Source organism: Georgenia satyanarayanai, from assembly GCF_009193135.1.
Classification (GTDB): Bacteria; Actinomycetota; Actinomycetes; order Actinomycetales; family Actinomycetaceae; genus Oceanitalea; species Oceanitalea satyanarayanai.
In genome coordinates this window covers 1-56,609 of sequence record NZ_VUKC01000016.1, presented here as the reverse complement: position 1 = coordinate 56,609, position 56,609 = coordinate 1, and the positions used below count along the sequence as shown (strand labels likewise).

The 56,609-nt window shown below is 73.2% G+C and carries 50 protein-coding genes (1 of these 50 running past the window's edge); 23 read left to right on the top strand and 27 right to left on the bottom strand.

Annotated features, from left to right (window positions below; all coding sequences use genetic code 11):
- On the top strand, window positions 1-2,294 hold the 3' portion of the coding sequence (locus GD632_RS13930; protein ID WP_152192818.1) for a DEAD/DEAH box helicase. 940 nt of this gene lie to the left of the window's left edge; 2,294 of the gene's 3,234 nt are visible here — the last part of the coding sequence; the start codon falls outside the window, past its left edge; its stop codon occupies window positions 2,292-2,294.
- A 10-nt stretch (window positions 2,295-2,304) separates the two neighbouring features.
- On the opposite strand, the gene GD632_RS13925 is transcribed toward GD632_RS13930, so the two are convergent.
- Entirely contained in the window at window positions 2,305-2,751 is a 447-nt protein-coding gene (locus GD632_RS13925) for an HIT family protein (RefSeq protein WP_152192817.1), read from the bottom strand.
- Between the two features lie 47 nt (window positions 2,752-2,798).
- Between GD632_RS13925 and GD632_RS13920 the strand changes: the two genes are divergently transcribed.
- Entirely contained in the window at window positions 2,799-3,263 is a 465-nt protein-coding gene (locus GD632_RS13920) for a MarR family winged helix-turn-helix transcriptional regulator (RefSeq protein WP_226924882.1), read from the top strand.
- A 4-nt stretch (window positions 3,264-3,267) separates the two neighbouring features.
- Here GD632_RS13920 and GD632_RS13915 read toward each other — a convergent pair whose 3' ends face one another.
- Genes GD632_RS13915 through GD632_RS16060 form a run of 3 tightly spaced genes read right to left on the bottom strand, consistent with a single transcriptional unit; the run spans window position 3,268 to window position 6,541 of the window.
- A complete protein-coding gene (locus GD632_RS13915; RefSeq protein WP_226924881.1) occupies window positions 3,268-3,951 on the bottom strand; it encodes a metal-dependent transcriptional regulator in 684 nt (227 codons plus the stop codon).
- Entirely contained in the window at window positions 3,948-4,655 is a 708-nt protein-coding gene (locus GD632_RS13910; RefSeq protein ID WP_152192815.1) for a vitamin K epoxide reductase family protein, read from the bottom strand. The genes GD632_RS13915 and GD632_RS13910 overlap by 4 nt, the downstream gene beginning before the upstream one ends.
- The gene (locus GD632_RS16060; protein ID WP_193311490.1) at window positions 4,652-6,541 is read right to left on the bottom strand and encodes a metallophosphoesterase family protein; all 1,890 of its coding nucleotides are present in this window, start codon (window positions 6,539-6,541) and stop codon (window positions 4,652-4,654) included. The genes GD632_RS13910 and GD632_RS16060 overlap by 4 nt, the downstream gene beginning before the upstream one ends.
- A gap of 88 nt (window positions 6,542-6,629) precedes the next feature.
- Between GD632_RS16060 and GD632_RS13900 the strand changes: the two genes are divergently transcribed.
- The gene (locus GD632_RS13900) at window positions 6,630-8,105 is read left to right on the top strand and encodes a glutamate--cysteine ligase family protein (protein ID WP_152192814.1); all 1,476 of its coding nucleotides are present in this window, start codon (window positions 6,630-6,632) and stop codon (window positions 8,103-8,105) included.
- Between the two features lie 115 nt (window positions 8,106-8,220).
- Here GD632_RS13900 and GD632_RS13895 read toward each other — a convergent pair whose 3' ends face one another.
- The 3 genes from GD632_RS13895 to uxaC are packed head-to-tail and all read right to left on the bottom strand — an operon-like array spanning window position 8,221 to window position 12,553.
- The gene (locus tag GD632_RS13895) at window positions 8,221-9,741 is read right to left on the bottom strand and encodes a gluconokinase (RefSeq protein WP_226924880.1); all 1,521 of its coding nucleotides are present in this window, start codon (window positions 9,739-9,741) and stop codon (window positions 8,221-8,223) included.
- 2 nt (window positions 9,742-9,743) lie between these two features.
- Window positions 9,744-11,123 carry a mannitol dehydrogenase family protein gene (locus GD632_RS13890; RefSeq protein WP_152192813.1) on the bottom strand — a complete coding sequence of 460 codons (1,380 nt, stop codon included), beginning with the start codon at window positions 11,121-11,123 and terminating at the stop codon, window positions 9,744-9,746.
- Window positions 11,120-12,553, bottom strand: a complete 1,434-nt coding sequence (uxaC, locus tag GD632_RS13885; protein ID WP_152192812.1) for a glucuronate isomerase — start codon at window positions 12,551-12,553, stop codon at window positions 11,120-11,122. Before uxaC ends, GD632_RS13890 begins: the two co-directional genes overlap by 4 nt.
- 140 nt (window positions 12,554-12,693) lie before the next feature.
- Here uxaC and GD632_RS13880 point away from each other — a divergent pair, with 140 nt between their 5' ends.
- The 4 genes from GD632_RS13880 to GD632_RS13865 all read left to right on the top strand — a co-directional run bounded on the left by GD632_RS13880 (window position 12,694) and on the right by GD632_RS13865 (window position 15,570).
- Window positions 12,694-14,010, top strand: a complete 1,317-nt coding sequence (locus tag GD632_RS13880; RefSeq protein WP_152192811.1) for a lactate racemase domain-containing protein — start codon at window positions 12,694-12,696, stop codon at window positions 14,008-14,010.
- A gap of 179 nt (window positions 14,011-14,189) precedes the next feature.
- Window positions 14,190-14,429 carry a twin-arginine translocase TatA/TatE family subunit gene (gene tatA / locus GD632_RS13875; RefSeq protein WP_152192810.1) on the top strand — a complete coding sequence of 80 codons (240 nt, stop codon included), beginning with the start codon at window positions 14,190-14,192 and terminating at the stop codon, window positions 14,427-14,429.
- Window positions 14,430-14,508: 79 nt separating this feature from the next.
- Entirely contained in the window at window positions 14,509-15,237 is a 729-nt protein-coding gene (gene tatC, locus GD632_RS13870; protein ID WP_152192809.1) for a twin-arginine translocase subunit TatC, read from the top strand.
- 6 nt (window positions 15,238-15,243) lie between these two features.
- Window positions 15,244-15,570, top strand: a complete 327-nt coding sequence (locus GD632_RS13865; RefSeq protein ID WP_152192808.1) for a Sec-independent protein translocase family protein — start codon at window positions 15,244-15,246, stop codon at window positions 15,568-15,570.
- Window positions 15,571-15,627: 57 nt separating this feature from the next.
- Here the strand turns inward: GD632_RS13865 and GD632_RS13860 are convergent, their stop codons facing one another.
- From GD632_RS13860 to GD632_RS13850, 3 genes are all read right to left on the bottom strand, one after another.
- Entirely contained in the window at window positions 15,628-18,255 is a 2,628-nt protein-coding gene (locus GD632_RS13860) for a glycoside hydrolase family 3 protein (protein ID WP_152192807.1), read from the bottom strand.
- Between the two features lie 247 nt (window positions 18,256-18,502).
- On the bottom strand, window positions 18,503-19,954 hold the full coding sequence (gene gndA, locus GD632_RS13855; protein ID WP_226924879.1) for an NADP-dependent phosphogluconate dehydrogenase: 1,452 nt from the start codon (window positions 19,952-19,954) through the stop codon (window positions 18,503-18,505).
- 98 nt (window positions 19,955-20,052) lie between these two features.
- Complete coding sequence (locus GD632_RS13850; protein WP_152192806.1) at window positions 20,053-21,081, bottom strand: LacI family DNA-binding transcriptional regulator; 1,029 nt, start codon at window positions 21,079-21,081, stop codon at window positions 20,053-20,055.
- A gap of 103 nt (window positions 21,082-21,184) precedes the next feature.
- Between GD632_RS13850 and larE the strand changes: the two genes are divergently transcribed.
- The 6 genes from larE (at window position 21,185) to GD632_RS13820 (ending at window position 27,021) form a co-directional block, all read left to right on the top strand.
- Window positions 21,185-22,036 (top strand): ATP-dependent sacrificial sulfur transferase LarE, encoded by an 852-nt coding sequence (gene larE / locus GD632_RS13845; RefSeq protein ID WP_152192805.1) that lies wholly within the window; start codon window positions 21,185-21,187, stop codon window positions 22,034-22,036.
- Window positions 22,029-22,706: a nickel pincer cofactor biosynthesis protein LarB gene (gene larB, locus GD632_RS13840; protein ID WP_152192804.1), complete on the top strand. Its 678-nt coding sequence runs from the start codon at window positions 22,029-22,031 to the stop codon at window positions 22,704-22,706. Before larE ends, larB begins: the two co-directional genes overlap by 8 nt.
- A gap of 70 nt (window positions 22,707-22,776) precedes the next feature.
- Window positions 22,777-23,796, top strand: a complete 1,020-nt coding sequence (locus GD632_RS13835) for a TRAP transporter substrate-binding protein (protein WP_152192803.1) — start codon at window positions 22,777-22,779, stop codon at window positions 23,794-23,796.
- A gap of 241 nt (window positions 23,797-24,037) precedes the next feature.
- The gene (locus tag GD632_RS13830) at window positions 24,038-25,057 is read left to right on the top strand and encodes a TRAP transporter substrate-binding protein (RefSeq protein ID WP_152192802.1); all 1,020 of its coding nucleotides are present in this window, start codon (window positions 24,038-24,040) and stop codon (window positions 25,055-25,057) included.
- A 36-nt stretch (window positions 25,058-25,093) separates the two neighbouring features.
- Window positions 25,094-25,714: a TRAP transporter small permease gene (locus tag GD632_RS13825; protein ID WP_152192801.1), complete on the top strand. Its 621-nt coding sequence runs from the start codon at window positions 25,094-25,096 to the stop codon at window positions 25,712-25,714.
- Complete coding sequence (locus tag GD632_RS13820) at window positions 25,711-27,021, top strand: TRAP transporter large permease (RefSeq protein ID WP_152192800.1); 1,311 nt, start codon at window positions 25,711-25,713, stop codon at window positions 27,019-27,021. The genes GD632_RS13825 and GD632_RS13820 overlap by 4 nt, the downstream gene beginning before the upstream one ends.
- A gap of 197 nt (window positions 27,022-27,218) precedes the next feature.
- Here the strand turns inward: GD632_RS13820 and GD632_RS13815 are convergent, their stop codons facing one another.
- The 7 genes from GD632_RS13815 to GD632_RS13785 all read right to left on the bottom strand — a co-directional run bounded on the left by GD632_RS13815 (window position 27,219) and on the right by GD632_RS13785 (window position 33,334).
- Entirely contained in the window at window positions 27,219-27,590 is a 372-nt protein-coding gene (locus tag GD632_RS13815; RefSeq protein ID WP_152192799.1) for a cation:proton antiporter, read from the bottom strand.
- Complete coding sequence (locus GD632_RS13810) at window positions 27,587-27,841, bottom strand: monovalent cation/H+ antiporter complex subunit F (protein WP_152192798.1); 255 nt, start codon at window positions 27,839-27,841, stop codon at window positions 27,587-27,589. Before GD632_RS13810 ends, GD632_RS13815 begins: the two co-directional genes overlap by 4 nt.
- A complete protein-coding gene (locus tag GD632_RS13805) occupies window positions 27,838-28,230 on the bottom strand; it encodes a Na+/H+ antiporter subunit E (RefSeq protein ID WP_152192797.1) in 393 nt (130 codons plus the stop codon). Before GD632_RS13805 ends, GD632_RS13810 begins: the two co-directional genes overlap by 4 nt.
- Complete coding sequence (locus tag GD632_RS13800; protein WP_152192796.1) at window positions 28,230-29,723, bottom strand: monovalent cation/H+ antiporter subunit D family protein; 1,494 nt, start codon at window positions 29,721-29,723, stop codon at window positions 28,230-28,232. The genes GD632_RS13805 and GD632_RS13800 overlap by 1 nt, the downstream gene beginning before the upstream one ends.
- Window positions 29,720-30,043 carry a sodium:proton antiporter gene (locus GD632_RS13795; protein ID WP_152192795.1) on the bottom strand — a complete coding sequence of 108 codons (324 nt, stop codon included), beginning with the start codon at window positions 30,041-30,043 and terminating at the stop codon, window positions 29,720-29,722. Before GD632_RS13795 ends, GD632_RS13800 begins: the two co-directional genes overlap by 4 nt.
- Window positions 30,040-32,907 carry a DUF4040 family protein gene (locus GD632_RS13790; protein ID WP_152192794.1) on the bottom strand — a complete coding sequence of 956 codons (2,868 nt, stop codon included), beginning with the start codon at window positions 32,905-32,907 and terminating at the stop codon, window positions 30,040-30,042. Before GD632_RS13790 ends, GD632_RS13795 begins: the two co-directional genes overlap by 4 nt.
- 73 nt (window positions 32,908-32,980) lie before the next feature.
- Window positions 32,981-33,334: a hypothetical protein gene (locus GD632_RS13785; RefSeq protein WP_152192793.1), complete on the bottom strand. Its 354-nt coding sequence runs from the start codon at window positions 33,332-33,334 to the stop codon at window positions 32,981-32,983.
- A gap of 65 nt (window positions 33,335-33,399) precedes the next feature.
- Here GD632_RS13785 and GD632_RS13780 point away from each other — a divergent pair, with 65 nt between their 5' ends.
- From GD632_RS13780 to GD632_RS13765, 4 genes are all read left to right on the top strand, one after another.
- The gene (locus GD632_RS13780) at window positions 33,400-34,629 is read left to right on the top strand and encodes an amidohydrolase (protein ID WP_152192792.1); all 1,230 of its coding nucleotides are present in this window, start codon (window positions 33,400-33,402) and stop codon (window positions 34,627-34,629) included.
- A 118-nt stretch (window positions 34,630-34,747) separates the two neighbouring features.
- Window positions 34,748-35,779 (top strand): glutathione S-transferase family protein, encoded by a 1,032-nt coding sequence (locus GD632_RS13775; protein WP_152192791.1) that lies wholly within the window; start codon window positions 34,748-34,750, stop codon window positions 35,777-35,779.
- Between the two features lie 111 nt (window positions 35,780-35,890).
- On the top strand, window positions 35,891-36,238 hold the full coding sequence (locus GD632_RS13770) for a PadR family transcriptional regulator (protein WP_152192790.1): 348 nt from the start codon (window positions 35,891-35,893) through the stop codon (window positions 36,236-36,238).
- 17 nt (window positions 36,239-36,255) lie between these two features.
- Complete coding sequence (locus GD632_RS13765) at window positions 36,256-37,008, top strand: hypothetical protein (protein ID WP_152192789.1); 753 nt, start codon at window positions 36,256-36,258, stop codon at window positions 37,006-37,008.
- Window positions 37,009-37,024: 16 nt separating this feature from the next.
- Here the strand turns inward: GD632_RS13765 and GD632_RS13760 are convergent, their stop codons facing one another.
- A complete protein-coding gene (locus GD632_RS13760; protein WP_152192788.1) occupies window positions 37,025-38,716 on the bottom strand; it encodes a serine/threonine-protein kinase in 1,692 nt (563 codons plus the stop codon).
- A 90-nt stretch (window positions 38,717-38,806) separates the two neighbouring features.
- Between GD632_RS13760 and GD632_RS13755 the strand changes: the two genes are divergently transcribed.
- Window positions 38,807-39,142, top strand: a complete 336-nt coding sequence (locus tag GD632_RS13755) for a TlpA family protein disulfide reductase (protein ID WP_152192787.1) — start codon at window positions 38,807-38,809, stop codon at window positions 39,140-39,142.
- Here GD632_RS13755 and GD632_RS13750 read toward each other — a convergent pair.
- Window positions 39,135-40,235: a DNA glycosylase AlkZ-like family protein gene (locus GD632_RS13750; RefSeq protein ID WP_152192786.1), complete on the bottom strand. Its 1,101-nt coding sequence runs from the start codon at window positions 40,233-40,235 to the stop codon at window positions 39,135-39,137. The genes GD632_RS13755 and GD632_RS13750 overlap by 8 nt on opposite strands.
- Before the next feature lie 135 nt (window positions 40,236-40,370).
- On the opposite strand from GD632_RS13750, the gene GD632_RS13745 reads away from it, so the two are divergent.
- Complete coding sequence (locus GD632_RS13745) at window positions 40,371-40,742, top strand: GntR family transcriptional regulator (protein ID WP_152192785.1); 372 nt, start codon at window positions 40,371-40,373, stop codon at window positions 40,740-40,742.
- Here the strand turns inward: GD632_RS13745 and GD632_RS13740 are convergent.
- The gene (locus tag GD632_RS13740; protein WP_152192784.1) at window positions 40,739-41,140 is read right to left on the bottom strand and encodes a MarR family winged helix-turn-helix transcriptional regulator; all 402 of its coding nucleotides are present in this window, start codon (window positions 41,138-41,140) and stop codon (window positions 40,739-40,741) included. The two genes, GD632_RS13745 and GD632_RS13740, sit on opposite strands and share 4 nt — an antisense overlap.
- 163 nt (window positions 41,141-41,303) lie before the next feature.
- Between GD632_RS13740 and GD632_RS13735 the strand changes: the two genes are divergently transcribed.
- Window positions 41,304-43,127: an ABC transporter ATP-binding protein gene (locus GD632_RS13735; protein WP_152192783.1), complete on the top strand. Its 1,824-nt coding sequence runs from the start codon at window positions 41,304-41,306 to the stop codon at window positions 43,125-43,127.
- Between the two features lie 91 nt (window positions 43,128-43,218).
- Here GD632_RS13735 and GD632_RS13730 read toward each other — a convergent pair whose 3' ends face one another.
- Complete coding sequence (locus GD632_RS13730) at window positions 43,219-43,989, bottom strand: HAD-IIB family hydrolase (RefSeq protein ID WP_152192782.1); 771 nt, start codon at window positions 43,987-43,989, stop codon at window positions 43,219-43,221.
- Window positions 43,990-44,018: 29 nt separating this feature from the next.
- Window positions 44,019-44,849: an aldo/keto reductase gene (locus GD632_RS13725; protein ID WP_452176658.1), complete on the bottom strand. Its 831-nt coding sequence runs from the start codon at window positions 44,847-44,849 to the stop codon at window positions 44,019-44,021.
- Between the two features lie 783 nt (window positions 44,850-45,632).
- Between GD632_RS13725 and GD632_RS16055 the strand changes: the two genes are divergently transcribed.
- Window positions 45,633-46,133: a hypothetical protein gene (locus GD632_RS16055; protein ID WP_193311489.1), complete on the top strand. Its 501-nt coding sequence runs from the start codon at window positions 45,633-45,635 to the stop codon at window positions 46,131-46,133.
- An 84-nt stretch (window positions 46,134-46,217) separates the two neighbouring features.
- Here the strand turns inward: GD632_RS16055 and GD632_RS13715 are convergent, their stop codons facing one another.
- The 4 genes from GD632_RS13715 to GD632_RS13700 all read right to left on the bottom strand — a co-directional run bounded on the left by GD632_RS13715 (window position 46,218) and on the right by GD632_RS13700 (window position 51,561).
- Complete coding sequence (locus tag GD632_RS13715) at window positions 46,218-47,186, bottom strand: NAD-dependent epimerase/dehydratase family protein (RefSeq protein ID WP_152192833.1); 969 nt, start codon at window positions 47,184-47,186, stop codon at window positions 46,218-46,220.
- A 41-nt stretch (window positions 47,187-47,227) separates the two neighbouring features.
- Complete coding sequence (locus GD632_RS13710) at window positions 47,228-49,942, bottom strand: alpha/beta fold hydrolase (RefSeq protein ID WP_193311488.1); 2,715 nt, start codon at window positions 49,940-49,942, stop codon at window positions 47,228-47,230.
- Window positions 49,939-50,973 carry a 3-oxoacyl-ACP synthase III gene (locus tag GD632_RS13705; protein ID WP_152192778.1) on the bottom strand — a complete coding sequence of 345 codons (1,035 nt, stop codon included), beginning with the start codon at window positions 50,971-50,973 and terminating at the stop codon, window positions 49,939-49,941. The genes GD632_RS13710 and GD632_RS13705 overlap by 4 nt, the downstream gene beginning before the upstream one ends.
- 75 nt (window positions 50,974-51,048) lie before the next feature.
- Window positions 51,049-51,561, bottom strand: coding sequence for a DUF4282 domain-containing protein (locus GD632_RS13700; protein WP_152192777.1), 513 nt, complete (start codon window positions 51,559-51,561; stop codon window positions 51,049-51,051).
- A gap of 113 nt (window positions 51,562-51,674) precedes the next feature.
- Between GD632_RS13700 and deoD the strand changes: the two genes are divergently transcribed.
- Both deoD and GD632_RS13690 read left to right on the top strand, forming a co-directional pair.
- The gene (deoD, locus tag GD632_RS13695) at window positions 51,675-52,391 is read left to right on the top strand and encodes a purine-nucleoside phosphorylase (protein ID WP_152192776.1); all 717 of its coding nucleotides are present in this window, start codon (window positions 51,675-51,677) and stop codon (window positions 52,389-52,391) included.
- A 190-nt stretch (window positions 52,392-52,581) separates the two neighbouring features.
- Window positions 52,582-55,737: a BTAD domain-containing putative transcriptional regulator gene (locus GD632_RS13690; RefSeq protein WP_152192775.1), complete on the top strand. Its 3,156-nt coding sequence runs from the start codon at window positions 52,582-52,584 to the stop codon at window positions 55,735-55,737.
- On the opposite strand, the gene GD632_RS13685 is transcribed toward GD632_RS13690, so the two are convergent.
- A partial coding sequence (locus tag GD632_RS13685) for an NADase-type glycan-binding domain-containing protein (protein ID WP_405002544.1) occupies window positions 55,658-56,609 on the bottom strand: 952 nt, incomplete at its 5' end. The two genes, GD632_RS13690 and GD632_RS13685, sit on opposite strands and share 80 nt — an antisense overlap.

Below are 56,609 nucleotides of genomic sequence, written 5' to 3'. Positions count from 1 at the left end.
AGCTCGTCACCGGCGAGCCGCTCCACATCCCGCCCGACGGCGTCGACCGGTTCCGCCGCGACTTCTACCCGCGGCTGCGCCGGCTGCTGCCCGTGCGCTCCCCCGACGACGCCGTCGCCCTGCCCGAGGTCCTCGCCCCCGTCCTCGTCCTCGCCGTCGAGCACCTGCCCGGGTTCGTCGTCCGCCTCGCCTGGTCCTTCCGGTACCAGGCCGGGGACACGGTCGTCGACCTGCCCGTCGGTACCGACGACGACGCCGCTCCCTCGCCCGAGTGGGTGCGCGACCACGCGAGCGAGCGTCGCCTGCTCGCCGGTCTCGAGCTGCCCGCCGACCTCCCCCAGCTCGCGGCGCCGCCGCCCTCGCCGGGCCCCGCGCCGGTCGCCGAGCTGAGCCGGCTCGACGCCGCCCGGTTCACCGAGGAGGGCCTGGACCGGTTGCGCCACGCGAACCCCGCCGTCGTCGTCGAGGTGAGCGGTGAGGTGCCCGACTACCGGCACGTCGACGCCGCACCGACCATCTCGCTCACCGCCACCGACTCCCCCCAGGGTGACTGGTTCGACCTCGAGGTGGCCGTCGAGCTCGAGGGCGAGCCGGTGCCCTTCGGCCACCTCTTCCGCGCCCTGGCCACGGGCGAGCGTCACCTCTTCCTCCCGTCCGGGAGCTACGTCAGCCTCGACCGGCCCGAGCTCGACCAGCTGCGCGAGCTCATCACCGAGGCGGGCGGGCTCCACGACGAGGAGTCCGGCACGCTGCGGGTCACCGCCTACCAGGCCGACCTGTGGCAGGAGCTCGTCACGCTCGGTGTCGTCGCCGAGCAGAGCGAGCGGTGGCGGCGCACGGTCGAGGCGCTCGTCTCCGGCCCCCCGCCCGGGGAGGTCGCCCTCCCCACCGGGCTGCGCGCCGAGCTGCGCTCCTACCAGCGCGAGGGCTACGAGTGGATCTCAACCCTCTGGGACGCCGGGCTGGGCGGGATCCTCGCCGACGACATGGGCCTGGGCAAGACCCTGCAGACCCTCGCCGCCGTCCAGCGCGCCAAGGAGACCGGCCGGCTCGACGCGCCCGTGCTCGTCGTCGCCCCCACCTCGGTGGTGGGCGGCTGGGCGAGCGAGGCGGCCCGCTTCACCCCCGAGCTCAGCGTGCAGACGGTCGAGCAGACCGCCGCCAAGGCCAGGGTCCCGCTCGCCGAGCACGTGGCGGGGGCCGACGTCGTCGTCACCTCATACGCGCTGCTGCGGCTGGACTTCCCCTCCTACGACGCGCTGGACTGGTCGGTGCTCGTCCTCGACGAGGCGCAGATGGTGAAGAACCACCAGGCCAAGACCCACGTGTGCGCGCGCAGGATCGCCGCGCCGGTCAAGCTCGCGATCTCCGGCACCCCGCTGGAGAACAGCCTCATGGACCTGTGGGCGCTGCTGTCCATCACCGCGCCGGGCCTCTTCCCCGACCCGCGCGACTTCACCGTCGCCTACCGCACGCCCATCGAGCGGGAGCGCGACTCCGCCGCCCTGGACCGGCTGCGCCGCCGCACCCGGCCCTTCATCCGCCGTCGCACCAAGGAGGAGGTGGCCCAGGAGCTGCCCCCCAAGCAGGAGCAGGTCCTCACCGTCCCGCTGACCGCGCGACACCGGAAGATCTACGACACCCACCTGGCCCGGGAGCGCCGCAAGATCCTCGGCCTCGTCGACGACATGGACAAGAACCGCTTCACGATCTTCCGGTCCCTCACGCTGCTGCGGCAGCTCGCCCTGGCGCCCGGGCTCGTCGACCCGGACTACGAGGGCGTGGGCTCGAGCAAGGCCGAGGCGTTCCTCGAGCAGCTCGCCGAGCTCGTCTCCGAGGGCCACCGGGCGCTCGTCTTCAGCCAGTTCACCGGGTACCTCGGGCTCGTGCGGGAGCGGCTCGAGCAGCAGGGCATCGACTACTGCTACCTCGACGGCAGCACCCGGGGCCGCGCCGCGCGCATCCGGGAGTTCAAGGAGGGGCAGGCGCCGGTCTTCCTCATCTCGCTCAAGGCCGGCGGGGTGGGGCTCAACCTCACCGAGGCGGACTACTGCTTCATGCTCGACCCGTGGTGGAACCCCGCGGTGGAGGAGCAGGCGATCGACCGCACGCACCGCATCGGGCAGGACCGCACCGTCATGGTCTACCGGATGGTCGCCGAGGGGACGATCGAGGAGAAGGTCATGGCCCTGGCCGAGCGCAAGCGGGAGCTCGCCGGGCGGGTCCTCGCCGGGGGGACCACCGCCGCCTCGGCCCCGTTGTCCGCGGCCGACGTCCGCGAGCTGCTGGCCTGAGGCGCGCCGCTCAGAGCTCGGAGGAGGTGAGCGAGCGGGGCACGCGCGCGCCGTGCCCGGCCTCGCGCAGCGCCTCGCGCAGCCGCTCCGCGGCGGCGTCGAGCTCCTCCGGTGCCACGTCCTGGCGGGCGCGGTCCAGGCGCAGCGCAGTCTCGTCCCACGCCGGCAGCACATGCACGTGCAGGTGCGGCACCTCGAAACCGGCCACCATGACGGCGGCGCGTGGCGCGTCCCACGCCGCCCGCTGCGCGCGCCCGATCGTGGCCGCGACGACCGCGAGGTGGGCGACGAGCCCGTCCGGTGCGTCGGTCAGCTGATCCACCTCCTGACGTGGGACGACGAGCACGTGGCCGTCCGTGACGGGGGCGATGGTGGTGAAGGCGACGCACTCGTCGTCGGCCCAGACGAAACGTCCGGGGATCTCCCCGGCGATGATCCTGCTGAAGACGGTGCTCATGGCGCCAGCGTATCGACCACTACGATCGGTGGGACGAAAGGGAGCAGGTGCCAGCACAGGACGAGCGCGGAACCTCCACGCGGACGGCCGCCGAGGCGTGGGAGGAGCTCTTCCGGGCCCAGGTGACCCTCATGCGGCGCTTCGAGGCCGGCGACGACTTCGCCCCGCTCACCTCGCGGGAGTACGACGTCCTCTTCCAGCTCAGCCTCGGTGAGAACCGGGCGATGCGGATGCGCGACCTGGCCGCGCTCATCCTCCTGTCCCAGCCCAGCCTCAGCCGCATGGTCGACCGCCTCAGTGCCCGGGGGCTCCTCGAGCGGCGGGCGGTGCCGGGTGACGCCCGCGGCGTCGTCGTCGCGCTCACCGAGGAGGGGCTGCGGCTGCAGCGGGAGATCGGTCGCCACCACGTGCGCTCGATCCGCCGCTACGTCGGTGGGGCGCTCGACGAGGACGAGCTGCGCACCCTGCAGCACCTGGCGCACAAGCTGCGCACCGCCCAGCGCCACCTCTGACGGCTCAGGCGGTGACCCACACGGCGGCGACGGCGGGGTCGCCGAGCTCGACCGCGTCCCCCTCGGACTCCCCGGGCGGGGTGACGGTGAAGAGCGTCGTCCCGACGTAGGGCCGGGCCTCGACGACGGCGACGTGCGCGTCCAGGCTCACCCCGACCTCGGCGAGGTGGCGCAGCACCTGTGGCTCGGCGTCGGAGATCCGCACGACCCGGCCGCCCTCCCCCGCCGGGGTCTGCGCGAGCGGACGGGTGGGCGGCAGGGTGACCTCCCCACCCACCGTGGGGATGGGGTCGCCGTGCGGGTCGCGGACGGGGTGTCCGAGGAGCCGGTCGATCCGCTCGACGAGGAGGTCGGAGACAGCGTGCTCGAGGACCTCCGCCTCGTCGTGGACCTCGTCCCAGCCGTAACCGAGGTGCTCGACGAGGAGCGTCTCGATGAGGCGGTGACGGCGCACCATCGCCAGCGCCGCCTGCCGGCCGCGGCCGGTGAGGGAGATGCCGCCGTACCGCTCGTGGTGGACCAGGCCCTCGTCCGCGAGGCGCCGGACGGTCTCCGAGGCGGTGGACGCCGAGACCCCCATCCGGGCTGCCAGCGCGCTGACGCTCGTGGCGGGCCCGCCCCACTCCACCGCGGCGTAGATCGCCTTGAGGTAGTCCTGGGTGACGTTCGAGGTGGGCAGCTGACTCACAGGATCAGCATCCACTGGTCCCAGAAGACGACGCCGATGAGGAGGAGGACGACGGCGTACCACACCGTGATGACCAGGGCGCGGTCCTGGACGAGGAAGCGTCGCAGGCCCTCGGGGGCAGGCAGGTGGCGGCCCTGGAGGCCGCGGGCCCAGACGTTGACGACGATCGGGATCGTCACCGCCCACACGACGAGGCAGTAGGGGCACAGGCCGCGCAGGTTGGTGAAGGCCTGGTACTGGAACCACGTGATCCACACGGCGGCGAGGACGGAGCCGGCCATGAGGAGCACCCAGTAGACGCGCGGGAGCCGGCCACCGCCGAGGAGCGCGACGCCGGTGGCGGTGACGACCGCGAAACCGATCGTCCCGAGGACGGCGTTGGGCGGGCCGAGCACCGACGCCTGCCACGACAGGACGAACTTCCCGCAGCCGATGAGGGGGTTGATGTCACAGCCGAGCGCGGCGTCCGGGTCACGCAGGAGCTTCTGCGTGGACAGGATGAGCATGACCGAGGCCCACGTGCCGAGCGCACCACCGATGGTGAGGAGCCAGGCCAGGCCGCGGTTGCCACCGCCGGCGAGCTGGTGCTCGGTGGGACGGGCGGGGTCGAGGGCAGCGAGGGCCTCCTCCTCGGCGAGGAGCTCGTCGTCGGTGAGGGCGTCGTCGTCCGCGGTGACGTCCCCTGCCCGCTGCTGCTGGCTCATCTGCGCTCCGTTCCCGCGGTCTGCCCCGCGTCGGTCGGGTCCTCGCTGGGCCCGGTCGTCCCAGTATCGCCGCTCACGGTCACCGAGTCAGCAGGGTCGGGGAAGCGGTACCAGCGCCCCAGCGCGACGGTGGTGTCGGTGCCGACCGTGACCACCCGGTAGTCGAGGGGGCGGCCACTGGCCGCGTCGACCCGTAGCACGGTCATCTCCGCGGGGCCGTTGAGCGGCCCGACGGTCGCGCCGCCGGACGCGCCGGCGGTGCTCGCGCTGACGTACCGCGTGCCGGCGCCGTGGACCTCGGGCCCCACGCGCCGGTGCCAGTGTCCCGACAGTGCGAGCGGCACGCAGCCCTGCTCGAGTGCGGGCAGTGCGGCGCGGGGGTCGTGGACGAGGAGGAGGTCGGCCCGGTCGGCGGAGCAGGCCTCCTCGGCGAGCCGCTCCCCCATCTCCGGCACCGACTCGTCACGCTCGGGCCGGGTGCCCTCACCCACGGCGGTGAGCGTGGGGTCGGTGTCACCGAGGATGCGCACGCCCTCGATCTCGACGACGTCCCCACCAAGGACGACGTACCCGGCGTCGCGCATCTGCTCCGCGGTGATGACGGAGTCGTGGTTCCCGGTGGACACGACCATGGGGACGTCGTCGGGAATCTCGCCGGCGAAGGCGTTGACGCAGTAGGACTCAACCGCCGTGCCGCTCATCACGGTGTCGCCCGCGTCGAGGAGCGCGCTCGCCCCGCTCAGCCGGGCGGCGGTCGCGATGACCGAGGCCATCCCGACGTTGCAGTGGAGGTCGCTGACGAGCAGGAAGGTCACCGGCTCCACCCGCGCGGGCGGTGCGGTGGCCGTGTCCGCGGCGGGGGCGGCGGTGGCGTCGTCGGTGGGGGCGTCGGCGCCGGTGGGGGCGTCGGTGGGGACGTCGTCGCCGGTCACGGCGTCGTCGCCAGCGGGGGCGTCCGTGCCGGTCGCGGCGTCGTCGCCAGCGGGGGCGTCCGTGCCGGTGGAGGCGTCGGCGGGGGCAGCGTCGTCCGTGGCGGTGTCGGTCGGTGCAGGGCTCACGATCGGGATGCCGGGCGGACGGGTGGGCGCACGGTCCTGGGCGTAGGCGGCCTCGAGGTTCTCGGTGACCGAGGCGTAGAAGGCCTCGTTCTCCTCGTAGGCCTCCACGAGGTAGCCCCCGTAGGTGTCGATGATCTGGGCCATCCGGCCGGTCATCCGCAGGTTCTCCATCGGCGTGCCGGCGAGCGCACCGATGGTCGTCCCCGGCGCGGGACGGTCGCGCACGGTCATGGCCGTGGGCACCGCGACGAGCGCGACGACGACGACGGCGGCGAGCGGCGCCACTCCCGGACGGCGCAGCGCGTGGGCGACCTCGCGGCGCAGCAGGCCGCGGGAGGCGAGCCGCGCTCCGGCGACGACGAGGAGGACGGACCCTGCGACGATCGCCGCGCGGCCCAGGGCGTCTCGGACCAGGGCGGCGACGGCGTCGGCGATGACGGCGTCGGGGTGGGACACGACCTGCGCGTAGGCGGCGAGGTCACCGGCCAGGCCGGTGGCGGGGCTGGCCGGCACGGCCGCCAGCTCGGCCGGGATCTCCTGGACCACGACCTCGACGCCGAGGGGCCACGGCATCGGGGAGTCGACGAGGACCGCGCCGAGCGGTCCGAGGTCGACGACGATCTCGTGCTGGGCGGTGATCTCGTAGTGGGCGACGTGCGGGCCGAGGGAGGAGTCGGTCGAGGCGGTGAGCACGCCGACGACACCGGAGACGAGCGCCGTGGCGAGGAGAAGGAGGCTGGTGCGGATGACGCGTCGCGTCGTCGTCGTCTGCCGGTGCCACCACGGCCACCGCTGCCGGGGCGTCCCGCCCTGCTCGTCGTCGTCCATCCCCACCATTGTCGCTCAGCGGCGAGCACGTGCCGAGCGGCGCGTCTTGTGGTTCGCTCACCAGCGACGTCGAGAGAAGGGTGCAGGCGTGGGCGAGGACATCTCCGGGACGACCTTCACGCGCGCGGACCACGCGAAGTACCGCGCCAAGGTCCGCCGGTGCCTGGACACGCTCGAGGCGATGCTCGACGCGGGCGTCTTCGTCGAGGACGAGTGGCGCACCGGGCTGGAGATCGAGCTCGGCCTCGCCGGCCCGGACATGCGGCCCTTCCACCGCAACGCCGAGGTGCTCGAGCGCATCGCCGACCCGCTCTACCAGACCGAGCTGGGCAAGTTCACCATCGAGCTCAACGTCGAGCCGCGGCGCATCGACGGCCAGTCCCTCGAGCAGCTCGAGGCGGCGCTGCGGCGCAACCTCAACCGCGCACGGGACCGCGCCGGGGACGCCGGCGCCGAGCTCGTCATGGTGGGGATCCTGCCGACCCTGCCGGCGCCGCCCGCCGGGCGCGGCTGGTTCACCGACAGCGACCGCTACGTCGCGCTGGACGAGGCGATCATGAACTCGCGGCGCGAGGACATCACGCTACGCATCGGCGGCCCGGAGCCGCTGTCACTGACGATGGACTCGATCATCGCCGAGGCCGCGTGCACCTCCACCCAGCTCCACCTCCAGGTGACCCCCCGGCGCTACGCCGACTACTGGAACGCCTCGCAGCTGCTCGCCGGCCCCCAGCTCGTCATGGGCGCCAACTCGCCCTTCCTCTTCGGCCACCACCTCCAGGCCGAGACGCGTGTGGAGACGTTCCTCCAGGCGACCGACACCCGCTCGGTCGAGCTGCGCAACCAGGGGGTGCGGCCGCGGGTGTTCTTCGGGGACCGGTGGATCACGTCGATCTTCGACCTCTTCGAGGAGAACGTCCGCTACTTCCCCGCGCTGCTGCCCGTGAGCAGCGACGAGGACCCGGCCGCCGTCCTCGCGGCCGGGGGCACGCCGTCGCTGGCCGAGCTACGGCTGCACAACGGGACGGTCTACCGGTGGAACCGGCCCATCTACGACGTCCAGGACGGCCGCCCGCACCTGCGGGTGGAGAACCGGGTGCTGCCCGCCGGGCCGAGCGTCGTCGACACCCTCGCCAACGCGGCCTTCTTCTACGGGATGGTCGTCGAGCTCGTCACCGACGAGCGGCCGCTGTGGTCACGGATGTCCTTCGACGCGGCGCGGGAGAACTTCGGGGCAGCCGCCCGCTACGGCATCGACGCCCGGCTGTACTGGCCGGGTCTCGGTGAGGTGTCCGGCACCGAGCTGGTCCTCGACACGCTGCTGCCGATGGCCGCACGCGGCCTGGAGCGGCTCGGCGTCGACGGCCCGGTCGCGGGGAAGTACCTCGACATCATCGAGGCGCGCGCCCGCCTGCGGCGCAACGGCGCCACCTGGCAGGTGGAGGCCGTCAAGGCCTACGAGGCGCGCGGCAAGGACCGCCGCGACGCCCTGCACCTCATGCTCGCGGACTACGTCCGTGCGATGCACGGCGGCGCCCCGGTCCACACTTGGCCCCTCCCCTGACACCCCCCGAACTTACGCAATTGGTCGGCTGACCGACGCGCCGGACGCGATAACCGTCAGTCAACCGACCAATTGCGCAGGTTGTGGGGGGGGCGGGGGCGGCGGCGGCGGGGGGCTAGAGGCGGGGTTGGGTTTCTAGCGTCTCCAGGTAGGACTGGAGCTCGTCGTAGGCGCCGAGGAGGTGGGCCGCTCGGGCGCGGAGGCCGGAGTAGGTGAGGCGGTCCGCCTCGGAGACGCCGATCGGGTCGGCGACCTCCCCGGCCGGGCTGAGCAGCTCGAGCCCGGCCGCGAGGGAGTCGACCTGGCGGGTGGCGTACAGCGCGAGGATCGCCGAGCCGAGCGCCGAGCCCTCGGCGTCGTCCGTCGGGACCAGCGGACGGCCGATGGTCGCCGCCATGACCTGGCGCCACAGGTCCGCACGGAACACCCCGCCGGTGCACCGCACCTCGGTGACGGGCGTGACGGTGTCGAGGACGTCGACGAGGCTCGACATCTGCAGCGCCACGCCCTCGATCGCCGCGCGGATGAAGTGGCCCCGCCCGTGGGCGTGCCGCACCCCGAGGTAGGAGCCGGTGAGCTCGGGGTCCCACAGCGGGGCCCGCTCGCCGAGGAGGTACGGCAGCATGATGAGACCGTCGCTGCCGGCCGGGACGGCGCTGGCCATGGCCATGACCTGGATGTCGCGCAGCGGCCCGGCGGGCACGTCGGGGGCGTACACCTCACCCGCCCAGCGGGCCACCACTCCCCCGTTGCTGATCGCCGCGCCGACCACCCACGCGTCGTCCGTCAGGGCGTAGCAGAACAGGCGCCCGTCCTCGTCGAGCTTGGGCTCCTCGACGACGGTCCGCACCGCGCCGCTCGTGCCCATCGACAGGCCGGCGATCCCGGGCTCGATCGCCCCGGTGCCGAGGTTGCCGAGCGGGCCGTCGGTCGCACCCGTGTTGACGGGGATCCCCGCGGGCAGGCCGACGCGGCCGCCCGCCTCGCGGGACAGCTCGAGCAGCGCCGTCGTCGGGAGCACCTCGGGCAGCTGCTCGCGGCGCACCCCGGCCAGCTCGAGGGAGGAGTCGGCCCACGTGCGGGTGGACAGGTCGAGCAGCCCGGAGGCCGAGGCGGTGGACAGCTCGGTGACGACCCGGCCGGTGAGGTGGAGCAGGACGAGGTCCTTGAGCCCGATCCAGCGGTGCGCGCGGGAGGCGGTGGGCTGGTCGTGCCGGGCGAACCACATGAGCTTGACCAGCGGGCTCATCGGGTGGACCGGGGTGCCCGAGAGGTGGAGGAGCTCGCGCCCGCGGCCCGCGGCGCGCAGCTCGGCCGCCTCGGCGTGGGCACGCGTGTCCGCCCACGTGATGATGTCGGTGACCGGCCGCAGGTCCTCGTCCAGACCGACGAGCCCGTGCATCGCCGATCCGACGCCGATGACGTCGATGGCGCTGCCCGCGCAGGCCGCGACGACCTCGGCCAGCGCGCCGTCGACGGCGTCGAGCACCATCTTCGGGTCCTGCACCTGCCAGCGGGGCTGCGGCTCGGCGAGCCGGTACTCACGGAAGGCGGCGATGCGCCAGCCCGAGGCGGTGTCCACGGCGATGACCTTGGCGGTCGTCGTGCCGACGTCGATGCCGATGACGACGCCCATGCTCAGCGCCCCGTCCCCGACTCGAAGGTGCGGAGCCGCTCGACGACGGCGGCGCGCAGCTCGTCGTCGCCGGCCAGGTCGGGGGCGAGCTCGCCGAGCACGGTGCGCACGGCCTGCTCGTCGTCCCCGGCGGCCAGCTGGCGCCACCGCTCGGCGGCGACGTCGTGGACCGGCACCCCCGCGCCGCGCAGGTGAGCCACCCAGGCGGCGACGGCGACGACGGCGCCCTCCGGCAGCCGCCCGGCACCGCGCTCGGTGCGCAGCACCGGGACGTGGCGCACCGGCAGCTTCTGCGAGCCGTCCGCCGCGATGCGGCCGAGGACGTCGCGCATGCGCGGGTTGGAGAAGCGCTCGCGCAGCGCCTCGCGGTAGGCGGCGACGTCCTCCGCGGGGACGTCGAGGCTGGCCTCGGCGTCGTCCCACAGGCGCTCGACCCAGGCGCGGACCTGCGCGTCGGCGAAGGCCTGGTCCACGGTCTCGTGGCCGAGGACCGGGCCGGCGTAGGCCATGAGGGAGTGGGCGCCGTTGAGAAGGAGGAGCTTGCGGCGCTCGTAGGGCTCCACGTCGTCCACCAGCGTCACGCCGGCAGTCTCCCACTGCGGGCGGCCGGCCGGGAAACGCCCGGCGACGACCCACTCGGCGAACGGCTCGGTGGCGACCGGGGCGGCGTCGACGACACCGAGCTCACGCTCGACGAGCTCGGCGGTCTCCGGGCCGACGGCCGGGGTGATGCGGTCGACCATCGAGCTCGCGAAGTCGACGTTCTCGTCGATCCACGGCACCAGGTCCGGGTCGATGAGCACGGCCAGGTCGCGCACGACACGGCCGACGACCTCCCCGTTGCCGGGCAGGTTGTCGCACGGCAGCAGCGTGAGCGGGCCCCCGTCGGCCGCCTGGCGCGCGATGAGCCCGGCCACGAGCTTGCCGGGCACGGTGGTGACCGGCGCGATCGGGTCGCGCCGCAGGGTCTCGACGTCGGCGACGACGTCGGCGTTGTCGCAGTCCAGCCCGCCGCCGGGGCCGCGCAGGTAACCGGCCTCCGTGACGGTGGTCGTGACGACGGCGACGGCGGGGTCGCGCAGGTACTCAAGCCACGCCGAGTGGTCGGCGGCCGCGTGGACGGCGCTCACCGAGGTGACGACCTCGAGTTCGTCCGCCTCCTGGCCACGCACGACGAGCGTGAACAGCCCGTCCTGCGGGGCGAGCGCGCGTGCGGCGTCCGGGCGGCGTCCGGTGAACGCGGCGATGCCCCAGTCCTCGCCGTCGGCCGCGTGCATCGTGTACCAGGCCTGGTGGGCGCGGAAGAAGTTGCCCAGGCCGAGGTGGGCGACGCGGACGGGCGGCGCCACCTGGTCGGGCCGGCGGCTGAGTCGCTCGCTCACAGCTTGAACACCTTCTTCGGGATCGTCGTCACGAGGTCGTGGGCGGTGGCCAGGGCCTCATCCTCGGTGAGCCGGTGCTGCGCGACCAACTCGGCGAGGTAGGCGGCGTCCAGCCGGCGCGACATGTCGTGGCGCGTGGGGATCGACAGGAACGCGCGGGTGTCGTCGATGAAGCCGGAGGTCCGGTAGAAGCCGGCCGTCTCGGTCACCGCCCCGCGGAAGCGGCGGATGGCCTCGGGCGCGTCGATGAACCACCACGGCACACCCACGTGCATCGAGCGGTAGAAGCCCGCCATCGGGGCCAGCTCACGGGAGTAGACCGTCTCGTCGATGGTGAACACGACGAGGGTGAAGTTGGGGTGGTTGCCGTAGCGGGCCAGCAGCGGGCGCAGCGCCTCGGTGAACTCCACGGAGACCGGGATGTCGGAGCCGGCGTCGGCGCCGTAGCGCTCGGCGTTGTCCGGGTCGTGGTTGCGCCGCACCGCCGGGTGCAGCGTCATGACCAGGCCGTCCTCGGTCGCCATGCGGGCGGTCTCGGTCATCATGTGGCGGTGGAAGGCGCGTCCCTCCTCCACGGTGGCCTCCCCGCGCAGCGCGGCGGCGTAGATGCGCTCGGCCTCGGCGAGCGCGAGCGGCTCGGTGCCCGCGTCGAAGTGGGAGTGGTCGGAGGAGACCGCCCCGTGCTCCTTGAAGTAGCGGCGGCGATTCTCGAGGGCGGCGATGTACCCGGCGTAGTCGCCGGTGTCGACGCCGGCGACCTCGCCGAGCCGACGGGCGAGGTCGGCCCAGCCCGGGCGGGCGAGCTCGAGGAAGCGGTCGGGCCGGAAGGTCGGGATGACGCGGCCGGTGAAGGTGGGGTCCCCCGCGAGCGCGCGGTGCGGGGCGAGGTCGTCCAGCGGGTCGTCCGTGGTGGCGAGCACCGAGATGCCGAAGCGCTCGAAGAGCGCACGCGGGAGGAACTCGGGACGGGCGAGGGCCTCGGCGATCTGGTCGTAGATCGCGTCGGCGGTCTCGGCGCTGGGCACCTGGGCGATACCGAAGACCTCGACGAAGGTCGTGTCGAACCAGTACTTCACGGGAGTGCCACGGAAGAGGTGGTAGTTCTCGCAGAGGATCCGCCAGGCCTTGCGGGCGGCGGCCTCGTCCAGCTCGACGGGCCCGTCCGGCCCGCGCCCGAGGTCGCTCAGCTCGGCGCCGTTGGCGTGGAGCATCCGCAGGACGTAGTGGTCGGGCGTGAGGAGCAGCGAGGCAGGGTCCGCGAAGGGCGCGTTGTCCACGAGCCACTGCGGGGGCACGTGGCTGTGCGGCGAGATGATCGGCAGATCCTTGGTCGCGTCGTACAGCCGGCGAGCCACGTCCCGCACCTCCGGCTGTGTCGGGAGGAGGCGGTCGGGATGGACGTCGAGGGACGCCTGCGTGTCAGCGCTCATGGCGCCATCGTCGCGACACCCCCCGCCCTCGGCAATGAAGTTGCCAGCCCTTGCCACCCGGTTGCCAGCCGTTGCCACCACGCGGCGGAATATCGCGGTCCGCACCTGACGATCGTGCGGACCGGGGCTACCGTCGAGCCATGACGTGGTTCAAGGAGGAGGCCCGCTTCATCTCGCGGCCCCAGATCGAGGCGATGTGCGACCGGATGCTCGACGAGGCGAAGGAGCGGCTGGGCATCGCCGAGTACCGGCGCGTGCTGCTCCTGCCCCCGGACCTCACCCGGGCCCACTCGGGCACCGGCTGGATGACCGAGTACCTCTACCACCGGCTCGACGCCGCCGGTACGGAGGTCCACGTCATCCCCACGCTCGGGCAGCACGTCCCACACACCCGCGAGGACAACGAGTGGATGTTCGGCTCCATCCCCGAGGAGCGCATCCACGCCCACGACTGGAAGAACGGCGTGACGAACGTCGGCACGGTGCCCGCGGACTTCGTCCGTGAGCAGACGGGGGGCGCGGTCGACTGGGAGATGCCGGTCGACCTCAACACCATGCTCGTCACCGAGCAGTGGGACCTCATCGTCAACGTCGGGCACGTCGTGCCCCACGAGGTGCTCGGCTTCGCCAACCACAACAAGAACTACTTCATCGGGCTCGGCGGCAAGCGGCTGCTCGGCGCCTCGCACATGGCCTCGGCCGTGTACGGCATCGAGAACAACCTCGGCAACCTCCTCACCCCCGTCCGGGCGTGCTTCAACTACGCCGAGGAGCACTTCCTCGCCGACCTGCCCGACGTCTACCTCCAGGTCGTCATGGACTACGACGACGACGGGAAGCTCGCGCACACCGGCGTCTACGTCGGTGACGACCTCGAGACGTACTACGACGCCGCCCGCGCCTCCCGGGAGCAGAACTTCACGCTCTTCGACGAGCCGGCCGACAAGATCGTCGCCGTCATGCAGGCCGACGAGTTCCGGGCGACCTGGGTGGCGAACAAGGCCGTCTACCGCACCCGCATGGCGCTCGCCGACGGCGGTGAGCTGCTCGTCATCGCCCCCGGCGTCGAGCGCTTCGGGGAGCAGCCGGAGGTCGACGCGCTGGTCCGCAGGTACGGGTACATCTCCCAGGCCGAGGCGCTGGACCTGTACAAGACGCAGGCCGACATGCAGGACATCCCCCACGGCACCGCGCACCTCGTCCACGGCTCGTCCGAGGGCCGCTTCACAATCACCTACGCGCCCGGTCACCTCGGCAAGGAGGAGATCGAGTCGGTCGGCTACCAGTACATGGACGTCGAGGAGGCGCTGCGCCGCTACGACCCGGCCGTCATGAGGGACGGCTGGAACACCATGCCCGACGGCGAGCGTGTCTTCTTCATCTCCACCCCGTCCGCCGGCCTGTGGTCCACCCGGGAGAAGCTCGAGAACCGCGACACCGAGCTGCACGCGGGCTGACCGGTCCCGGCTCGGCCCGTGCCGGCGGTGCTGACCTGACCGTTCGTGCTGCCGACCCTTGACACCGGGGGTCGGCTCTGTGACGCTGACCTCGTTCCGGAGGGCCTTTGACGAGTTCGGCAACGCTGCCTGCAAAAGCGTCACCGGCCCACTCTCAGCAACGAAGCCGTGGAGCAGCCATGAGAACACCCAGCCTGTGGGCGATCGTCGTCCTCGTCGTCGTCGTCCTCCTCCTGTTCGGGGCCCGGCGCCTGCCCGACGTCGCCGCGAGCGTGGGCAAGTCGCTCAAGATCTTCAAGAAGGAGGTCAAGGAGCTCACGGACGACGAGCCCGCGCCGCTGCCGGCCCCGGTGCCGCCCGCCGCCCACGCGCCCGCGGCCGAGCCCGTCGCCGCCCGGGACGACCGCCGCAGGACCTAGCGACGCGCGAACCGAGGAAGCTGCCATGGTCATGACGTCTCCGCGCGCCCGGACACGACGGCGCCCCGAGGAGGGGCGCATGCCGCTCGCCGACCACCTGCGCGAGCTGCGCCGCCGCTTCCTCCTCGCGGCGCTCGGCATCGTCATCGGCGCTGTCGCGGGGTGGTTCCTCTACCCGTGGTTCTTCGCCGCGATCAACGCCCCGATGGAGGCGATCGCCGACCGTGGCCAGGGCGCGGCCATCAACTTCGGGACCGTCGGCGGCGCCTTCGACATGCGCATCCGGCTCTCGCTGTTCATCGGCCTGTTCGTCTCGAGCCCCTGGTGGGTGTGGCAGCTCTTCGCCTTCGTCTCCCCCGGGCTCACCCGCAAGGAGCGCCGCTCGACGGTCGGGTTCGGGGCGGCCGGCGCGGTCCTGTTCATCGCCGGCGGTGCGCTCGGCTGGCTCGTGCTGCCCAACGCCGTCACCGTCCTCACGGCCTTCACCCCCGACGACGCCGTCAACCTCATCGACGCCCGCACCTACCTCAGCTTCTTCACCCGGGTCATGCTCGTCTTCGGTGTGGCGTTCCTCGTGCCGGTGGTCATGGTGGCCCTCAACTCGGCCGGCGTCGTCACGGGCCGCTCCCTGCTCAAGGGCTGGCGATGGCTCGTGCTGTGCGCGTTCCTCTTCGCCGCCGTCGCCAACCCGCTGCCCGACGCCTGGTCGATGATCGCGATGGCGCTGCCGATCTGCGCGCTGTTCTTCGGCGCCATCGGCATCGCGATGTGGAACGACCGCCGTCGCGCCCGACGACGTCCCTCCTGAGGTCCCATGCCTGTCAACGGTGCCGAGCTGCTCGTCCTCGTCGTCCTCGCCGTCGTCCTCGTCGGCCCCGAGCGTCTGCCCGAGTACGCCCGCCGGCTCGCGGCGCTCGTCGTCACCCTCCGGCGGCTGGCCTCCCAGGGGGGTGAGCGGCTGCGCGAGGAGCTGGGGCCGGAGTTCGACGACCTCGACCTCGCGGCCCTCGACCCCCGCCAGTACGACCCCCGGCGCATCGTCCGGGAGGCCCTGGCGGACGCGCCGCCGTCGACCGCCCCGCGCGCTGCGGGTGAGGCCCGGCCGGCCGGCCGGGCCGCCTTCGACGCCGAGGCCACCTGAGCAGCTGACCGAGAGCCGGACCCCTCCAGCGAGGAGTCCGGCTCCCGGCGGGCGGCGTCAGCCCCTGCTGGCTCCGGAGCGGCGCTGGAGGACCAGGGCCGTGCCGAGCAGCAGGACGGCCGCCGCGACGAGCGCGAGCACCGTCACCGGCGCACCGGTCCGGGCGAGGTCGCCGTCCGCGGTGTCGTCGGATCCGGCCGCGGGCGGCGGCGTGGTGCCGTCGCCGTCGTCGTCCCCGGCCGGGGACGTGGTGGCGTCGTCGTCCGGCGTCGTCGGCTCGGGGGCCGGCGTCGTGGGCTCCGGCTCCGGCGTCGTCGGCTCCTCGACGTCCGCGGCGTAGGTGAGGCCGTAGCCGAAGGGGTACAGGGCCCCGTCGGTGGTCTCCTCGTAGCCCGGGGTGTCGCTCTGCTGCTCGATGATCGCCTCGCGGGTGCCGGCGAGGGCGAAGGGCATCCTGCCCTGGGGGGCGTAGTCCCCGGACAGGACGTCGAGCAGGGCGGTGTCGCTCATGCCGAAGCCCGCCAGGACGGCGCCGGCGTCGCGCAGGCCGCTCTCCTCGTCCAGCACGTAGGGCTGGCGGAAGTAGACGTGGAGGATGACCTTGCTCGGGTCGTCGACCTCGGCCATGACCTGCTGGATGGTGTCGAGCGAGGGCACGACCTCCCACGACTCGGCCTCCTCCATGCCGGAGAAGTCGAGGATGCTCGACTCCCACGGGTAGGAGCCGCCGAAGCGCAGGCCGTTGTCGGTGCAGGAGGGGTCCTCCTCGCCGGCGGCGTTGTGGACACAGTTGTCCGCCGCGCCCCACGGGCTGTTCCCGTCGAGGTTGGGGATGCCCTCGATGGCGCTCGGGTTGACGCCGTGCTCCGGGTCGAGACCGAAGTCGGGGCTGTTGCTCACGTAGTCCCCGGCGTTCGTGCGGGCCGTCATCGAGATGAGGACGTAGTCGCTGTCCGCGGCGCTCGGGCGGGTCTCGCCCTCCTCGACGTTGCCGTTGGTGACGCCGTAGCCGCGGGCGGCCACCGTCTCCTCGGTGAAGTCACCCAGGATGTAGACGTCGGAGCCGTCCGCGAGGGGCAGCACGGGGCCGTCCTCGGTCTCCTCGTTCTCGAGCAGGACGAGCGACTTGCGCTGCAGGTCCAGCCCCACCTCGCGGTTGGCGGCCGAGCCGATCGTCGCGGTGGCGACGTCCGGGTCGACGTAGGGGTTCTCGAACAGGCCCATGAGGAACATCGGCTCGAGCAGGCGCTCGGCCGCGAGGTCCACGCGCTCCTCGGTCACCAGGCCGTCCTCGACGAGGTCGATGATCGTCTGGACGTTGTTGAAGCCGGACAGGGTGTCGGTGCCACCGTTGACGGCCGCGGCGACGCGCTCGGGCACGGTGCTGCCCTCGAGGCCCCACGCGCGGTCGTTGATGATGCCGGTGTCGGAGTTGACGTAGCCGCCGAAGCCGAGCTGCTCACGCAGCAGGCCGTTGACGATGGAGTCGGAGAACGCGAAGCCGGTGAGCGGGTAGTCCTCGCTCTCGTTGCCGACCTCCGGGACGTCCACGGGCACGCCGTAGTACGGCATGATCGAGGAGACGCCGGCGTCGATCGCGGCCTCGAAGGGCAGCATGTGCTCCGCGAAGAAGCCGCCCGGGTAGACCTGCGCCTTGCCGAAGGAGTAGTGCGGGTCGAGACCCAGCTCCTGGGGGCCACCACCCGGGAAGTGCTTGAGCGTGAGGGCCACGCGCGTCTCCGGGCTCAGCGCCAGGCCGTTGTCGTTGGTGTCGACGACGGGGCCCTGCAGCGTCCGGACGAGGGTCTCCATGATCGCGGCCGCGTGCTCGGCGTCCTCGGTGAAGGTCTCGTGGGTGCGGTACCAGCGCGGCTCGGTCGACAGGTCGGCCATGTAGCCGTACATGCCGCGCAGCCCGATGGAGGCCCACTCCTCGCCCATGACACCGGCGAAGTCCTCGACGACGGACATGTCACCCGTCGTCGGGTCCGCACCGGTCGCGAGCGCCTCCTCCCCGAGCGCCGCGGCCGCGATGCCGGCCTCCTTGGGGAAGGCGCTGAAGGCACCGGCCGACTCGTTGATGCCGGCGCGGGCGTCGGGGTCGATGTGGTTGCGGGCGTTCGACTTGAACAGGGCCGGGATGCCGAGGCGGGTGGCCTCGCTCATCTCCTGCACCGCGTTGGTGAACCCGGCCGCCTCGGCGGGCGTCACGGAGGTGGAGGCCTGGAAGCCGCCGCCCGAGCTGCCGCACTGCGCGTCCTCCGGGCCGGTCACCGTGTTGCGGAAGACGAACCGGTGCATGTGCTGGGTGTTGACGAAGCTGTCCGCCGACTCCGGCACCGCGCCGCGCACGCCGTCGATGCACGCCGCGTTGAGCGTGTCGATGAGCATGAGCCCGGCCTTCTCGTCGAGCTCCATCTGCGCGACCAGGTCGGCGACGCGCTCGTCGACGGGCCGGCGCCAGTCCTCGTACGCGTCGAGCTCACCGTCCTTGCTGAGGTCGCGGAACTCGTAACCGTCGACCTCGATGATGTCCGTGACGCGGCTCCCGAGCTCCGGCTGTTCGGGGTCTGCGGGCGCCGGCACGGTCGCCGCTCCCGCACCGACGGTCAGCGTCAGCGCCAGCGGCGCCGCTGCGGCGACGGCCACCGCGGTCCGCAGCCCCACACGTGGGCTTCGTGACATTCTTCCTCCTCATGTTCACGTCGTCGTTGACGGTGTCGTCATCGACGGGACGTCGCGCAGGGCGCGACCCGGCCGACGACGGCGCGTCACCGCGCCCCTCGGCCGTGGCCTGATCGTCGCTGTGGCGTGCAACACCCGACGAAGAGTTGCCGGATGTTGCCGCCTGCCCGAACCAGTCGGGGGCGCGGACGCCGACGGCCCCGCCGAGCCGGTGCTCGACGGGGCCGTGAGGAGGCGTGCGTGGGGGCTAGCCCTGCGCGGTCTCGCTGCGGTCGCCGGACCACTCGGTGTGGAAGACACCGGGGCGGTCGACGCGGTTGTACGTGTGCGCGCCGAAGAAGTCGCGCAGCCCCTGGACGAGGGACGCGGGCAGGCGCTCGGCCCGCACGGTGTCGTAGTAGGCCAGGGCGGCAGAGAAGCCGGGCACCGGCACACCGTTGGCGATGGCGTGGCTCACGGCCGCCCGCCACCCGGCCTGGCTCGCCTCGAGCCCGGACGCCACCGAGGGCGCCTCGAGCAGGGTGGTGAGGTCGTGCGCGGCGTACTCCGAGCGGATGCGCTCGAGGAGGCGGGCGCGGATGATGCAGCCGGCACGCCAGATCTTGGCGACCTCGGCGATGTCGATGTCCCAGCCGAACTCCTCCGAGGCCGTGCGGATCTGGTCCAGGCCTTGGGCGTAGGCGACGACCTTGGAGGACCACAGCGCCTGTCGCACGTTCTCGACGAGCTCGGCGCGGGCGGCGGTGTCGACACCGGTGGCGGCGGGTCCCTGCAGGGCGGCGCGGGAGGCCTCGCGCAGCGCGCCGTGGCCGGAGGTGGAGCGGGCGAAGACGGACTCGGCGATCGTGTTGACCGGCACGCCGAGCTGGAGGGCGATCTGCACCGTCCACTGCCCGGTGCCCTTCTGGGCGGCGGCGTCGGCGACGACGTCGACGAACGGACGGCCGGTCTCGGCGTCGACGTGCCGGAGCACCTCGGCGGTGATCTCGATGAGGTAGGAGTCGAGGTCGCCGGTGTTCCACTCGCTGAAGACCTCGGCGAGCTCGGCGGCCTCGAAGCCGGCGGCGCGCAGGACGTCGTAGGCCTCGGCGATGAACTGCATGTCGGCGTACTCGATGCCGTTGTGCACCATCTTGACGAAGTGGCCGGCGCCGTCGGGGCCGATGTGGACGCAGCAGGGCTCACCGTCGACCTTGGCGGAGATGTCCTCGAGGATCGGGCCGAGGGTCACGTAGGACTCGGCGGGGCCACCGGGCATGATGCTCGGGCCGTTGAGCGCGCCCTCCTCGCCGCCGGAGATGCCGGCACCGACGAAGTGCAGGCCCTGGTCGCGCAGGTAGGCCTCCCGGCGGCGGGTGTCCTCGTAGTGGGCGTTGCCGCCGTCGACGATGATGTCCCCCTCCTCCAGGAGCGGGATGAGGGACTCGATGACGGCGTCGGTCGGGCCGCCGGCCTTGACCATGATGATCATCTTGCGGGGACGCTCAAGGCTGGCGACGAAGTCCTCCAGCTCCCGCGACGGGACGAAGGCACCCTCGTCGCCGTGCGCCGCGACCAGCTCCTCGGTCTTGGCCGAGGTGCGGTTGTACAGGGCCACGGTGTGGCCGTGACGTGCCAGGTTGCGGGCGAGGTTGCTGCCCATGACAGCGAGTCCGATGACTCCGATCTGCGCGGAGGCAGTCGCCTTGTTGTCAGTCACGTGCTGGTCCTTTCATCGGCGGCTTGGTGACGCTACGGCCCCCAGTATGGCGGCAGGCCCACGCCCGCCCGCAGTGGTGTCCACCAGTTGCCACCGACTCAGGACCGCATGAGCCGGCCCCTGCCCACGCGGGCGGTGGAGTCCCGGGCGACGAGCTTGACCGGCAGCACGACGGGCTGCTCGCTCGAGCGCGCGCCCCCGATGATCGCGATGAGGTTGCGCACCGCCGTGGCCCCCTGGAGCGAGAGCGGCGAGGCGACCGAGGTGAGCGCGGGGACGGTGAGCGCGCCGGTGCGGCTGTTGTCGAAGCCGACGACGCTCACGTCGCCGGGGACCGACACCCCCAGGGCGCGCAGCCCCCGGACGAAGCCGACGGCCATGACGTCGTTGAAGGCGACGACGGCGGTGGTGGGGTTCTGCGCCCACCGGCGCGCCGCCTTGGCCCCGCCCTCGACCGTCGGGGAGTTGGGCCCGATGCGGCGGGTCCGCAGCTCCAGCTCCAGGCCGGCCTCCTCCAGGCCGCGCCACCGGACGCCGTCGGCCCACGACGCCTCGGGACCCGCGACGTAGGTGATCTCCCGGTGCCCGAGCTGCCCGAGGTGCTCGGCCGCCCGCCGCACCCCGCGGGCGCCGTCGGTGAGCACGCTCGGCAGCCCGCTGACGACGCGGTTGAGCACGATGACCGGCCGCTGCTTGGCGATCGCCCGGATGCCGGAGTCCGAGAGGCGGGGGCTGGTGAGGACGAGCCCGTCGACGGCGCCGAGGAACGTGTCGGCGGCGTCCCGCTCGCGCAGGTAGGACTCCTGGGCGTCGAAGAGGAGCATCGTGTAGCCGGCCGCCTCCGCGGCGGCCTCGGCGCCCCGGATGACGTCGACGAAGAGCGGGTTGCCGATGTCGGCGACGACCATGGCGAGCATCCGCGTGTTGACCGCGCTGAGGACGGGCGCCACCGACGATCGCCGGTAGCCGAGCGACGCGGCGGCCGCACGGACCTTCTCCGCCGTCGCCGCGCTCACGCGCCCGGGCCGGGCCAGCGCACGCGACACCGTCGAGGGGGCCACGCCGGCGACCTTCGCGACGTCGTAGATCGTCGGTGGGCGACCGTCGCCGCCTCCCTCGCTGTCCATACCGGCCAACGGTAGGGTCTCAGGGCAACCAGTGGCAACGAGTTGCCACGCTGCCGACCGGCTCGCACACACTGGAAGCTCACGTGCACGAAGGAGCAGATCCATGACGACGACGGCGGTACCCGGCCTGACCGGACCGGCGGCACAGGCCGCCGCACAGGTCGCGCAGACGCTTGCCGGCCACGCGCCGCTGGGCGTGGCCTACTCCGGTGGCGTCGACTCCGCCACCCTCCTCGCGCTCGCCGTGCGCGCCCTCGGGCCCGCGAACGTCGTCGCCGTGCTCGGGGTCTCCCCCAGCCTCGCGACCGACGAACGCGCCCGCGCCCACGAGACCGCCGCCGTCATCGGCGCACGCGTCGTCGAGATCGAGACCCACGAGGGGCAGTCGGCCGCCTACCGCGCCAACGGCCCCGACCGCTGCTTCCACTGCAAGGACGAGCTCTTCACCCGCATCGACGACGAGCTCGTCACCGGGCTCGGGCTCGCGGCCGTCGCCTACGGGGAGAACGCCGACGACGCCCAGCGGCCCGACCGCCCCGGCTCGCGCGCCGCGACCGACCACCGCGTGCTGCGGCCCATGGCCGAGGCGGGGATGACCAAGGCCATGGTCCGGGAGGTCGCCCGGGCGATGGCGCTGCCCGTCGCGGACAAGCCCGCCGCCCCGTGCCTGGCCTCGCGCATCCCGCACTTCGAGGAGGTCACCCCGGAGAAGCTGCGCCAGGTGGACCGCGCCGAGGGCGCGCTGCGCCGCCTCGGCTTCACCGACTGCCGCGTGCGCCACCACGGCGACGTCGCCCGGATCGAGCTGCTGCCCGAGGAGCTCCTCGCCGCGGTCCAGCGGCGCGAGGACGTGGACCGTGCCGTGCGCGACGCCGGCTTCCGCTTCGCAGCCCTCGACCTGCGCGGCATCCAGTCCGGGGCCTTCACCCTGCCGCTCGTCTCCGTCCGTGGCTGAGGCCTGGGAGCCGGGCCCCGAGCTCGCCCGCATCGCCCACCTCGACCACGACCGCGCCGCCCGGCGCGGCTACCCCGAGGCCGTGCTCTGCGAGCCGAAGAGCGTGGAGCAGGTCGCGCTCATCGCCGCCGAGGTCGCCGCCGCCGGCACGCCCACGCTCTTCACCCGCGCGACGCCCGAGCAGGCGTCCGCCGTCCTCGCCGCCCTCCCCGACGCGCACCACGACCCGGTGGCCCGGATCGTCGCCTGGCCAGCCGCCGCTCCCGAAACCACCGGGGGCCTCGTCGTCGTCGTCAGCGCCGGCACCTCCGACCTGCCCGTGGCCCGCGAGGCCGAGCTCACCGCCCGCTACCTCGGCCGGCGGACCGAGCTCGTCGTCGACGTCGGCGTCGCGGGGCTGCACCGCGTGCTCGGGCACCTCGACCTCCTCCGCTCGGCGCGCGTCGTCGTCGTCGCCGCGGGGATGGACGGCGCGCTGCCGAGCGTCGTCGCCGGGCTGGTGAGCGCACCGGTCGTGGCCGTGCCGACCTCCGTCGGCTACGGCGCCGCCTTCGGGGGCGTGGCACCGTTGCTGTCGATGCTCAACGCCTGCGCCCCCGGGGTCGCCGTCGTCAACATCGACAACGGCTACGGCGGTGGCCACCTGGCCGCCCAGATCGCCTCCTCCTGACGAGGCACCCGACCGCCGCCGACAGGCAGAATGAACCATGGACGGGCCCTGTGCCCGGGGGAGGCACCCGATGTCCCGACGACTCACGACCACTGCCGCGGCAGGGCTGACGGTGGTGGCCCTGGCCGCCTGCAGCGCCTCGCTCGAACCGGGCACGAACGAGGGCGACGTGCTCCACCTCGCCCTCAACCAGACCGAGTCCCACCCCTCCTACGTCGCGCTCGCCGCCTGGGCCGACCACATGGAGGAGGAGACGGGCGGGCGCTGGACCATCGACATCTACCCGAACGAGACGCTCGGGGCGCAGGCGGAGGCGATGCAGCTCGTCTCCGACGGATCGGTCGAGATGGCGATCGTCTCCGGCCCTCAGCTGGAGAACCTCAACCGCGACTTCATCGCGCTCAACCTGCCGACGACGTTCGACGACATCGACCACCAGATGCGGGTGGTGCACGACCCCGAGATCGTGGCCGCGTTGTACTCCTCGCTGGAGCGGACGAACAACGTCACCGTCCTGGGTGGGTTCACCCAGGGCGCGCGCAGCGTCTACACGACCTTCGGCCCGGTCGAGACCCCGGCAGACCTCGCGGGCCACAAGCTGCGGGTCCAGGAGTCCGAGCTCAACGTCGCGATGGCCCAGGCCCTGGGCGCCTCGGCCACGCCGATGGCCTACGGCGAGCTGTACACCGGACTGCAGTCCGGCGTCGTCGACGCCGCCGAGAACAACGAGGTCTCCTACGCCTCCCAGCGCCACTACGAGGTGGCAGCGCACTGGACGTACACCAACCACCTCGTGGGTCTGGACTACCTCATCATCAACACCGACATGCTCGCGTCGATGACGGAGGCGGACCGGGCGGTCTTCGAGGAGGGCTGGGAGCGGGCCCGGGCCCAGCACGTCGAGCTGTGGCTGGAGGCGACGGAGGAGGCCGTCGCCACGGCGGAGGCCGGCGGCGCGACCTTCCACGAGGTCGACGACCAGGTCTTCTTCGAGGCGCTCGAGCCGCTCGCCGACCGCTTCCTCACCACCGACGCGCAGTGGGAGATCTACGACGCGGCACGCGCCGCCGCGGCCGAGCCGACGGACTGACCAGGCCCCCGGTGTCACGGCCGTGTCACGGGCGGCAACTGGTGGCAACCGTTGTCGGCCTGGGTGCCGCACCTGAGTGAATGAGGCAACCCCGATCGGACCCCCGTCGGACGGCTCGCCTCATGACGAGGCACGGCACCGCCGCCCAGCCACGAGGCTGGACCCCCTCCCCACACTGCACGGCGCAGCGCCGCACGACCGGACGACGAGGTCACCCAGACCGAAGGACGGAACACACACCATGAAGCACCGGAAGAACACCGTGGTCATCGCCGGCGCGGCCGCTGCGACCCTGCTCCTCGCCGCCTGCGGCGGCGGCGACGAGGGCGGCGAGACCAGCGGGGGTGGCGACGGCCGCAGCATGCGCCTGGCGCTCAACCAGACCGAGGAGCACCCCTCCTACATCGCCCTCGACAACTTCGGCTCCTACCTGGAGGAGAACACCGGAGGCTGGGACGTCGACGTCTTCCCCAACGAGACGCTCGGTGCGCAGGCAGAGGCCCTCCAGCTCGTCTCCGACGGCTCGGTCGACATGGCCATCGTCTCCGGCACCCAGCTGGAGAACCTCAACGAGGACTTCGTCGTCTTCAACCTTCCCCGCGTCTTCGACGACGTCGAGCACCAGATGGAGGTCATCCACGACCCCGAGATCACCGGCGACCTCTACGCGTCGCTGGAGGAGTCGAACAACATCACCGTCCTCGGCGGCTTCACCCAGGGCGCCCGCTCGGTCTACAGCAGCGCCCCGATCGAGACCCCGGCCGACCTGTCCGGCCAGAAGATCCGGGTCCAGGAGTCCGAGCTCCACATCGCGATGGCCGAGGCGCTCGGCGGCGCCGGCACCCCGATGGCCTACGGCGAGCTCTACACGGGCCTGCAGTCCGGCGTCGTGGACGCGGCCGAGAACAACGAGGTCTCCTACTTCACCCAGCGCCACTACGAGGTCGCTCCCTACTGGAGCTACACCAACCACCTCGTGGGCCTGGACTACATGATCATCAACACCGACCTCCTCAACAGCATGTCCGAGGAGGACCGCGCGGCCTTCGACGAGGGCTGGACCGCCGCCCACGAGGAGCACACCGAGCTCTGGGCGGAGGCCACCCAGGAGGCCATCGACGGCGCCACGGCCGGTGGCGCCACCTTCTCCGAGGTCGACGACGCCGCGTTCGCAGAGCCCCTCGAGGCCCTCGCCGCGGAGTTCATCACCACGGAGTCGCAGCAGGCGCTCTTCGACGCGGCGCGCGCCGCGGCCCGCTGATGAACCGGCCGAGCCACACACAGCTGGAGGTGAATCGTGGATAGCGCCAAGAAGGTCCTGGACAAGGTCCTCTACTGGATCACCGTCATCCTCTTCGCGCTGCTCGTCGTCATCGTGGTCTGGCAGGTCTTCAGCCGCCAGGTCCTGGGTGACCCGAGCACGTGGACCGAGGAAGGGGCGCGCCTCACCTTCGTGTGGCTCGGCCTGTTCGCCGCGGCGTTCGTCTTCGGCGAGCGCGGTCACATCGCCGTCGAGCTCGTCGCCCGCAAGCTGCCCGTCAAGGGCGAGCAGGTGCTCGCGGTCCTCGTCCAGCTCGTCGTCCTGGCCTTCGCCGTCGTCGTCCTCGTGTGGGGCGGCTGGCGCGCGGCGGACAACGCCTGGCTGCAGAACCTCTCCGCCCTGCCGTTCACGCTCGGCCAGATGTACCTGGCCCTGCCGATCTCCGGCGTCCTCATCGCCTTCTACTCGCTGTACTACATCCACGGTCTGGTCCGCGGCACGCACAGCCCGTACCTCGAGCTCGAGGGCGAGGAGGCACTGGCCGCCAACCCCCAGATCCAGACCGAACGGCTCGACGCCAACCCCCTGCTCGTCGCGTCGGCCGACACCCCCGACAGCCCGGGCAGCTCCCCGGCCGGCCCGAAGACGGAGGCATGATGGACCCCGCGACCCTTGCCGGACTCATCCTCCTGTTCGGTGTCCTCATCGGCATCGTCTTCTCCGTACCGATCGCGATCGTCATCGGCACGGCGACCTTCCTCGCGGCGATCCCGCTCCTCGGCATGGAGCAGGCCGTGCTCGTCACGGCCCAGCGGATGTTCACCGGGATCAACTCCTTCCCGCTCCTCGCCATCCCGCTCTTCGTGCTCGCCGGCGTCATCATGAACAACGGCGGGATCGCGGCACGGCTCGTCGACGCCGCCAAGGTGCTCACCGGGCGCATGCCCGCCTCCCTGGCCCAGACGAACATCGTCGCCAACTCCCTGTTCGGGGCGGTGTCCGGTGCCGCCGTCGCGGCGGCCGCCGCCGTCGGCAACGTGATGAACTCCCGGATGGTCAAGGAGGGCTACGACCGCCGCTTCGCGGCCGCGGTCAACGTCGCCTCCGCCCCGTCCGGCATGCTCATCCCGCCGTCGAACACCTTCATCGTCTACTCGCTCGTGTCGAGCACGTCGATCGCGGCCCTGTTCATGGCCGGTGCGGTCCCCGGCTTCCTGTGGGCACTGGCCTGCATGGTCGTCGTCTACCTCTACGCGCGCAAGCAGCCGGGCAAGCTCAAGTCGCAGGACCGCATCTCCGTCAAGCAGGGGCTGCTCGTCGTCTGGCGCGCGGTGCCCTCGCTCCTCATGATCGTCATCGTCGTCGGCGGCATCCTCGGCGGGTTCTTCACCGCCACCGAGTCGGCCGCCATCGCGGTGGTCTACTGCCTCGTGCTGTCGGCGGCGTACCGGACGATCAAGGTGCGGCACCTGCCCGGCATCCTCGTCGACGCCGGCCGGACGACGGCGATCGTCATGCTCCTCGTCGCGGTGTCGACGTCGCTGTCGTTCGTCATGAGCTTCGCGCGGATCCCGGACATCATCTCCGACGCCGTCCTGGGCTTCACGGACTCGAGCGTCGTCGTCCTCATCCTCATGATGGTCATCCTCATCGTCGTGGGGACGTTCATGGACCCGACGCCGGCGATCCTCATCTTCGTGCCGATCTTCCTGCCGATCGTCACCGAGTTCGGGATCGACCCCGTCCACTTCGGTGCCATGGTCGTGATGAACCTGTCCCTCGGTGTCATCACCCCGCCCGTGGGGAACGTCCTGTTCGTCGGGGCCCGTCTCGCCAACCTCCGCATCGAGCCGGTCATCAGCAAGCTGTGGCCGTTCCTCATCGCGATCGTCGCGGCGCTCTTCCTCGTCGTGTTCGTCCCGCAGCTGTCGCTGTGGCTCCCCACGACGATGGGGCTCATGTAGCACCGGCACCACCGCACGCCCCGCCGGGGCCGGGAGGGCACCCGCCCTCCCGGCCACAGCGCTGCCCGGACCCGTCCGCAGCCCGGCGGCGGCGTCGCGACGGACGGGCGCCTCGAGCGGCGGCCGCCGGCCGGCGCTCACGTGTCGGTCCGGCGGGTCCGCGGAGGCGCCCACCTCGGGCCCCGCGGCCGGGCGGCTCAGGGCTGGCCCGGCTCCCTCGGCGGTGAGGTGTCGACGTGGCTGGGGTCGGTCGTCGTGATCTCGTCCCAGTGCACCTGCGGGCTGCGCTGGGCGTCGGTGAGGTACCCGGCGCGCGCCATCGCGCCGCCGCCCACGCCCGCCGTCGCGAGCTGGATGAGGACCGCGAGGGCCACCAGGACCGCGTTCCCCCAGCTCGGCTGGTGCGCCAGCGCACCGAGCAGGATGAGGACGATCGCCAGGCCGCCGGACATCGTCACGGCCGCCAGCCGCGCGTAGAAGTCGGGCATACGGACCAGGCCGAACGCGCCGATCGCGAACACGACGCCGCCGATCACCATGAGGACGTTCCCGACGAGGTCCCAGCTCATCGCTTGCCTCCCGTCACGAGCCGCGCCAGGGAGAGCGTGGCGAGGAAACCGACCAGCGTCGCGATGACGGCGATGGTGAAGGCGGCGTCGTCGTCGCGCATCGTGCCCACGAGGACGACCATGGCGACGAAGCCGTAGAAGACGAGGTCGGCCGACAGGGCGCGGTCGGCCGAGTCCGGACCCCGGCGCGCGCGGTACACCGCCGCGAGCATCGAGAGGACGACGACGATGAGGACGCCGAACGCGATCATCGGACCTGCTCCTTCCGCCAGTTCCCCACGCGGGGATGGTCGAGGGGTGCGCCTGACACCCTGGTCGCGCCGAGCAGCAGGTCCTCGAGCTTGTAGACGTCCCGGCGCAGACTCTCCGGGCTGTCGAGGTACAGGCCCTGGATCCACAGCGTCGGCTCCGGGCGGTAGAGCGCGACGGCGGCGGTCCCCGGGGTCAGCGTCACCATGTTGGCCAGGACGGCGATCTCGAGGTCCGTCTCGCAGCGCAGGGGCACCTCGATGAAGCCGCCGGAGATCGCGCTCGCCGGCGTCACGATGTCGATCCCGACCTCGACGTTCGCCCGGACGACCGCCCAGGCGAACCCGATCGGGAACCACAGGAACCGGCCGAGCCAGCGCAGGTATCGCATCACAGCACCGCCTCGAGGTACGCGCTGAGGTCGAGCAGTCCCGCGGCGGCCTGCTCGCTCAGCCCGAGCAGACCCTGCGCCCCCAGGCCGATGCCCAGGGTCGTGAGGGTGAGGACGAGCGCGGGCGCGATGAGTCCGGCACGGACCCGGGGCGGTGCCGCCACGGCCACCGCGCCCTCACCGCCGTACGTGCGCTCGCCCTCCGGGTCGGCGCCCCAGAAGGGACCACCCCAGATCTTGAGCATGGACATGAGGGTGATGAGGCTGACGACCACGGCGACGGTGAACGCCACCCACTCCCCGGCCTCGGCGGCGCCGATGAGCAGCGTGAGCTTGGCGACGAAGCCGGAGAACGGCGGCATGCCCGCCAGGGACAGGGCGGCGCCGATGAAGACGAACCCGACGAGCGGCTGCCGCCGCGCGACACCGCCGATGCGGGAGAGCACACCCGTGCCGTACGTGTGCTCGAGGGCACCGGTGGACAGGAACAGCGACGCCTTCACGATCATGTGGTGGATGAGGTAGAAGATCCCCGCTGTGAGCCCGATCTGGGTGAACAGGGCGACGCCGAGGAGGATGTAGCCGATCTGGCTCACCATGTGGAAGACGAGGATCGACCGTGTCGTGTCCTCCCCCACGGCACCGAGGACGCCGATGAGCATCGTCGCGGAGAACGCGACGATCCCGATCCACAGGTAGCGCTGGTCGCCCTCGAACACCGTGGCGTAGAGCCGGTAGATGGCGTAGATCGCCACCTTCGTGTGGAGGCCGGAGAACAGGGCGGTGACGGCGGGCGAGGTGAAGGAGTAGGTGCGCGAGAGCCACCCGTGCACCGGCACCACCGCCGCCTTGACGGCGAGGGCCGCGAGCATGACGCCACCGGCCGCCGCGACGAGGCTGGACTCGCGGGCGGCACCGACGAGCTCACCGATGTGCACGGTGCCCGCGACGCCGTAGACGAGGCCGACGCCCGCGAGGTAGACGGTGGACGTGAGGAGGTTGACCGTCACGTACATCCGACCGGCCCGGCGCCGGCGCCAGCCGCCCGTCGTGGCGATGAGCCCGTAGGAGGGCAGCAGCATGACCTCGAGGAAGACGAAGAGGTTGAAGATGTCGACGGTCATGAGGGCGCCGTTGACGCCGGCGGCCAGGATCGTCACGAGCGCCGGGAAGAACGGTGACTCGTCCTGCCGGACCGCCACCGCGAACCACGCGGACACGAGCACGAGCAGCGACGTCGTCGTGAGCATGAGCGCGCTGAACACGTCGACGGCGAAGGGGATCGACACCCCGACCGGCCACAGCGCGACGTCGTGCGCCAGCACGGTGCCGTCGTGCGTCGCCCACACGAGCAGGGCTCCGGCGACGAGGGCGAGGGCCGGGACGGCGAGCATGACGGCGACGCGCACCGGCCTGCTCGGGATGACGGCGAGCAGGCCGCCCGCGAGCAGCGGGACGGCCACGAGGAGCGGGAGCAGCGCAGCAGTGGTCACGAGTCGTCCTCGATGTCGTCGTCCTCGGTGTCGTCGTCCTTGTCGGCGGCCGCGAGCGTGAGCATGTAGACGGTGATCGCGAAGCTGATGACGATCGCGGTGAGGACGAACGCCTGGGGCAGCGGGTCCGCGGCGGCGTCAGCGTCCGAGGTCCCCAGGAACGGGATGGCACGGTTCGCGGTGACGCCGGCGGAGATGAGGAGCAGGTTGACGGCGTGGGACAGGAGCATGAAGCCCAGGACCACACGGACCAGGCCGCGCTGGAGGATGAGGAACACGCCCCCGGCGACGAGGATCCCGACGCTGATCGCCAGGGTCATCGCTCACCTCCCTTCTCGGCGGCCGGCACGGCCCGGTCGTGCTCGCCGGACGCGGCAGGCTCGTCCTTGCCCGGCCCGGTGCGGGGTTCTGGGCGGACCTCGGCGCGCACCGGGCGGTCGGCGACACCGACCGAGTCCGTGCCGAGCTCGCGCAGGGCCGTCAGAAGGACCCCGATGACGGCGAGGTAGACACCGACGTCGAAGACGAGCGCCGTCGTGAAGTGGTAGCTCCCGCCCCACGGGAGCGGGATGTCGGCGTGCAGCGGTCGGAGGAAGGACCCGTCGACCAGCCCGAGCAGGCCCGACCCCACGCCGACGACGATGCCCGCCGAGATGAGGGCCTTGGCCGGGAGCCGGATGGTGCCCTCGGCGCTGTTCGCCGAGGTGAGGTAGTGGAGGGCCGCGCCCGCGCTGCCGACGAGGGCGGCGATGAACCCGCCGCCCGGGCGCTGGTGGCCCGTGAAGAGGAGGAAGATCGAGAAGGCCAGCACCAGCGGCCCGACGTAGCGCGCGACGGTCCGCATGATGAGGACGTTGTCCCGCGAGCGGTAGATGACCTCGCGGGCGTGCTCGACGAGCTGCGGCAGCCGCCAGAACGGAGCGAGCCCGCTCGTCCGCAGGACCGCGATCATCGCGAGACCTGCCACGCCGAGCACGGTGAGCTCACCGAGGGTGTCCAGCGCGCGGTAGTCCACGAGGATGACGTTGACGATGTTCGTGCCACCCGTGTCGGAGTAGGTCTCGTCGAGGAAGTACTGGGAGACCGGCGACCGCTCCCGCCGACCGGTGAGCGTGTAGACGCCGAGGGCCGCGCTCAGCCCCGCCGCCACCGCGATGGTCGCGGTGGTGACCGTGCGACGGGGCGGGGTGGGGAGGAACTTCTTCGGGAGCCGGCGGAGCACGAAGACCGCCACGACCACCGTGAGGATCTCGACGAGCAGCTGCGTGAGGACGAGGTCCACACCGCCGACGACCTGGAACCACATCGCCACCGTGAAGCCGGTGATGCCCACCAGCGCGAGGGCGGAGAGCCGGGAGCGGACGCTGACCGCCGCGAGCACGGAGACGAGCAGCAGGCCGACGAGGAGCCAGTCGACGGGTCGGGTCACGTCCGCGCGGTACTCCGGCACCTCGGGACGTGCGACGACCTGGGCGGCGGCGATGAGGACGACGACGGCGACCGTCGAGCCGAGGAAGGGGGCGAGCGAGTCGGTCCGGGTCAGGTCACCGGTCCGCCGGCCCAGCACGAGGACCCGGTCGTAGAGGGACTCGAAGACGCGCGTGCCAGCAGTGGGGAAGAGCTTGCGGCCCAGCGCGCGGTCGACCCGGGAGCGCTGGTGAGCCAGCACCGCGCCGGCGGCGATGACGATGCCCGACATGACGAGCGGGAGGTTGACGCCGTGCCACAGCGCGAGGTGGGAGTCGTAGCTCTCGCCCAGCGTGTCCTGGACGGTCCGCGAGACGAGCGGGTCGAAGGCGGCGAGGACGCCGACGGCGACCGCACCGGCGAGCGAGGCGACGGCCGGCGGGAGGAAGAACAGGACGGGCTCGCGTCCTGCCCGCTCGCCGCCCGGACCACCGAAGGCGCCGTGGACGATCCGGAAGGAGTAGGCGAACGTGCCGACCGAGGCGGCCACGGCGAGGACTGCGGCAGCGGCACCGAAGGCGCCGGGCAGGTCGAGGTAGGCCTCGAAGAGGCCTTCCTTGCTCACGAAGCCGGCGAGCGGCGGGATACCCGCCATCGACAGGGCGGCGAGCAGGGTGAGGACGGCGGTGACCGGCATCGCCCGCCGCAGGCCCCGCAGCTCACGGATGTCTCGCGTCCCGGCCCGGGTGTCGATGACACCGATGAGCATGAACAGCGCGGCCTTGAACATCGCGTGGGCGAGGGTGTGGACGGCCGCCGCGGCGAGCGCGGTGGGCGTCCCGACCCCGATGACGGCGACGATGAGGCCGAGCTGACTGACCGTCGAGTAGGCGAGCAGCTCCTTGAGGTCGTGCCGCTGGAGGGCGAAGACCGCGCCGAGGAGCGCCGTGACGAGGCCGAAGGAGACGAGGAGGACGGTCCACAGCGGCACGCCGGCAAAGGCCGGGGAGAACCGCATCGCTAGGTAGATCCCCGCCTTGACCATCGTCGCGGCGTGCAGGTAGGTGCTGACCGGCGTGCTCGCCGCCATGGCGTCGGGCAGCCAGTAGTGGAAGGGGAACTGCGCCGACTTCGTGAAGACGGCGAGGACGACGAGCCCGACGACGACGAGGAGGAAGGTCTCGTCCTGCCGCCACGAGGGATCGGCGAGGATCTCGCTCAGGACGGTCGTCCCGGTGCGCACGACGAGCATGATCACCGCCGCGAGGAGCGCGAGGCCGCCCAGCGCGGTGACGATGTACGTGCGTACCGCGGGTCGTGTCGCGCTCGTCCCCGAGATCCCGATGAGGAAGAACGAGCAGATCGTCGTGAGCTCCCAGAAGACGAACATGACGATGATGTCGTCGGCGAGCACGAGTCCCTGCATGGACGCGGCGAAGGCCACGATGAAGAAGTAGAAGCCGGTCCGCCGCCCGGGCGGGAAGTACCGCGAGGAGTACAGGAGGACGAGCGCGCCGACGCCGAGCACAAGCACGGTGAACAGCCACGCGGTTCCGTCCATCCGCAGCCGCAGGGAGACGTCGATCGCCGGCATCCACGGCACGACCTCGACCCGCGTCTGCCCACCCCACACGCCCGGGCCGGCGCCGAGCACCGGGACGAGCAGACCGATGAAGAGCGCGGCCAGCGGCCAGCCGGCGTTGCGGCCGAGCAACCGGTCCAGGAAGGGGGTGAGCAGTGCCGCGACTGTGAGGGCAGCCAGGAGCACGACGAGCATCTTGCGAGTCTTTCACGAAGGGGCGACCCCGTGCCCATCGGCCCCGCCTGCGGTGAGGGGGCTCACAGCGCGGTCAGCCCATGAGGCCACCGATCCAGGAAGCCACGCTGACGACGAAGGCGTAGACGCCGACGGCGAGCGCCGCCGTCGCCGGCCAGCGCGGCACCGCACGCTGTCCGAGGGCGACGATGCCGAGGACCACGGCGCCGACGGCGAGCACGAGGGTGAGGAGCAGCCAGACCGAGGTGAGGACCTCAGGGTTGGTCGACGCCGGCTCGGCGATCGCGTAGACCACCTGCCAGGCAGCCAGGACGGCGGCGACCGCGAGCCCGATCCATCCGAGCCGGCCGCCTCGGCCCGAGGCTTTCACCCCCGCGCTGCCCGCGGTGTCCTCGCTGCTCGGCGCACCACGATCACTGGCCCGCATGGTGCCTCCTCGCCTGCGGCTGAGCCGCCGTGGATGGACGTTCGCTCCAGTGATACCACTGAGGGATGACATCCACACCCGCTCCCCGCCGCACCCGCACCGACTCCGTCGCCGTCACCGGTGGCTACGTCGTCCCCGTGGACGGCGTCCCGATCGAAAACGGGACCGTCCTCGTGCTCGACGGCGTCATCGCGGCCGTCGGTGCCGACGTCGAGATTCCCGGTGGTGTGCGCGTCGTCGACGCGAGCGGCTCGTGGGTGCTCCCCGGTTTCGTCGAGTCGCACGCCCACATGGGCGTGAGCGAGGAGGGTGAGGGCTGGGCCGGCGCGGACGTCAACGAGATGACCGACCCCGTCGGAGCTGGGCTGCGCGCGCTCGACGCGATCAACATCGAGGAGGAAGGGTTCCGGGACAGCCTCATCGGCGGGGTGACCTCCGCCGTCGTCAAGCCCGGCTCGGGCAACCCGATCGGCGGCCAGACGGTCGCCATCAAGACGTGGGGCGGACGCACCGTCGACGAGCAGGTCATCCGCGAGCGCGTCTCGGTCAAGTCGGCGCTCGGGGAGAACCCCAAGCGGGTGTACGGCGACAAGAAGGCGCTGCCCTCCACGCGCCTGGGCGTGGCCAAGGTCATCCGCGACGCCTTCGTCGCCGCTCAGAACTACGCCGCCAAGCGTGACCACGCACTGGCCGAGGGCAAGCCGGTCGAGCGGGACCTCACGCTCGAGACGCTAGCGGCGGTGCTCGACGGTGAGCTGATCTGGGACCAGCACACCCACCGCCACGACGACATCGCCACCGCGATCCGGCTCGCCGAGGAGTTCGGCTATCGGCTCGTCGTCAACCACGGCACCGACGGCGCCCGCGTGGCGGACGTCCTCGCCGAGAAGGGCGTCCCGGTGATCTTCGGACCGATGTTCACCAGCCGCTCGAAGGTCGAGCTGCGCGACCGCGACATCGCCAACCTCGCGCGGCTCGCCGAGGCCGGGGTCAAGGTCGCCATCACCACCGACCACCCGGTCGTCCCGATCAACTTCCTCGTCCACCAGGCCTCGCTCGCGGTCAAGGAGGGGCTGGACCGGGAGGTCGCGCTGCGCGCGCTGACGATCAACCCGGCCGAGATCCTCGGGCTGGAGGACCGCGTGGGGGCGCTGCGCCCGGGCCTGGACGGCGACGTCGTCGTCTGGTCCGGCGACCCGCTCGACGTCTTCTCCCGCGTCCAGCGCGTGCTCATCACCGGCACCGAGGTGTACTCCGCCGAGCTCGGGGTCCACGAGCGCAGCGAGCGCTTCTGAGGACGCCGGCGGCCCGCCGCGACGATGCGTCGTCCCTTCCACTCGCCCCGGGGTGACGGAAAGGGCGACGCCCGATCGGGAAGGGCGACGCAACGCGGACGGGGATACGGTCGTGGGCATGGACGACGCGCACTCGACCGCCGGCAGCTACGTGACCTCCGGGCAGGAGTTCACCCGCGACACGAACTACATCACCACGCGTATCACCCGCGACGGCGCGGAGGGCTACCCGGTGCAGGCCGGTCGCTACCGGCTCGTCGCCGCACGCGCCTGCCCGTGGGCGAACCGGACCATCATCGTGCGCCGCCTGCTCGGCCTGGAGGACGCGATCTCCCTCGGCCTGCCCGGGCCCACGCACGACGCCCGCTCGTGGACCTTCGACCTCGACCCCGGTGGTCGTGACCCGGTGCTCGGCATCGAGCGTCTCCAGGAGGCGTACTTCGCGCGCTTCCCCGACTACCCGCGCGGGATCACCGTCCCGGCGATCGTCGACGTGCCCACCGGGCAGGTGGTGACCAACGACTACGCCCAGATCACCCTCGACCTGTCCGCGGAGTGGCGCGAGCACCACCGCGACGGTGCCCCTGACCTCTACCCGGAGCACCTGCGCGAGGAGATCGACGCCGTCAACAAGCGCGTCTTCACCGAGGTCAACAACGGGGTGTACCGCTGCGGCTTCGCCGGCTCCCAGGAGGCCTACGAGAAGGCGTACGACCGGCTGTGGACCGCCCTGGACTGGCTCGAGGAGCGGCTCACCGGCCAGCGCTACCTCGTCGGCGACACGATCACCGAGGCCGACGTGCGCCTGTTCACCACGCTCGTGCGCTTCGACCCGGTCTACCACGGGCACTTCAAGTGCAACCGCACCAAGCTGAGCGAGATGCCGGCGCTGTGGGGCTACGCCCGCGACCTCTTCCAGACCCCCGGCTTCGGGGACACGATCGACTTCGAGCAGATCAAGCAGCACTACTACGTCGTCCACACCGACCTCAACCCGACCCAGATCGTGCCCGTCGGCCCGGACCTCGGCGGCTGGACCACCCCGCACGGCCGCGAGGAGCTCGGCGGGCGTCCCTTCGGCGACGGCACCGCTCCGGGGCCGGTCCGCGAGGACGAGCGGGTCGACCCCGCGCACACGCCGCTGCGCTGAGCGCGGCCGGAGGCTCCGCGCGCCGGTCCCGAGCGCGCGGCGCGCCCTCCTCGACACGTACTCAGGCTGTCTCCCTAGACAATCTGACTAGTTAGTGTCACTATCTACTCCATGAGCGCGACCCCTTACCGCAGCGAGTGGCTCCGCGGAGTCCTCGAGCTCTGCGTGCTCCGCACCATGACCGGCGGCCCCACCTACGGCTACGCCATCGCCGCCGAGCTGGCGGAGGCCGGCTTCGGCGACATCAAGGGCGGCACGCTCTACCCCCTGCTCGGCCGGCTCGAGAAGAGCGCGCTCGTCACCGTCGAGTGGCGAGCCGGCGAGGGCGGCCCGGGCCGGAAGTACTTCGCCCTCACCGACGCAGGGCGCGAGGCCCTGGAGCAGGGCACGAGCCAGTGGCGCGTCTTCGCCGCCACGGTCGGGTCCCACCTGTCCCCCACCCCGGCCGCGAGCCGGTGACACATCAAGGAGAGACCATGGAGAGCACAACGAACGAGGTCTGGCACCGGCCCTTCGTCAAGGAGCACCAGCAGTGGTGCGACGACCTCGTCCTCGAGCTGCGGCTGCGCGACGTCCCGGGCCCGATGATCGGGGACCGCCTCGGCGAGGTCGAGGCACACTGCGCGGAGACCGGGGAGAGCCCGGCGGAGGCGTTCGGCGACGCGACCCAGTACGCGCGGCAGCTCGAGAGCGGCCCACCGCAGCGCGACACGGAGTCGTGCATGACCGCGGTGACCTCTGCAGGCCAGGCGCTGGCGTTGCTCGTGGGCACGGCGGCGGTGGGCCCCTGGGCACGGGGCGAGGAGCTGTCCTTCAACGCCGTCCAGCTCGGGGCGCTGGCCGTGTTCGTCCTCGTCCTGCTCGCCCTGCCCGTCCTCCTGGGCCCGCTCGTGCGCCGGCCGTGGAGCGTCGGCGTCCCGGTGCTCGGGCTGGCGACGCTCGCCGCGATCGGGTCGGCGGTCGGTGACCGGCTCGACCTCCCGGCGCTGCTCACGCTGCCGCCCGCCGCCGTCACCGTCGGGCTGTTCGTCGTCGTGCTGGTCATCGCGGTGCCCAAGCACCGCGGACTCTCCCGCGCGGTCGACGACTCGCGCATCCCCTCCCCGCTGGCCCCCGCGTCACCGGAGTCATCGGCGCGCACGGTGCCGCACTGGGCGCCGCTCGTCCTCTCCTACCTCGTCCCGGCCGCCTACGTGCTCCTAGGGGCTGTCATCTGGCTCACCGCCTGAGGTCCTCGGGGACCGCTCACTGGTAGGTGATGAAGTGCGGCACGGGGTCGACCTGGGAGATGGTCTGCTCCGGGGTGAGCATCGGGAAGTCCTCGTCGTAGAAGTTCTTCCACCCCCACCACTCGATGTCCGGGCCGTGCTCGTGGAGCGTGCGCCACGTGTCCTGCTTGGCGCCCTGCCCGCCCTGGCCGTCGGCGTGGACGAGGACGGCGAGCTCGCTGCGCGAGAGGTCCACCTCGGGCACGGTCTGGATCATCCGCACCTGGAACTGGTGGAGGACGAGCATCTTCTGCGGCAGGTCCCGCTCCCGGGTGAAGTCGGCGAGCCAGTCGACGACCTCGTTGACCTCCTCCGCGGTCACCGAGCCGATGCGCACCATGTGCTGCTCGTCGGGCCCGAGGTTCCACTCGGGGTCCAGCGCGAGGCCCACGTGGGGCAGCTCGAGGAGATCGGCGTAGAGCTGGGCCTGCTCGAGGAAGGACGAGCGGCCGGGCTGGAGGTCGAGGACGACGTACTGGCCGGCCTCCCCCGCCGCCTCGACCAGCGGACGCAGGTCGTCGGCGGGCCACTCGTTGGAGTAGTTCCCGTCGGCGCCCGCACTGGAGGAGGCGACGGTCGCGATGATCTCGAGCGCCGGGACGACGGTGTCGTCGACGAGGTCCTCGTAGGGCTGGGCGTGCTCCTGCGCGCGGGCGATCGTCGCCTCGGTGCCCTGCTCGCCGAGCACCCCGAGCGCGGGCGTCACCGGGCTGCCGTACAGCGCGACGTACCGCTTGCCGGGGAACACGAGCTGGCCGCCGCCGGGAAGCTCGACGCCGCTCGCCGCCGTCGCGGCGCGCCAGCCGAGGGTCTCCTCGTCCCCGAAGGCGTCACCGAGGCCGACGACGTGCTCGGCGCCCGCCTCGCTCACCGCCGTCACCGACTCGCTCGTGGCCCGCGGGTCCCCGCCGGGGACGACGACGACGTCCGCGCCGGCAGCGCGCGCCGTCGCGGTGGCCAGGAGCTCCTCCGGCGCGCCCGTCGTCAGCGCGAGGGTCCCGGTCACGGGTTCGGGCAGCTCGGTGGCGGGCAGCGTGGCGTCGTCGGCGGGCTCCGTCGTCGCCTCGTCCGTGCCGCTGCCGGTCGGGTCGTCGCTCGCCCCGTCGGCGGCCGGGGCGAGCGGCGTGATCGCTCCGCGCTCGAGCCCGACGACGGCGGACACCTCCTCGCCGTCGGCCACCTCCACGGCCTCCCCGGCAGGCAGGCCCAGACCCTCGGCGAGCGCGGCGTCGTCGGCCGGGGCGGGCACGGCGACGACGTCCCCCGCCTCCTCCGGCACGGCGGCGTCACCGACCGTGACGACCCAGCCCGTGCCCAGGCGGCCGAGCTCCTCGGCGAGGGCGGCGCCGCCGTCGTCGAGAAGGACGGGTGCGCCGAGGGCGAGGCTGACGCTGCTCGCGCGCAGGTGGGTGGCGGGCTCGGCGTCGTCGGCAAGGACGGCCACGGGCGCCTGCGCGAAGAAGGTACGGCTCGCGGCGAGGGCGAGCTCACCGTCGGCGCCGGTGAGGACGACCGCGGTGCCGTCGGGCTGCTGGACCGAGCCGCGCTCGGGGCTCTCCTCGGCGGTGGGGGTCTCGGCGTCGTCGGGGCCGTCCTCACCGGAGCAGGCGGCGAGGAGAAGGCACACGGTCGCGGCGAGGGCCGCGGCGCGGGTGGGACGGCGGGTCACGTGGGAGCCTCCAGGGTCGGGTGCCCGACCACCCTACGTGGGGCGGTCGGCCACGGCGCGGGGCGGGCGGCGGCTCCGTAGACTCGGGCGGTGACCTCCTCCCCGCTCACCGCCGACGCGCTCGGCCTCACCGGACCGCTCGGTGAGCGGGCCACGCTGCTGCAGATCTCCTCGGGCTTCTGCGCACCGTGCCGGGCGGCGCGGGGTCTGCTCGCGCGGGTCGCGGAGACGACGCCCGGGGTCAGGCACGTGGACGTCGACGTCGCGCACGACACCGAGCTCGCCGCCAGGCTGGAGATCACGCAGACACCCACCGTCGTCGTCCTCGACGCCGCGGGTACGGTCGTCACCCGCTACGAGGGGGTGCCGCGGCTGGCGGCGGTGCGTGAGCTGCTCGACCGGATGACGCCGGCCGTCTCTAGCTGACCTGCACGGTCGCGCGCAGCGGCCGCTGGAGCAGCTCACCGAGGCGGCCGACCTCGGCCTCGAGCGCAGGCATGGGCGGCGAGCCTGCGTCCCCGGACCAGGTGACGGTGACGTCGTCGGCCCTGGTCGTCCACGTCCCGGTGACGACGCCGCCGGCGACGACCACGTTCGCCCCTCCGGTGACGGCGGGGCGGTGAGCCGGCGGGACGACGTGCGCGTCGGCAGTGCCGGGGCCGAGCACCCACTGGTCGTGGCCCGGCAGGAGCCGCACGACGTCGGTGGGCCGCGCGGCGGTGAGGTCGTCGACGTCCTCGGCGAGCACGACGACGGGCTCCCCGTCGACGTCGACGGTGACGGCGTCATCCAGGCTGTCGAGCCAGCGACGGACCCGGCGTCCGGCCCCCAGCCCCTCCCCCAGCCAGTACCGCAATCGGTCGGGCCCGGCAGGGCCGTAGCCGCGCAGGTAGGCACGCACCGCACGCGGCCCGGCGTCCTCGAGGTCGGGCAGTCCGGGCCAGCGGGGGTTCGCCTCGAGGCTCGCGAAGGTGACACGGCTGCCGCGCTCGGGGCCGAAGCACAGGACGCCCTGCCACGCGAGCGGCTTGAGCAGGGTGTCGTTGCCTCGGGCGATCGACGCGTGGAGGTGGGCGAACCGCGGGGTGGCGGCGACGGCGTCAGCGAGCTCGGCGCGGGTGAGCGGGCCACCGGTGAGCGCCTCGCGGACGGCGTCGCGCAGGGCGGGCCAGTCCCCCGGCGCGAGCTCGTAGTACTCCTGCCAGCTCGGCAGCTCCCACATGCGGCTCGCCGTGCGCAGCGCGAGGTGGACGGCGGCCTGCTCGGGGGTCATGAGATGGGTGGCCCCGCGGAAGGCGTACGTCCTGACGAGCCGCCCGTCGGCCAGGGCCGCGGAGAGGTCACCGGACTGCGACCGCTGCAGGCGCAACCGCACCGCGAGCTCTGCGGCACCGAGGTCCTTGGCGACGACGGCGCCGAGCCGGTCGACGACGTCGTCCACCGTCCCGCTCCCCGCGGCGGGGACGAGGAGCTGTCGGCGCAGGCGCCAGGCCAGCGCCTGCGCCCAGGTCAGCGACATGGCAGCAGGGTAGGGCGCCGACGCTCGGCGCGGAGGGCGAACCGGGGGTGGGCGCAGGGCGCCGGCGACCCCTAGCCTGTGCACCATGCCCCTCGACGCCACCGCACCCGGCCGTCCCGCGCGGATGGGTGCCGCATGACGCTGCGCCTCGACGCCGCGTCCCCGGAGCCGCCCTTCGCCCAGCTGCGTGCCCAGGTCACCGCGCAGATCGGCGACGGCACGCTGCGCCCTGGTGACCGGCTGCCCACCGTGCGGGCGCTCGCGGACGAGCTCGGCATCGCGCCCAACACCGTCGCGCGGGCCTACCGCGAGCTCGAGGCGGACGGCCTCCTCGTGGGCCGCGGCCGCGCGGGCACCTTCGTCACCGACCCCGTCGCACGCGGCGAGTCGGACGACGACCACACGGCCGCCGAGCAGGCCGCGGCGACTTACGCGGACACCGTCCGCTCGCTCGGGCTCGACCCGCGGGAGGCGCTCGCCGTCGTCCGCCGGGCGCTCGGCGTCTAGTCGACCAGGCGTCGCAGCAGGGTGGCGAGCTCCTCGCGCTCGCAGGCGTCCAGCCGACCGAAGAAGTCCTCGGCCGCTGCGCCGCGGAGCCGGTCCGCCGCCTCGTGCACCGCGCGGCCCTCGTCGGTGGCGACGACGAGCACGGCCCGCCGGTCGGCCGGGTCCGGCTGCCGCGCGACCAGCCCGCGGGCCTCGAGGGAGTCGACGACCTCCGTCGCCGAGCGGGGCGCGATCCGCAGGTGTGCGGCGACCTCGCTGAGCCGGGCGCCGTCGTGGCCGCAGACGGTGCGCAGCGCGCGAGCCTGGTGCGGGGACAGGTCCCAGTCCTCCAACGAGGACCACATGCGGCGGCGCAGCGCGCGGCTGGCGTGCATGAGTGCTTCGCTGAGGTCGGCCATGGCGCCAACAGTAGCGCGGACCCACATAGTGAGGTAACCTCGCTATTGCGTGCGGCGCGACGGCCACGGTGAGGCATCGCCGGCCAGTCCCGCGCCCCGCCCCTGAACCGGTCCGACGGCCCCCATCCCCCGCCGTCGCCTTCGAGAAAGCGAGGTGGCGCTCATGTCGAGCCCCTCCTTCCGCCCCCACGGCCCCGTCCGCCGCGACCCGGCCGACACGGCCCAGCTCGAGTCCCACCCCGTAAGCCTGCGGCGCATCGCCGCGCTCTTCGCGCCGCACCGGCGCCGGCTGCTCCTCGTCGTCGGGCTCATCGCCGCGAGCTCCGTGCTCGGGCTCGCGACGCCCTTCCTCACCCGGCACGTCATCGACGTCGCCCTGCCCGAGCGGGACGTGCGCCTGCTGCTCCTCCTCGTCGGCGCGATGCTCGTCGTCACCGTCGTGACGGCAGCGCTCGGGGTCCTCCAGACATGGATCTCCACGGACCTCGGCCAGAACGTCATGCACCGGTTGCGCACCGACGTCTTCGCCCACCTCCAGCGCCAGCCGATGTCCTTCTTCACCCGTACCCGCGGCGGCGAGGTGCAGTCGCGCCTCACGCACGACATCGGCGCGATGCAGTCCGTCGTCACCGGCACCGCCACCGCGGTCACGGCGAACGTCACGACGGCGATCGCGACGATCGTCGCCATGGTCGCGCTGAGCTGGCAGCTCGCCCTGCTCTCCCTCGTCGTCCTGCCGCCCGCCATCTGGCTCACCCGCCGCGTCGCGCAGATGCGCCGCGAGGTGACCGCACAGCGGCAGAGCGCACTGGCCGCCCTCCACGGGCAGGTCGAGGAGTCGCTGTCGGTGAGCGGCGCGCTGCTCGCCAAGACGCTCGGCGCCGGCCCGGAGCTCAGCCGCCGCTTCGCCGACTCCTCCGCCGAGCTCGTCGACCTCGAGCTGCGCTCCGAGCTCGCCGGCCGCTGGCGGATGGCGACGACGAGCGTCATCTTCTCCGCGATCCCCGCCCTCATCTACCTCGTCGCGGGGCTGCCCGGTTCCGGCGACATCACGATCGGCACGCTCGTCGCGTTCATCGCCCTCCAGTCCGGGCTGTTCCGCCCGCTCATGGGCGTGCTCAGCACCGGTGTCCAGGTCACCGCGTCGCTCGCGCTGTTCAGCCGGATCTTCGAGTACCTCGACCTGCCGGTGGAGATCGCCGACCCTCTCTCGCCGGTGGCGCTGCCCTCCGGCGGGGACCCCGGTGCCGTGACCTTCGCGGACGTCACCTTCCGCTACCCCGACGCGGACGCCGACGCCGTCACCGACCTCGACCTGCACGTCCCGGCCGGCACCCGGCTGGCCCTCGTCGGGGAGTCCGGCGCCGGGAAGACGACGATCGCCGGCCTCGTCGCGCGGCTCCAGGACCCGACGTCCGGTCGCGTCCTGCTCGACGGCGTCGACCTGCGCGACCTCAGCCTCGCCGACCTCGCCTCCCAGGTGGGTGTCGTCTCCCAGGAGACCTACCTCCTGCACACGACCGTGCGGGAGAACCTGCGCTACGCGCGCCCGGAGGCGACCGACGAGGAGATCGAGGCCGCGGCCCGCGCCGCCCAGGTGCACGACGTCATCCTCGCCCTGCCGCGCGGCTACGACACGGTGGTGGGCGCGCGCGGGCACCGCTTCTCCGGCGGGGAGAAGCAGCGCCTCGCCATCGCCCGCACGCTGCTGCGCGGCCCCCGCGTGCTCGTCCTCGATGAGGCGACCAGTGCGCTCGACACCCGCACCGAGCACGCCGTCCAGGAGGCGCTCGACGTGCTGAGCCGCGGCCGCACGACGATCACCATCGCCCACCGCCTGTCGACGGTCCGCAGCGCCGACCTCATCGCGGTGATCGACCGGGGCCGCCTGGCGGAGCTGGGCAACCACGGGGAGCTGGTCGCCCGCGGCGGGCGGTACGCGGCACTCGTCGCGGCCGCGGAACGCCGGCCGGCCCTCGTCCCCTGACCTCCCGCACATCGCAACTGGTGAGTTCGACGACGCCGGCAGGCGCTTACCACGTCGTTCAACCCACCAACTGCGCAGTGGGTGGACCTCGTTAGGCGTGCGTCGGCTCGAGGTCGGCGACGAGTCCTCGGACGGTGCGTGCGGTGTCCTCCCAGCCGTCCACCGCGACGCACGGGACGCCCATCGCCTTGACCGGGTAGTCGTTGCCGCCCTCGTCGAGGCGGTCGCCGACGAAGAGCATGTCGGCGAGGTCGATGCCGGTGTGCTCGGCCAGGCGGGTCATCCCGTAGGCCTTGTCCACGCCCTGGCGGGTGATGTCGATGGACGTCGAGCCACCGGAGCGGACCTCGAGCTCGGGCAGCAGCGGGGCGAGGGCGGCGCGCAGCCGCTCCTTCTTCTCCCCCGTCGGGTCCCAGGCGCGCTTGGCCTCGAGCGGCGCCCGCTGACCGAGGGCGGAGAAGGTGATCTGCGAGCCGCGGTCCTCGAGGACCGGGCCCCAGGACTCCTCCTCCCACAACCCCAGCCGCCGGGCCTCGCGCTCGAGCACCGCCAGCGCCTCGGCACGCTCCTCGGCGGTGAGGTCGTGCGCGTAGACCTCACGGAGGTCGCCGCCGTCGTCGTAGCGGTAGTAGCGCGTGCCGCAGGTGGGCATGAGGTGGAGACGCGAGCGGGCGTCGTCGTCGAGGTCGAGGCGGTCGGTGACCTGCGTGGTGAACTGCTCGAGCTGCCCGCCGGAGATGATGCACACCGGCACGACGGCGAGCAGGGCGGTGAGCGCCTCGGCCATCTCCGGGTGGATCGGGGACTTCGAGGGCGTGAGGGTGTCGTCGAGGTCGAAGGCGACCAGTCGGGCGGCAGGCATCGGCTCAGGATACAAGCGCGCCCGCGGGCTCAGAACTCCTCGTGGGTGTCCGGGTCGTGGCTCTGCCGGCCGCGCTCGAGGCCGCTGACCTGGTTCACCTCCGACTCGCTGAGCTCGAAGCCGAAGATGTCGAGGTTGAGGCTCTGCCGGTCCGGGCTGGCCGACTTGGGGATGGGCAGGACGCCGAGCTGGACGTGCCAGCGCAGCACCACCTGGGCGGTCTCCACGCCGTGGCGGTCGGCGATCTGCTCGAGCGCCGGCTCGGTGAGGAGGGAGGCGCTGCGGGCGAGAGGGCTCCAGGACTGGGTGAGGACGGTGCGCTCGGCGTCGGCGGCACGCATGTCGGCCTGGGTGAAGTACGGGTGCAGCTCGATCTGGTTGACGGCGGGCGGGACGTCGGTCTCGGCGATGATCCGGTCCAGGTGCGCGGCCGTGAAGTTCGAGACGCCGATCGAGCGGACGACGCCGTCCTCACGGAGCTTGACGAGCGCACGCCAGGAGTCGACGTACTTGTCCAGGCGAGGCAGCGGCCAGTGGATGAGGTAGAGGTCGACGTAGTCGAGGCCGAGCTTCGAGCGCGAGGTCTCGAAGGCGCGCAGCGCCTCCTCGTAGCCCTGGTCGCTGCCGCGGAGCTTGGTGGTGACGAAGAGCTCCTCGCGCGGGACGCCGGACTCCGCGATGCCCCGACCGACGGCCTCCTCGTTCTCGTACTTCGCGGCGGTGTCGATGAGCCGGTAGCCCATCTCGAGCGCCGTCCGCACGGCCTCGGGGGCCTCCTCGTCCATCGGCCAGGTGCCGAGGCCGATCGCGGGAATCCGGTTGCCGTCGTTGAGCGCGAGAGTCGGGATCATGCCGTCCATTGTGGCGCGCGCGCCCCCTCCGTGCGCCCTCGCTCTGCGATGACACGAAGCCACAGCATTCCGGTCGCGTCCGGCTTGACGGACCTCGCCTAGCACAGAGCTCACCTCTCAAGCTGTGCCACGGGACCTACGCGACGCAGCCAGATCAGTATCTCTGTGCCTAGCGCGGGCCGGAGCGTGGCCCCCCGGGCAGCGTCAGCACGCCATTCACCCGGTTTCAACTCCGAGACTCCCCGAGTCGCGGTTGGCAGTGCTCCAATGGATGTCATAGTCATGGATATTATAGTCATCACACGAGCGACTCATGGAGTAGCGATGACATTTACACGCGAGGAATTGATGCCGCCGGTGACTCCCGGATCTTCTGAGGGGCCGCACTTCTATGGGCAAGCGTTGCATATGATCTCGCGACTTCGAGATCACATCGAACGGTTGGATCGCGGCGCAGCGTACGCAGCCGACGACCTCGCGGTCGTACTCCGAGCACTGGTTGCCCCCGGTCAGGGAAACGACGTCTTAGACAGGCTGGAGAACGCGGTCGGAGCCACGACCGCCGCGATCCTGGTTACGCAGCCGCCAGATACCTCGTCCCAGTTCGCCGTTGGCTCAGTCCCAACTCGGCCAGGCAGCGAGACTTACGGCGCCGTCTGGATGCCCTGGCGACAATGGATTGCTAGCCCCGTAGTGCACGTCGAGTACCGCGGGCAGTCCGTCACGTATACGTGGGCCCAGTTCCTCGGCAAGTACGCCAACAAGTGGGGTGGCGCGCACTTGGATCGAGCTGTGCCAGCCCACCTGAATATGATCGACAACTGGTCGTTCGGTGGGCTTGCGCTCAGCGGATACCTCCTTCGATCAGCCGCGCTAGCGACATGGGTCCTCGGCCAACGCGCCTTGAACGAACTCTACGAAAGCACGCGCGAGCAAGGTATTCCTGACGTACCGGTCAAACGGCGCATCGCCGCGCGCGGAGCACTGTCCCACGATCCAGATGACCGACTCGAATATGGCGAACTGCAGTGGCTGCAGTTGACGCCAGACCTGCTCGCTCTTCATATATACGTCGACCCCGCTGTTCCGTGTAGTTGGCGCGTCGCCCCCAGCGCACTGAGTTTCGAGATGGCATACAAGCCCTCTGGCAGTGGCGCCGAAGCCCCCGCCCGAAATGAGGTCCGCCCACCGATGCCGGGCGACATAGTGATCGACAATCCCGGAAACCTGCGCCGGATGGCTGTACATGGGCAGTGCACACCGCCACCCCGAGCACACGCTCAGGAGGCCTGACTCGACGACGAGCTAGTCGGCGATGCCGCCTTGGCGTCCCACGCACAACGCCTATCGGCGGGCGCCGGCGAAGTCACCGTTCCATCACCGGCGGTAGTGCTGAGCCAGTCTTGCCATGCCCTCGTCGATGCTTACGGCAGGCTCCCAGCGGAGCACCTCGCGGGTGTGGCGCTGGTCGAACCAGTGGGCGGTCGACAGCTGCTCGGCGAGGAAGCGGGTCATCGGCGGCTCGTCGCGGCCGGGGCGGACGGCCCACACGGCCTCGACCAGTCCCCCGGCCACCTTCGCCAGTCGCGCCGGCACGCGCCAGGCCGGGGCCGGCGCACCGGCGGCGAGCGAGATGCCGGCGATGAGGTCGCCGATCGCACGCGGCTCCCCGTTCGTCACGACGAGCGCCTGCCCGTGGGCCCGCGGTGCCCGCTCGAGCGCCGCGACGAGCGCGTCGGCCGCGTTGTCGACGTAGACGGAGTCGACGAGCACCGCGCCGTGGTCGAGCAGCGGCAGCCGCCCGGCGCGGGCGCGCTCGACGATCCGCGCGACGAGCTGGGTGTCCCCCGGCCCCCACACGAGGTGAGGGCGCACGGCGACGACGGCGAGCTCGGCGCCGTCCGCCTCCAGCGCCAGCACCTCGGCGGCGGCCTTCGTCCGCGCGTAGTTGCCGCGCGCGTGCTCCGGCTCCGCCGGTCCGGCGCCCTCGCCGACGAGCGAGCCGCCCGTGTGCGCAACCGACGGCGAGGACACCTGGACGAAGCGCCGCACCCCCGCCGCGCGGGCGGCGGCGAGCAGCGCGCGCGTGCCCTCGACGTTGACCTGCTCGTACTCGTGCCGCGGCCCGCTCACCGACACCTTCGCGGCGAGGTGGACGACGGCGTCACGTCCCTCGACGGCGCGGGTCACCGCCGCCGGATCGGTGAGCGACCCGAGCGAGTCGGTGGCACCTGCGACGCCGGCGGGGCGGCGCTGGAAGGTGCGGACGTCGTGGCCGGCGGCGACGAGCCGCTCCGCGGTGCGCCGCCCGAGCATGCCGCTGGCGCCGGTGACGAGGACGCGCAGCCGCTCCGGGCTGGCCCCGGCAGGCGCGTCCACGCGGCGGCTCACGGCTCGCCCATCCGCCCGCCGGCCAGGGCCTGCTCGGCCCACCGGCCGATGCGGCCGCGCTCGATCTTCGCGTTGTGCCGCACGTCCGTGGGCAGCTCCCGCACGCGCAGGACGGCCGCGACCGGGACGTCGCACGCCTCGGCGACGGCGCGGCGCACCGCGGCGGTGAGGCCGGGCGTGGCGAGCGAGGCGCCGGCACGCGCGCGGGCATCGACGGCCGGGTCGGTCTCGAGGACGACGACGAGCTGCTGGGTCCCGGCCGGACCGACGCCGACGGCGGCCGCGCGCTGGACGCCGGGCACCCGCTCGGCGGCGTGCTCGACGGCGACGGGCGTGATGACACCGCCGGGCCCGGTGACGACGTGCGACAGTCGGCCCTCGACCCACAGCCGGCCCTCGGCGTCGAGGTGCCCGACGTCCCCGGTGCGGTGGCGGCCGGGGTGGTCGGCGCTGGCCTGCTGCGTCGCCCAGAGCCGGTCGTAGGTGCGCTTGAGGTGCGGGGCGGCGACGAGGATCTCGCCCGTCACGCCGGGTGCGTCGGTGGGCTCGCCGGTGGCGGCGCCGTCGTCGTCGAGCGGGAGGATGGTGACCGCGGTGCCGGGGACCGGGCGGCCCACGCACGTGCCGCCGCCCGCGCCCACGACGGTGCCGACGTCGGCGACGGCGCGGCGGATCTCCTCGAGGTCGATGTCGGTGACCGGCAGGACCTCGGTCATCCCGTAAGGGGTGCGGGCACTGGCGCCGGGCATGACCTCGGCGGCGCGGGCGAGCAGCTCCGGCGGGATCGGCGCCCCCGCGGAGAGGAAGAGCCCGACGCCGGAGAGCGCCTCGCGCTGCTCGGCCGTCAGCTCCCTCGCGGTCGCGAGGACGTTGCGCAGGGCGGCGGGTGAGGTGAAGACGGCGGTCGCGCTGCCCGCGCGGACCGCCTCGGCGAGCGCGGCGGCGGTGAGCGTGGCCGGCGCCGTGACGTCCATGTCGGGGACGACGGCGAGGGAGCCCAGCGCGGTGCCGAGCAGCGCGAAGGGCGCGAAGCCCGCGACGAAGGAGGAGCTGGGGCCCAGGTCGTAGGTCTCGGCGAGGGTGTCACGCATCCCGGCGAGGCCGCGGTGGGTGTAGACGACGCCCTTGGCGGGGCCGGTGGACCCGGACGTGAAGAGGATGGCGGCGTCGTCGTCCGGGCCCGGTCCGGACGGCAGGTCGGTGCCGGCGCGCTCGAGCTCGGCGCCGCGGGCGAGGAGGCTCGGCAGGGTGTCGCTGACGCCGAGGGCCCTGGCCTGCGCGGGCGGGAGCTCGCTCACCGCGACCCGGCGGCCGGGCCACGACAGGAGGCGCGCGCCGACGAGGCCGCGGTCGATGCCGATGAGGACGTCCGGGGAGGCGCCGCGGATCGCGCGGCTCATGCCGCGCAGGCCCAGGCCCTGGTCGGCGATGACGGCGACCGCGCCGAGGCGCAGGCACGCGAAGAGCGCGGTCGTGAGGTCGACCCCCGGTGTGACGAGGAGGCTCACGCGCTGGCCGGGGCGCACCCCGGCGTCGTGCAGGCCGAGGGCGAGGTGGCGCACGCGGGTGGCGAGCTCGCGCCAGGTCACCGTGTCCGTACCGCCGGCGTGGAGGGCGACGACGGCGGGGGCGTCGTCGTCGCGGCGCTCGTCGAGGACGGCGGCGAGGGGACGAACGACAACTCGGCTGTCGGCGACAACTCGGCTGTCGGCGGTAGCTGGGGTGTCGGCGACAACTCGGCTGTCGGCGGCAACTCGGCTGTCGGCGGTAGCTGGGGTGTCGGCGACAGCTCGGCTGTCGGCGGGGAAGCGCGTGTCGAGCCAGCGGACGACGGTGCCGGCGACGTCGACGTCCTCGGCGAGGAGGTGGCCGGCCCCCTCGAAGCGGTGGACGTCGGCGTGCGGGAGGCGGCGCAGGAGGTCGTCGAGGTAGCGGCGCTGGAAGACGGGGTCCCGCGGGCCCCACAGGACCAGGGCCGGGACCTCGAGGCGGGTCACACCGTCGGCGATGGCGTCGAGGGCGGCGCGGCTGGGGTGGCTCGGGTCGGCGGGGATGTCGGCGACGAAGTCGGCGACGGCGCGGCGGTCCTCGGCGTAGGGCGCGAGGTACGCGGCGCGGACCTCCCGGCGCAGCGGCGGGTGGGCCAGGGCGAGGGTGGCGCGCAGGAAGGTGCGGGTGCCGCTCGTCGCCCAGCCGTGGACGCTCGGGTTGCCCGCCAGGCGCAGGAGGGCGGGGATCTGCGAGTCGTCGTCGTGGTGGACGGCGGTGTTGGTGACGACGACGCCGGCGAGCAGCCCGGGGTGCTCGACCGCCCAGCCGAGGGACACCACGCCGCCCCAGTCGTGCCCGACCGTGACGACGGGCCCGGTGAGGCCCAGGTGGTCGGTGAGGGCGCCGAGCTCGGCGACACGGTCGGCGAGGCGGCGCAAGCGCCCGTCGCGCTGGGAGAAGCCCATGCCGAGCTGGTCGACGGCGACGACGCGCCATCCGGCCGCGGCGGCCGCCGGCAGGAGCGAGCGCCACAGGTAGGACCACGTCGGGTTGCCGTGGACGGCGAGCAGCGTGCCGCGCACCTCTCCGGTGAGGTCGGGCGCGTTGTCGAGCAGGTGCCAGGTGACCGGCGGGTCCTCCCCCGTGCCGGCGACGGTGACGCGGCGGCTCCAGCGGCGGTCGAGGCCGGGGAGCTCGGGCAGGTCGCTGCCCGGGGTCACCACTGCAGCTCGAGCATCGCCGTGTTGAGGCCCGACCCCACCCCTAGGCACAGCACGCGGTCCCCCGGCGCGAGGGAGTCGGCCTGGGCGGCGAGCGTCATCGGCAGCGACGCCGGGCCCACGTTGCCCCAGTAGCCGAAGGTGATCGGCACGCGGTCCTCGGGCAGGTCGATCGCGTCGATGACCGCCTTCGTGTACGGCGTGGAGATCTGGTGGGTGACGTAGCGGTCCATGTCGCCCCACCGGAAGCCCGCACCGTTGTTCGCCTCGGCGAAGGCCGCGGTGACGAGCGGCAGGCCGCCGTCGAGCAGGCCCTTGGTGTCGGTGAACATGCCGTCCAGGCTGCCCACGCACAGCTCGTGGTGCTCGGTGCCGGCGCGCGAGACGCCGCCGACGACGCGGTGCCCGCCCGGGTGGAGGTCCGCGCGGCCGATGACGGCGGCCGCCGCCCCGCTGCCCAGGGTGAGGGAGGCGAACTCGCGGCGGTAGTCCTCGCGGGTGGCCTCGGGCCGGGCGAGACGACGAAGGGTCGTCTCCTGCGTCCCGCGGGAGTCCTCGCTGTTGACGATGACGGCGTAGTCGATCTGCCCGGCGTCGATCATCGTCGCCGCGAGCATGATGCCGTTGACGAAACCGAGGCAGGCGTTGGCGATGTCGAAGTTCACCGCCGAGCTCGGCAGGGACAACCCGTGGTGGATGCGCACGGCCACGGAGGGCTCGAGGTGCGTGCGGGTCACGGAGGTGTTGACGAGCAGCCCGACCCGCGCCGGGTCGACCCCCGCCTCGGCGAGCGCCTTGGCGCCGGCCTCGATCGCCGCGTCGTCGAAACGCGTCCCCGGCTCCCACCACCGACGCTCGACGACCCCGGACACTCGCTCGAGGAGGTTGTCGGGCAGACGCAGCCGCCGACGCGTCGGCGCCAGCTCCTCCTCGAAACGCGACGACGGCACCCGCACCGGGGCCTCGATGTGCGTGACAGCAAGGAGTGCCGCGTTGGAGTAGCGGAAGGTCGCGTTACCAGCGGGAGTCACCAGACGACTTTATCCGGAGCATGTCGAGAGGCGCACACCGGGGCGAGGGCGCCTCTCAGTGGGACCGCTCACCCCTCAGCGGCGCTCACCCGCACGGTCGAGGAAGTACTCGAGCCAGAAGCGCGCGAAGGCGACGAGCACGAAACCACCGAGGGGTCCGACGACGAGCAGGAGGAGGCCGTACAGCACCCACTGGCCACCGCCGAGGAAGGGGTGTCCCGCCGTGCCGAAGGCGCCGATCGCGCCGATGACGGCGACGACCGCCCCGAGCACCGCGAGGACGACGACGGCGAGGTAGACGACCCTCGCGAGGCCGGGCGTGACGCGGCGGGTGAAGCCGAGGTCGGCGAGCCCGCCGAGGGTGGAGGGTCGCGGCTGCCGCGGCTGGCCGAAGCCCGGCGGGGGCCCGGCCGGCTGGCCCGGGTAGCCGGGCTGCTGCGGGTAGGCCTGCTGCTGCGGGTAGGCCTGCTGCTGGGGGTAGCCGGGGTATCCGCCCGGTTGCGGCTGGGCGGGAGCCGGCGGCGACTGGGCGGGCGGCGGGGGCACCGGCCGGTCCGGCGGCGGGTGCTCGCTGTGCGGGTCGGACATGTGGGCCCCTCACGTCGACGGGTCGAGACACGGTGAGCCTAGCCCCGGGTCCCTCCTCCGCGCCGGGGCGACGTGGCAGCATGGGCGCACCCGTCCGTACCCCTGGAGGTCTCGTGCCCACGCCCCACATCGCCGCCGCCCCCGGCGACTTCGCCCCCGCCGTCCTCATGCCAGGTGACCCCCGGCGGGCGCAGCGCATCGCCGAGCAGCTCATGCCCGACGCCCGCCTCGTCAACGACGTGCGCGGCATGCTCGGCTACACCGGCACCGTGGACGGCAGGCCGCTGAGCGTCATGGGCTCGGGCATGGGCCAGCCCTCGGCGACGATCTACGCCACCGAGCTCTTCCGCGAGTACGGCGTCCAGCGCATCATCCGCGTCGGCACGGCCGGCGGGATCTCCCCCGCCGTCCGCGTCGGCGACGTCCTCGTCGGCCTCGGCGCCCACACCGACTCCGCGATGAACCAGCACCGTATCCCGGGCATCAACTTCTCCGCCGTCGCGTCCTTCGAGCTGGCCGAGGCCGCCGTGCGCGCGGCCCGCGAGCAGGGCATCGAGCGCTACCACGTGGGCACGATCGTCTCCCGCGACCACTTCTACCTCAAGGTCCCCGGCCAGACCGAGGCGCTGGGCGCCTACGGGGTGCTCGGCGTCGAGATGGAGGCCGCCGCGCTCTACGGCGTGGCCGCCGAGCTCGGGCGCCAGGCCCTCACCGTCCTCACCGTCTCCGACCACCTCCTCGACGGCTCCCAGGACATGAGCGCCGAGGAGCGCGAGACGACCTTCCAGGGCGCCCTCTCCCTCGCCGTCGCCGCCGCCCTGTCGACCTGACCACCACCCCCGCCCCCGCCCGCCAAAACGTCGGCCGCCAGAACGTCGGCCGCCAAACGTCGCATCTGGTCGACTGACCGACGCCGCCGACGCCGAAACCGTCGCCGAAGGCACCAATTGCGGGGTTTGGGGGTGGGGTGGGCTCCTAGACTGGCTGCACAGCGGGCGGTGACAGGGACGGGGGGTCCTGATGTGCCCGACAGGCGGCGAGCCCGGCGGCGCCGCACGCGCCGGGCTTCCGCGCGCCAGCACGGCCGTCCCGCAGGTCAACGGGCTGCACCGCCCCCAGCTGCTGCGCGCGCTGGACGCCGTCGCCCGCGACCGGATGGGGCTCGTCGTGGCGCCGCCGGGCACGGGCAAGACCACTCTCATGGCCCAGTGGGCGGGCATCAGCGGGCTGCCCGTCGCCTGGTGCCGGCTCGACGCCGGGTCCACCGGGCGGCTCGTCCCCCTCCTGCACCGGGCGCTGGCCCCCCACCTGCCCGGCGACACCGCACCGGCGACGCCCGAGCAGCTCGCGCTGTCCCTGGAGGGGCTGCCCGGCCCGGTGCTCCTCGTCCTCGACGACCTCCACGTCCTCGCCGGCCTGCCCGCGGAGGCCGAGCTCGAGCAGGTGCTCCTGCTGGCCCCGCCCCAGCTGCGGGTGCTCGTCGGCTCGCGGCGCATGCCGGGCTTCAACCTCGCCCGCAGCGAGCTCGCCGCCCTCGTCGTCCTCACCGGGGAGGACCTGCGCTTCCGCACGTGGGAGGTCGAGACGCTCTTCCGGCAGATCCACCGCGCCCCCCTGCCGCCGCACGACACCGCCGCGCTCACCCGGTACACCCAGGGCTGGGCCGCCGCCCTCCAGCTCTTCCACCTGTCCACGCTCGACAGCCAGCCCGCCGACCGGCACCGCGCCGTCCACGCCCTCGCCGGGCGGGCCCGCTACGCGCAGGAGTACCTCACCGCCCAGGTGCTCGCCGGCCTGCCGCCGCAGACCACCGCGTTCCTCGTGCGGACCTGCGTCTTCGACGCCCTCACCGCCGACCGCTGCAACGCCCTCCTCGGCACGACCGACGCGCAGCGGACCCTGCGCGAGCTCGTGACCCGCCAGGCGCTGACGACGACGGCCGACGGCGGGGAGACCTTCGCGTACCACGAGGTCCTGCGCCGCCACCTCGAGACGGCGCTGCGTGAGGAGCTCGGCCCCACGGGCACCGCCGAGTGGTACGTCCGCGCGGCAGAGATCCTCGAGGAGGAGGGTGACCTCGTCGAGGCGCTGCGCGCGCGGGCCCGCGCCGAGGACTGGCCCGGGGTCCGCGCCCTGCTCCACGAGTCCGGTGCGCGCGTGTTCGCCGGCCCCCACCAGCCGCGGTCGCGCGACGAGACCTGGGCGGCACTGCTGCCGGCGTGGCTCACCGCCTCCGACCCGTGGTGCTGCCTGGCCGAGGCCCGCCGGCTGCTCGGGGACGGCCGGCTCGGGGACGCGGCCGCGGCTGCGGAGCGTGCCCGGGCGCAGTTCACCGACGCGAGCGCCCAGAAGCTGTGCGACGAGCTGCGCGCGAGCATCACCGCCTGGCGCGGCGGCCCGGTGCCGCCGCGGCCGCGGTGGCCCGACCTCCTCCTCGCCGCCACCCGGCGCCACCCGCTCGACGTCGCCCGCCGAGCCGCTGCGGCGGAGGACGCGCCGGTGCGCGCCGTCGCGGGCTTCGCCCGCCTCCTCGGCGGGGACCGCAGGGCCGGCAGCCGGGAGCTGCGCACGCTCGCCGAGCAGCCCGAGGGCACCGCGCCGGGCCTGGCCCTCGCCGCGCGGCTGGTCCTCGCGACGCTCGAGGCCATCATCACCGGCGGTGCCGCCGCACGGACCGAGGTGCGGCCCGGCCCCCTCAGCTCCCCGCGGCCCTCCCCCTTCGACCAGATCTACCTCGAGGCGGAGCGCCACGGTCTCACCTGGCTGGCGCGCCTCACCTCGGCGATCGCCGTGGCCGGGCACGGCGGGGACCGCCGTCCGATGGCCGCGGTCATCGGGGACCTCGACGCCCGCGGCGACCGGTGGGCGGCCGCGGTCGTCGCGCTCGTGTGGTGCCTCATCCGCCTGCCGTCGGGCACGGTCGACACCCGCACCCTGGACCAGCTCCGCCGCCGCCTGCGGGAGCTCGACGCCGGCGTGCTCGAGGCGTGGGTCAGTGCGGCCGGGGCGCTGCTGACCGCCGCGCAGCAGCTGCCCGACGCCGCCGAGCAGGCCCGCCAGGCGGAGGCGCAGGCGCGGTCGGCCGGGGTCCCCGGGGCGGCAGCCCTCGCCTACGCCGCCCTGGCCGCGACGCGGGCCGGGGACCGTGACGAGCTCCTCACCCTGGCGCGCACGACCGCGAGCGGCACCGGCCTGGACTGCCGCCCGTGGGCCTGGCTGCCGGACATGTCCCCCTGGACCCGCGACCCCGCCGCCCCGGCCACCGACCCGAACCACGACCTCCCCGGCCGCGCAGGCCCACCCCCTGCCGTCACGCCCCCCGCCGGACCGAGCGCCCCGTCCGCGGCGAGCCCGCCCGAGCCCGCCTCTCGTCCCGAGCCGGTCCTCACCGTCCGCTGCTTCGGGGAGCTCCAGCTGCTCGTCGACGGTCAGGCGCCCGACCTCAGCGGCATCCGCCCCCGCGCCCGGACCGTGCTGCGCTTCCTCGCGGTCCACGCGGGACGTCCCGTCCACCGCGAGCTCATCGCCGACGCCCTGTGGGGCGAGCTGGACCCGGCGGCCGCGATGCACAACCTCCAGGTCAGCGTCTCGAGCCTGCGCGCGGCCCTCGAGCCGGGTGTGCCGGGGCGGCACAGCCGCATCGTCGTGCGGGACGGTGAGTCCTACATGCTCGCCCTCGGCCCCGGCTCCTCGAGCGACGTCGTCGAGGTCGACGAGGCGCTCGCCGCCGCGGCGCGGGCCGCCCGGCGGCGCGACGTCGCCGGGCAGCGCGCCGCCCTCGCCGCCGCACTCGCCGGCTACACCGGCGACGTCCTGCCCGAGGAGGGGCCGGCCGACTGGCTCGTGCCCACCCGCGAGCGCTACCGCACCCGGGTGGCCGAGGCGGCCGCCCTGCTCGCCGAGCTCGCGCTCGCCGCCGGGGACCACGCCGAGGCGGTGCGGGCGGCGCAGCGCAGCGTCGACATCGACGAGTACCGCGACGACGCCTGGCGCGTCCTCGTCGCCGCGCTCCGCGCGGCCGGGGAGCCGGCCGCCGCCGAGCGCGCCGCGCGCTCCTACTCCCAGGTGCTGCGCGAGCTCGGCGTGGCCGAGGACCTCAGCCCCGCCCCCGGAGCTCCACCTCGGCCACCGCGACGGGAGCCCCCAGCTCCTCCCCGTACACCGAGAGGATCGTGAGGCCAACCCGCTCGACGTCGCTCAGGCCCACCGACACGGACTGTGGCTCGCCCGAGTCGGTGAGCTCGACGTCCTGGACCTCCGTCCCCTCCGGCGTCGTCATCGTCAGGCGCACCTCACGCGGACGCGCCTCCAGCAGCCGCTGCTCCTCGTCCCCGCCGTTGCCCGCGGTGACGAGGACGGTGACGAGGCGCACGGGCTCGGACAGGACGAGGTCGACCGACTCCCCGACACCGTCCCCCCGGGGTGCCCAGGACCGGTCGGAGATCCCGTCGCGCACGTAGGCGGCGAGACGGTCCTCCCGCTCGCTCGAGGCGAGGACCTCGGCCGGGTTGACGGCGTTGTCGCCCGCCACCCGGTCCACGACGGCGTCGTAGGCGCCCGCGAGCGAGTCCCGCGCGAACCAGGCCCCCGCACCGAGGAGCGCGAGGACGACGAGCGTGACGACGAGTCCCGTCGGGAACCGCCGACGACGGCGCGAACCGGGGCGCGTGCCGGCCGCCGGGCCCGGGTGCGGGTCGGGGCGCAGCACGCGCCGCCACCACGAGCGCTGCGGCTGGACCGGGGCGTCGGCCAGGTCCGCGCCGCAGCGGCGGCAGAAGTGCCGGTGCGACGCGTTGCCGGCCCCGCAGGCGCCGCAGACGAGCTCCCCCGGCCGCGGTGGCGGCTCCTCCTCCTCCGCGCGAGGCACCGGACGGCGCTGGACGGGCGCACCGGGCTTCCGCGCGGCCGGCTGGCGCACAGAAGGCTCGGCGGGCCGCGTGGGGCCGGGCTGCGGCTGGGCCGGGGCGGACGCGGCGGCGGCCTGCGGCGGGGCCGGTCGCTCCCTCGTCCGCGGCTCCGCCGACGCGGCGGCGGCCCCACCCGCCGGG

What these genes read in the sequence shown, in the direction of transcription:
- GD632_RS13895 (WP_226924880.1), bottom strand. Translation starts at nt 9,741, where the DNA reads ATGGGCGTCGTCATCGGCATCGACGTCGGCACGACGACCGCCAAGGTC.
- GD632_RS13865 (WP_152192808.1), top strand. Translation starts at nt 15,244, where the DNA reads ATGCCTGTCAACGGTGCCGAGCTGCTCGTCCTCGTCGTCCTCGCCGTC.
- GD632_RS13925 (WP_152192817.1), bottom strand. Translation starts at nt 2,751, where the DNA reads ATGAGCACCGTCTTCAGCAGGATCATCGCCGGGGAGATCCCCGGACGT.
- GD632_RS13750 (WP_152192786.1), bottom strand. Translation starts at nt 40,235, where the DNA reads ATGTCGCTGACCTGGGCGCAGGCGCTGGCCTGGCGCCTGCGCCGACAG.
- GD632_RS13725 (WP_452176658.1), bottom strand. Translation starts at nt 44,849, where the DNA reads ATGGACGGCATGATCCCGACTCTCGCGCTCAACGACGGCAACCGGATT.
- GD632_RS13690 (WP_152192775.1), top strand. Translation starts at nt 52,582, where the DNA reads ATGTGCCCGACAGGCGGCGAGCCCGGCGGCGCCGCACGCGCCGGGCTT.
- GD632_RS13780 (WP_152192792.1), top strand. Translation starts at nt 33,400, where the DNA reads ATGACATCCACACCCGCTCCCCGCCGCACCCGCACCGACTCCGTCGCC.
- GD632_RS13700 (WP_152192777.1), bottom strand. Translation starts at nt 51,561, where the DNA reads ATGTCCGACCCGCACAGCGAGCACCCGCCGCCGGACCGGCCGGTGCCC.
- GD632_RS13810 (WP_152192798.1), bottom strand. Translation starts at nt 27,841, where the DNA reads ATGATCGCGTTCGGCGTCCTCATCGTCGTCGTCCTCTCGATGCTCGCG.
- GD632_RS13745 (WP_152192785.1), top strand. Translation starts at nt 40,371, where the DNA reads ATGACGCTGCGCCTCGACGCCGCGTCCCCGGAGCCGCCCTTCGCCCAG.
- GD632_RS13880 (WP_152192811.1), top strand. Translation starts at nt 12,694, where the DNA reads ATGACGTGGTTCAAGGAGGAGGCCCGCTTCATCTCGCGGCCCCAGATC.
- tatA (WP_152192810.1), top strand. Translation starts at nt 14,190, where the DNA reads ATGAGAACACCCAGCCTGTGGGCGATCGTCGTCCTCGTCGTCGTCGTC.
- GD632_RS16060 (WP_193311490.1), bottom strand. Translation starts at nt 6,541, where the DNA reads ATGGACGACGACGAGCAGGGCGGGACGCCCCGGCAGCGGTGGCCGTGG.
- uxaC (WP_152192812.1), bottom strand. Translation starts at nt 12,553, where the DNA reads ATGAGCGCTGACACGCAGGCGTCCCTCGACGTCCATCCCGACCGCCTC.
- GD632_RS13860 (WP_152192807.1), bottom strand. Translation starts at nt 18,255, where the DNA reads ATGTCACGAAGCCCACGTGTGGGGCTGCGGACCGCGGTGGCCGTCGCC.
- GD632_RS13730 (WP_152192782.1), bottom strand. Translation starts at nt 43,989, where the DNA reads ATGCCTGCCGCCCGACTGGTCGCCTTCGACCTCGACGACACCCTCACG.
- larE (WP_152192805.1), top strand. Translation starts at nt 21,185, where the DNA reads ATGACGACGACGGCGGTACCCGGCCTGACCGGACCGGCGGCACAGGCC.
- tatC (WP_152192809.1), top strand. Translation starts at nt 14,509, where the DNA reads ATGCCGCTCGCCGACCACCTGCGCGAGCTGCGCCGCCGCTTCCTCCTC.
- GD632_RS13805 (WP_152192797.1), bottom strand. Translation starts at nt 28,230, where the DNA reads ATGCGATACCTGCGCTGGCTCGGCCGGTTCCTGTGGTTCCCGATCGGG.
- GD632_RS13795 (WP_152192795.1), bottom strand. Translation starts at nt 30,043, where the DNA reads ATGACCCTGGCGATCAGCGTCGGGATCCTCGTCGCCGGGGGCGTGTTC.
- GD632_RS13835 (WP_152192803.1), top strand. Translation starts at nt 22,777, where the DNA reads ATGTCCCGACGACTCACGACCACTGCCGCGGCAGGGCTGACGGTGGTG.
- GD632_RS13815 (WP_152192799.1), bottom strand. Translation starts at nt 27,590, where the DNA reads ATGAGCTGGGACCTCGTCGGGAACGTCCTCATGGTGATCGGCGGCGTC.
- GD632_RS13830 (WP_152192802.1), top strand. Translation starts at nt 24,038, where the DNA reads ATGAAGCACCGGAAGAACACCGTGGTCATCGCCGGCGCGGCCGCTGCG.
- GD632_RS13910 (WP_152192815.1), bottom strand. Translation starts at nt 4,655, where the DNA reads ATGAGCCAGCAGCAGCGGGCAGGGGACGTCACCGCGGACGACGACGCC.
- GD632_RS13735 (WP_152192783.1), top strand. Translation starts at nt 41,304, where the DNA reads ATGTCGAGCCCCTCCTTCCGCCCCCACGGCCCCGTCCGCCGCGACCCG.
- GD632_RS13775 (WP_152192791.1), top strand. Translation starts at nt 34,748, where the DNA reads ATGGACGACGCGCACTCGACCGCCGGCAGCTACGTGACCTCCGGGCAG.
- GD632_RS13765 (WP_152192789.1), top strand. Translation starts at nt 36,256, where the DNA reads ATGGAGAGCACAACGAACGAGGTCTGGCACCGGCCCTTCGTCAAGGAG.
- GD632_RS13740 (WP_152192784.1), bottom strand. Translation starts at nt 41,140, where the DNA reads ATGGCCGACCTCAGCGAAGCACTCATGCACGCCAGCCGCGCGCTGCGC.
- GD632_RS13785 (WP_152192793.1), bottom strand. Translation starts at nt 33,334, where the DNA reads ATGCGGGCCAGTGATCGTGGTGCGCCGAGCAGCGAGGACACCGCGGGC.
- GD632_RS13820 (WP_152192800.1), top strand. Translation starts at nt 25,711, where the DNA reads ATGATGGACCCCGCGACCCTTGCCGGACTCATCCTCCTGTTCGGTGTC.
- GD632_RS13850 (WP_152192806.1), bottom strand. Translation starts at nt 21,081, where the DNA reads ATGGACAGCGAGGGAGGCGGCGACGGTCGCCCACCGACGATCTACGAC.
- GD632_RS13770 (WP_152192790.1), top strand. Translation starts at nt 35,891, where the DNA reads ATGAGCGCGACCCCTTACCGCAGCGAGTGGCTCCGCGGAGTCCTCGAG.
- GD632_RS13790 (WP_152192794.1), bottom strand. Translation starts at nt 32,907, where the DNA reads ATGCTCGTCGTGCTCCTGGCTGCCCTCACAGTCGCGGCACTGCTCACC.